This is a genomic window from Branchiibius hedensis (assembly GCF_900108585.1).
In the GTDB taxonomy this organism is placed as follows: Bacteria; Actinomycetota; Actinomycetes; order Actinomycetales; family Dermatophilaceae; genus Branchiibius; species Branchiibius hedensis.
Genome location: NZ_UESZ01000001.1, coordinates 3,717,633 through 3,772,986, shown reverse-complemented (window position 1 = coordinate 3,772,986; position 55,354 = coordinate 3,717,633). Strand labels below are relative to the sequence as shown.

62 protein-coding genes, 1 tRNA gene and 2 pseudogenes (2 of these 65 only partly in view) are annotated in these 55,354 nt (G+C 67.4%); 31 read left to right on the top strand and 34 right to left on the bottom strand.

The genetic code is table 11. The features are described from left to right. The 5 genes from topA to DR843_RS18420 all read right to left on the bottom strand — a co-directional run. On the bottom strand, positions 1–425 hold the 5' portion of the coding sequence (gene topA, locus DR843_RS18440; RefSeq protein ID WP_109688200.1) for a type I DNA topoisomerase. It extends 2,350 nt beyond the left edge of the window; 425 of the gene's 2,775 nt are visible here — the first part of the coding sequence; the start codon lies at positions 423–425; its stop codon lies off the left edge, out of view. A gap of 134 nt (positions 426–559) precedes the next feature. After that, positions 560–1,885: a ClC family H(+)/Cl(-) exchange transporter gene (locus tag DR843_RS18435; protein ID WP_109688198.1), complete on the bottom strand. Its 1,326-nt coding sequence runs from the start codon at positions 1,883–1,885 to the stop codon at positions 560–562. 3 nt (positions 1,886–1,888) lie between these two features. After that, positions 1,889–3,259 carry a glutamate decarboxylase gene (gene gad, locus DR843_RS18430; RefSeq protein WP_177647433.1) on the bottom strand — a complete coding sequence of 457 codons (1,371 nt, stop codon included), beginning with the start codon at positions 3,257–3,259 and terminating at the stop codon, positions 1,889–1,891. Positions 3,260–3,508: 249 nt separating this feature from the next. Then, positions 3,509–3,934 carry a hypothetical protein gene (locus DR843_RS18425; protein WP_109688194.1) on the bottom strand — a complete coding sequence of 142 codons (426 nt, stop codon included), beginning with the start codon at positions 3,932–3,934 and terminating at the stop codon, positions 3,509–3,511. Next, on the bottom strand, positions 3,931–4,134 hold the full coding sequence (locus tag DR843_RS18420; protein WP_109688192.1) for a helix-turn-helix transcriptional regulator: 204 nt from the start codon (positions 4,132–4,134) through the stop codon (positions 3,931–3,933). Before DR843_RS18420 ends, DR843_RS18425 begins: the two co-directional genes overlap by 4 nt. 198 nt (positions 4,135–4,332) lie before the next feature. On the opposite strand from DR843_RS18420, the gene DR843_RS18415 reads away from it, so the two are divergent. Then, positions 4,333–5,112: a dioxygenase family protein gene (locus DR843_RS18415; RefSeq protein WP_109688190.1), complete on the top strand. Its 780-nt coding sequence runs from the start codon at positions 4,333–4,335 to the stop codon at positions 5,110–5,112. On the opposite strand, the gene DR843_RS18410 is transcribed toward DR843_RS18415, so the two are convergent. Then, a complete protein-coding gene (locus tag DR843_RS18410; RefSeq protein WP_342767193.1) occupies positions 5,109–6,572 on the bottom strand; it encodes a DUF7059 domain-containing protein in 1,464 nt (487 codons plus the stop codon). The genes DR843_RS18415 and DR843_RS18410 overlap by 4 nt on opposite strands. After that, positions 6,569–6,910: an STAS domain-containing protein gene (locus DR843_RS18405; protein ID WP_172461508.1), complete on the bottom strand. Its 342-nt coding sequence runs from the start codon at positions 6,908–6,910 to the stop codon at positions 6,569–6,571. The genes DR843_RS18410 and DR843_RS18405 overlap by 4 nt, the downstream gene beginning before the upstream one ends. Before the next feature lie 154 nt (positions 6,911–7,064). Here DR843_RS18405 and DR843_RS18400 point away from each other — a divergent pair, with 154 nt between their 5' ends. The 3 genes from DR843_RS18400 to DR843_RS18390 are packed head-to-tail and all read left to right on the top strand — an operon-like array spanning position 7,065 to position 10,223. Continuing rightward, the gene (locus DR843_RS18400) at positions 7,065–9,344 is read left to right on the top strand and encodes a DEAD/DEAH box helicase (protein ID WP_109689184.1); all 2,280 of its coding nucleotides are present in this window, start codon (positions 7,065–7,067) and stop codon (positions 9,342–9,344) included. A 58-nt stretch (positions 9,345–9,402) separates the two neighbouring features. Next, a complete protein-coding gene (locus DR843_RS18395; RefSeq protein WP_109688186.1) occupies positions 9,403–9,825 on the top strand; it encodes a DUF6325 family protein in 423 nt (140 codons plus the stop codon). A gap of 23 nt (positions 9,826–9,848) precedes the next feature. After that, a complete protein-coding gene (locus DR843_RS18390) occupies positions 9,849–10,223 on the top strand; it encodes an SHOCT domain-containing protein (protein ID WP_109688184.1) in 375 nt (124 codons plus the stop codon). Between the two features lie 17 nt (positions 10,224–10,240). On the opposite strand, the gene DR843_RS18385 is transcribed toward DR843_RS18390, so the two are convergent. From DR843_RS18385 to DR843_RS18355, 7 genes are all read right to left on the bottom strand, one after another. Continuing rightward, positions 10,241–10,633 (bottom strand): Rv3654c family TadE-like protein, encoded by a 393-nt coding sequence (locus DR843_RS18385; protein ID WP_109688182.1) that lies wholly within the window; start codon positions 10,631–10,633, stop codon positions 10,241–10,243. After that, on the bottom strand, positions 10,630–10,959 hold the full coding sequence (locus DR843_RS18380; protein ID WP_109688180.1) for a TadE family type IV pilus minor pilin: 330 nt from the start codon (positions 10,957–10,959) through the stop codon (positions 10,630–10,632). Before DR843_RS18380 ends, DR843_RS18385 begins: the two co-directional genes overlap by 4 nt. A gap of 47 nt (positions 10,960–11,006) precedes the next feature. Beyond that, positions 11,007–11,144: a DUF4244 domain-containing protein gene (locus tag DR843_RS18375; protein ID WP_425451574.1), complete on the bottom strand. Its 138-nt coding sequence runs from the start codon at positions 11,142–11,144 to the stop codon at positions 11,007–11,009. Between the two features lie 142 nt (positions 11,145–11,286). After that, complete coding sequence (locus DR843_RS18370; RefSeq protein WP_109688177.1) at positions 11,287–11,880, bottom strand: type II secretion system F family protein; 594 nt, start codon at positions 11,878–11,880, stop codon at positions 11,287–11,289. Next, entirely contained in the window at positions 11,877–12,584 is a 708-nt protein-coding gene (locus tag DR843_RS18365) for a type II secretion system F family protein (RefSeq protein WP_109688175.1), read from the bottom strand. The genes DR843_RS18370 and DR843_RS18365 overlap by 4 nt, the downstream gene beginning before the upstream one ends. Continuing rightward, entirely contained in the window at positions 12,581–13,726 is a 1,146-nt protein-coding gene (locus tag DR843_RS18360; protein ID WP_245934195.1) for a TadA family conjugal transfer-associated ATPase, read from the bottom strand. The genes DR843_RS18365 and DR843_RS18360 overlap by 4 nt, the downstream gene beginning before the upstream one ends. Then, positions 13,723–14,454, bottom strand: coding sequence for a CpaE-like family protein (locus tag DR843_RS18355; protein ID WP_109688173.1), 732 nt, complete (start codon positions 14,452–14,454; stop codon positions 13,723–13,725). The genes DR843_RS18360 and DR843_RS18355 overlap by 4 nt, the downstream gene beginning before the upstream one ends. Before the next feature lie 361 nt (positions 14,455–14,815). Between DR843_RS18355 and DR843_RS18350 the strand changes: the two genes are divergently transcribed. Then, the gene (locus tag DR843_RS18350; protein ID WP_109688171.1) at positions 14,816–15,637 is read left to right on the top strand and encodes a Fic family protein; all 822 of its coding nucleotides are present in this window, start codon (positions 14,816–14,818) and stop codon (positions 15,635–15,637) included. Here DR843_RS18350 and DR843_RS18345 read toward each other — a convergent pair. Next, a complete protein-coding gene (locus tag DR843_RS18345; protein ID WP_146202627.1) occupies positions 15,630–16,280 on the bottom strand; it encodes a hypothetical protein in 651 nt (216 codons plus the stop codon). The genes DR843_RS18350 and DR843_RS18345 overlap by 8 nt on opposite strands. 52 nt (positions 16,281–16,332) lie before the next feature. Between DR843_RS18345 and acs the strand changes: the two genes are divergently transcribed. Beyond that, positions 16,333–18,357 carry an acetate--CoA ligase gene (acs, locus tag DR843_RS18340; protein WP_109688167.1) on the top strand — a complete coding sequence of 675 codons (2,025 nt, stop codon included), beginning with the start codon at positions 16,333–16,335 and terminating at the stop codon, positions 18,355–18,357. On the opposite strand, the gene DR843_RS18335 is transcribed toward acs, so the two are convergent. Beyond that, entirely contained in the window at positions 18,329–18,787 is a 459-nt protein-coding gene (locus tag DR843_RS18335; RefSeq protein WP_109688165.1) for a nitroreductase/quinone reductase family protein, read from the bottom strand. The two genes, acs and DR843_RS18335, sit on opposite strands and share 29 nt — an antisense overlap. A 125-nt stretch (positions 18,788–18,912) precedes the next feature. Between DR843_RS18335 and DR843_RS18330 the strand changes: the two genes are divergently transcribed. From DR843_RS18330 to DR843_RS18320, 3 genes are all read left to right on the top strand, one after another. After that, positions 18,913–19,611, top strand: a complete 699-nt coding sequence (locus tag DR843_RS18330; protein WP_109689181.1) for a TetR/AcrR family transcriptional regulator — start codon at positions 18,913–18,915, stop codon at positions 19,609–19,611. Beyond that, on the top strand, positions 19,601–20,815 hold the full coding sequence (nhaA, locus tag DR843_RS18325; RefSeq protein WP_109688163.1) for a Na+/H+ antiporter NhaA: 1,215 nt from the start codon (positions 19,601–19,603) through the stop codon (positions 20,813–20,815). Before DR843_RS18330 ends, nhaA begins: the two co-directional genes overlap by 11 nt. 117 nt (positions 20,816–20,932) lie before the next feature. Continuing rightward, on the top strand, positions 20,933–21,331 hold the full coding sequence (locus DR843_RS18320; protein WP_109688161.1) for a phage holin family protein: 399 nt from the start codon (positions 20,933–20,935) through the stop codon (positions 21,329–21,331). A gap of 10 nt (positions 21,332–21,341) precedes the next feature. Here the strand turns inward: DR843_RS18320 and DR843_RS18315 are convergent, their stop codons facing one another. Beyond that, complete coding sequence (locus DR843_RS18315) at positions 21,342–21,998, bottom strand: NUDIX hydrolase (RefSeq protein ID WP_109688159.1); 657 nt, start codon at positions 21,996–21,998, stop codon at positions 21,342–21,344. 147 nt (positions 21,999–22,145) lie between these two features. Here DR843_RS18315 and yut point away from each other — a divergent pair, with 147 nt between their 5' ends. From yut to DR843_RS18250, 13 genes and pseudogenes are all read left to right on the top strand, one after another. Further along, positions 22,146–23,189 (top strand): urea transporter, encoded by a 1,044-nt coding sequence (gene yut, locus DR843_RS18310; protein WP_109688157.1) that lies wholly within the window; start codon positions 22,146–22,148, stop codon positions 23,187–23,189. Next, the gene (locus DR843_RS18305; RefSeq protein WP_109688156.1) at positions 23,186–24,478 is read left to right on the top strand and encodes an ammonium transporter; all 1,293 of its coding nucleotides are present in this window, start codon (positions 23,186–23,188) and stop codon (positions 24,476–24,478) included. Before yut ends, DR843_RS18305 begins: the two co-directional genes overlap by 4 nt. Before the next feature lie 106 nt (positions 24,479–24,584). Continuing rightward, positions 24,585–24,890 carry an urease subunit gamma gene (locus DR843_RS18300; protein WP_109688154.1) on the top strand — a complete coding sequence of 102 codons (306 nt, stop codon included), beginning with the start codon at positions 24,585–24,587 and terminating at the stop codon, positions 24,888–24,890. Between the two features lies 1 nt (position 24,891). Further along, positions 24,892–25,752 (top strand): sirohydrochlorin chelatase, encoded by an 861-nt coding sequence (locus DR843_RS18295; protein ID WP_109688152.1) that lies wholly within the window; start codon positions 24,892–24,894, stop codon positions 25,750–25,752. Next, complete coding sequence (locus DR843_RS18290; protein WP_109688150.1) at positions 25,727–26,194, top strand: urease subunit beta; 468 nt, start codon at positions 25,727–25,729, stop codon at positions 26,192–26,194. The genes DR843_RS18295 and DR843_RS18290 overlap by 26 nt, the downstream gene beginning before the upstream one ends. After that, complete coding sequence (gene ureC / locus DR843_RS18285; protein WP_109688149.1) at positions 26,194–27,918, top strand: urease subunit alpha; 1,725 nt, start codon at positions 26,194–26,196, stop codon at positions 27,916–27,918. The genes DR843_RS18290 and ureC overlap by 1 nt, the downstream gene beginning before the upstream one ends. Next, on the top strand, positions 27,911–28,618 hold the full coding sequence (locus DR843_RS18280; protein WP_245934193.1) for an urease accessory protein UreF: 708 nt from the start codon (positions 27,911–27,913) through the stop codon (positions 28,616–28,618). The genes ureC and DR843_RS18280 overlap by 8 nt, the downstream gene beginning before the upstream one ends. Before the next feature lie 40 nt (positions 28,619–28,658). After that, positions 28,659–29,294: an urease accessory protein UreG gene (gene ureG / locus DR843_RS18275; RefSeq protein WP_109688147.1), complete on the top strand. Its 636-nt coding sequence runs from the start codon at positions 28,659–28,661 to the stop codon at positions 29,292–29,294. After that, positions 29,291–30,244 (top strand): urease accessory protein UreD, encoded by a 954-nt coding sequence (locus tag DR843_RS18270; protein WP_109688145.1) that lies wholly within the window; start codon positions 29,291–29,293, stop codon positions 30,242–30,244. The genes ureG and DR843_RS18270 overlap by 4 nt, the downstream gene beginning before the upstream one ends. A gap of 208 nt (positions 30,245–30,452) precedes the next feature. Next, positions 30,453–30,587, top strand: a pseudogene (locus DR843_RS18265) (helix-turn-helix domain-containing protein); the annotation flags it as partial. Positions 30,588–30,657: 70 nt separating this feature from the next. Continuing rightward, a complete protein-coding gene (gene istA, locus DR843_RS18260) occupies positions 30,658–31,875 on the top strand; it encodes an IS21 family transposase (protein WP_109683678.1) in 1,218 nt (405 codons plus the stop codon). Then, positions 31,875–32,672 (top strand): IS21-like element helper ATPase IstB, encoded by a 798-nt coding sequence (gene istB, locus DR843_RS18255; RefSeq protein WP_109683679.1) that lies wholly within the window; start codon positions 31,875–31,877, stop codon positions 32,670–32,672. The genes istA and istB overlap by 1 nt, the downstream gene beginning before the upstream one ends. 60 nt (positions 32,673–32,732) lie before the next feature. Next, a pseudogene (locus tag DR843_RS18250) lies at positions 32,733–33,596 on the top strand (IS481 family transposase); the annotation flags it as partial. Here the strand turns inward: DR843_RS18250 and nth are convergent. Further along, positions 33,593–34,351 (bottom strand): endonuclease III, encoded by a 759-nt coding sequence (nth, locus tag DR843_RS18245; RefSeq protein ID WP_109688141.1) that lies wholly within the window; start codon positions 34,349–34,351, stop codon positions 33,593–33,595. The pseudogene DR843_RS18250 and the gene nth overlap by 4 nt on opposite strands. A 60-nt stretch (positions 34,352–34,411) precedes the next feature. Here nth and DR843_RS18240 point away from each other — a divergent pair, with 60 nt between their 5' ends. Further along, positions 34,412–35,089 carry a Crp/Fnr family transcriptional regulator gene (locus tag DR843_RS18240; RefSeq protein WP_172461507.1) on the top strand — a complete coding sequence of 226 codons (678 nt, stop codon included), beginning with the start codon at positions 34,412–34,414 and terminating at the stop codon, positions 35,087–35,089. A gap of 6 nt (positions 35,090–35,095) precedes the next feature. Here the strand turns inward: DR843_RS18240 and vapC are convergent, their stop codons facing one another. From vapC to DR843_RS18225, 3 genes are read right to left on the bottom strand one after another with little or no spacing between them, the layout of a single operon-like run. Then, the gene (gene vapC / locus DR843_RS18235) at positions 35,096–35,479 is read right to left on the bottom strand and encodes a type II toxin-antitoxin system VapC family toxin (RefSeq protein WP_211310284.1); all 384 of its coding nucleotides are present in this window, start codon (positions 35,477–35,479) and stop codon (positions 35,096–35,098) included. 2 nt (positions 35,480–35,481) lie between these two features. Then, the gene (locus DR843_RS18230; protein ID WP_109688137.1) at positions 35,482–35,673 is read right to left on the bottom strand and encodes a type II toxin-antitoxin system VapB family antitoxin; all 192 of its coding nucleotides are present in this window, start codon (positions 35,671–35,673) and stop codon (positions 35,482–35,484) included. Between the two features lie 60 nt (positions 35,674–35,733). Next, positions 35,734–36,525 (bottom strand): MBL fold metallo-hydrolase, encoded by a 792-nt coding sequence (locus tag DR843_RS18225; protein ID WP_109688135.1) that lies wholly within the window; start codon positions 36,523–36,525, stop codon positions 35,734–35,736. Between the two features lie 94 nt (positions 36,526–36,619). On the opposite strand from DR843_RS18225, the gene DR843_RS18220 reads away from it, so the two are divergent. Then, positions 36,620–37,486 carry a GH25 family lysozyme gene (locus DR843_RS18220; RefSeq protein ID WP_245934192.1) on the top strand — a complete coding sequence of 289 codons (867 nt, stop codon included), beginning with the start codon at positions 36,620–36,622 and terminating at the stop codon, positions 37,484–37,486. 9 nt (positions 37,487–37,495) lie between these two features. On the opposite strand, the gene DR843_RS18215 is transcribed toward DR843_RS18220, so the two are convergent. From DR843_RS18215 to DR843_RS18200, 5 genes are all read right to left on the bottom strand, one after another. Beyond that, entirely contained in the window at positions 37,496–38,311 is an 816-nt protein-coding gene (locus tag DR843_RS18215) for an NUDIX hydrolase (RefSeq protein WP_170119926.1), read from the bottom strand. Further along, positions 38,301–38,762 carry a RidA family protein gene (locus tag DR843_RS18210; RefSeq protein WP_109689175.1) on the bottom strand — a complete coding sequence of 154 codons (462 nt, stop codon included), beginning with the start codon at positions 38,760–38,762 and terminating at the stop codon, positions 38,301–38,303. Before DR843_RS18210 ends, DR843_RS18215 begins: the two co-directional genes overlap by 11 nt. Before the next feature lies 1 nt (position 38,763). Next, entirely contained in the window at positions 38,764–38,919 is a 156-nt protein-coding gene (gene sp36 / locus DR843_RS20185) for a Sp36 family protein (RefSeq protein WP_170119925.1), read from the bottom strand. A 14-nt stretch (positions 38,920–38,933) separates the two neighbouring features. Further along, positions 38,934–39,923, bottom strand: a complete 990-nt coding sequence (locus tag DR843_RS18205; protein ID WP_109684423.1) for an IS481 family transposase — start codon at positions 39,921–39,923, stop codon at positions 38,934–38,936. A 162-nt stretch (positions 39,924–40,085) separates the two neighbouring features. Then, positions 40,086–41,378, bottom strand: coding sequence for an NAD(P)/FAD-dependent oxidoreductase (locus DR843_RS18200; protein ID WP_245934191.1), 1,293 nt, complete (start codon positions 41,376–41,378; stop codon positions 40,086–40,088). Positions 41,379–41,536: 158 nt separating this feature from the next. Here DR843_RS18200 and bagA point away from each other — a divergent pair, with 158 nt between their 5' ends. Both bagA and bagB read left to right on the top strand, forming a co-directional pair. Continuing rightward, the gene (bagA, locus tag DR843_RS18195; protein WP_109688131.1) at positions 41,537–42,547 is read left to right on the top strand and encodes an ATPase BagA; all 1,011 of its coding nucleotides are present in this window, start codon (positions 41,537–41,539) and stop codon (positions 42,545–42,547) included. Beyond that, the gene (gene bagB, locus DR843_RS18190; protein WP_109688129.1) at positions 42,547–43,704 is read left to right on the top strand and encodes an ArsA family ATPase; all 1,158 of its coding nucleotides are present in this window, start codon (positions 42,547–42,549) and stop codon (positions 43,702–43,704) included. Before bagA ends, bagB begins: the two co-directional genes overlap by 1 nt. A gap of 10 nt (positions 43,705–43,714) precedes the next feature. Here the strand turns inward: bagB and DR843_RS18185 are convergent, their stop codons facing one another. Next, positions 43,715–44,029 (bottom strand): WhiB family transcriptional regulator, encoded by a 315-nt coding sequence (locus tag DR843_RS18185; RefSeq protein ID WP_109688127.1) that lies wholly within the window; start codon positions 44,027–44,029, stop codon positions 43,715–43,717. 304 nt (positions 44,030–44,333) lie between these two features. On the opposite strand from DR843_RS18185, the gene DR843_RS18180 reads away from it, so the two are divergent. Beyond that, positions 44,334–46,583 carry a transglycosylase domain-containing protein gene (locus DR843_RS18180; RefSeq protein ID WP_109688125.1) on the top strand — a complete coding sequence of 750 codons (2,250 nt, stop codon included), beginning with the start codon at positions 44,334–44,336 and terminating at the stop codon, positions 46,581–46,583. Between the two features lie 32 nt (positions 46,584–46,615). Here the strand turns inward: DR843_RS18180 and DR843_RS18175 are convergent, their stop codons facing one another. Next, positions 46,616–47,065, bottom strand: coding sequence for a GatB/YqeY domain-containing protein (locus DR843_RS18175; RefSeq protein WP_109688123.1), 450 nt, complete (start codon positions 47,063–47,065; stop codon positions 46,616–46,618). A 55-nt stretch (positions 47,066–47,120) separates the two neighbouring features. Here DR843_RS18175 and DR843_RS18170 point away from each other — a divergent pair, with 55 nt between their 5' ends. Together DR843_RS18170 and DR843_RS18165 are read left to right on the top strand one after the other, a co-directional pair. Beyond that, positions 47,121–48,050, top strand: a complete 930-nt coding sequence (locus DR843_RS18170) for a metallophosphoesterase (RefSeq protein WP_245934190.1) — start codon at positions 47,121–47,123, stop codon at positions 48,048–48,050. A 68-nt stretch (positions 48,051–48,118) separates the two neighbouring features. After that, a tRNA-Pro gene (locus DR843_RS18165) sits at positions 48,119–48,195 on the top strand. 173 nt (positions 48,196–48,368) lie between these two features. Here DR843_RS18165 and DR843_RS18160 read toward each other — a convergent pair. After that, entirely contained in the window at positions 48,369–49,751 is a 1,383-nt protein-coding gene (locus tag DR843_RS18160; RefSeq protein WP_211310283.1) for an ADP-ribosylglycohydrolase family protein, read from the bottom strand. A gap of 40 nt (positions 49,752–49,791) precedes the next feature. Here DR843_RS18160 and DR843_RS18155 point away from each other — a divergent pair, with 40 nt between their 5' ends. After that, complete coding sequence (locus DR843_RS18155; protein WP_109688119.1) at positions 49,792–50,601, top strand: Fpg/Nei family DNA glycosylase; 810 nt, start codon at positions 49,792–49,794, stop codon at positions 50,599–50,601. Here DR843_RS18155 and DR843_RS18150 read toward each other — a convergent pair. Together DR843_RS18150 and DR843_RS18145 are read right to left on the bottom strand one after the other, a co-directional pair. After that, entirely contained in the window at positions 50,598–52,034 is a 1,437-nt protein-coding gene (locus DR843_RS18150) for a cryptochrome/photolyase family protein (protein ID WP_109688117.1), read from the bottom strand. The genes DR843_RS18155 and DR843_RS18150 overlap by 4 nt on opposite strands. Then, entirely contained in the window at positions 52,031–52,999 is a 969-nt protein-coding gene (locus DR843_RS18145; RefSeq protein WP_109688115.1) for a cation diffusion facilitator family transporter, read from the bottom strand. The genes DR843_RS18150 and DR843_RS18145 overlap by 4 nt, the downstream gene beginning before the upstream one ends. 52 nt (positions 53,000–53,051) lie before the next feature. On the opposite strand from DR843_RS18145, the gene DR843_RS18140 reads away from it, so the two are divergent. Next, complete coding sequence (locus DR843_RS18140) at positions 53,052–53,528, top strand: 2'-5' RNA ligase family protein (RefSeq protein ID WP_109688114.1); 477 nt, start codon at positions 53,052–53,054, stop codon at positions 53,526–53,528. Here DR843_RS18140 and DR843_RS18135 read toward each other — a convergent pair. From DR843_RS18135 to DR843_RS18125, 3 genes are all read right to left on the bottom strand, one after another. Further along, positions 53,525–54,007, bottom strand: a complete 483-nt coding sequence (locus tag DR843_RS18135) for a pyridoxamine 5'-phosphate oxidase family protein (RefSeq protein ID WP_109688112.1) — start codon at positions 54,005–54,007, stop codon at positions 53,525–53,527. The two genes, DR843_RS18140 and DR843_RS18135, sit on opposite strands and share 4 nt — an antisense overlap. A 2-nt stretch (positions 54,008–54,009) precedes the next feature. Continuing rightward, complete coding sequence (locus DR843_RS18130) at positions 54,010–54,279, bottom strand: Zn-dependent oligopeptidase (protein WP_146202626.1); 270 nt, start codon at positions 54,277–54,279, stop codon at positions 54,010–54,012. A gap of 69 nt (positions 54,280–54,348) precedes the next feature. Then, positions 54,349–55,354, bottom strand: the 3' portion of a protein-coding gene (locus DR843_RS18125; RefSeq protein ID WP_109688108.1) for an LLM class flavin-dependent oxidoreductase. The gene runs 59 nt beyond the window's last position; only the last 1,006 of its 1,065 coding nucleotides appear in the window; the start codon falls outside the window, past its right edge; the stop codon is at positions 54,349–54,351.

Genomic DNA, 55,354 nt, shown 5'->3' with positions numbered 1-55,354 from the left:
TCGTCGAGGTCGCGGGTGTTGTTGACGGCCCGCTGGATCGCTTCCTTGGTGATCTCGTGGAAGACCATCCGCTTGACAGGGACCTTGGGCTTGAGCACCTCCAGCAGGTGCCAGGCGATGGCCTCGCCCTCGCGGTCGTCGTCGGTTGCCAGCAGCAGTTCGTCGGAGTCCTTCAGCAGTCGCTTGAGCTCGGCGACCTTCTTCTTCTTGTCCGGGTAGACCTCGTAGTACGGCTCGAAACCGTCCTCCACATTCACCGCGAATTTGCCGAACGGCCCCTTTTTCATGTCCGCCGGCAGATCCCGCGGGGTCGGCAGATCACGGATGTGCCCGATGCTGGCGTCGACCACGTAGTCCGATCCGAGGTACTTGCCGATGTTGGCAACCTTGGACGGGGACTCGACGATGACAAGCTTCTTTGCCACTGCTGCTCCTGTTCCTGGCCGGCACGTGCAGCGGATTCGTCGCTGCTCGGACGTGCAACCGGTTGCACCGTAGCCCCTCCACGGCGAACCCGCCGCATCACCTCGCTATCCGGGCGTTGCGACCGTGGTGTGGCTCACGTCCCCGGCGAAGCCGCGTCCCGCACCAACCGAGCTCGCAGCGTGTCGTAGATCGGCGCACTGCGCACCAGGTTCGCCGCCAGGGTCGCGGCCGCCGTCGCCGCCAGCATCGGCACGGTCAGGCTGGTCGTCGCGGTCATCTCCACGACCAGGACCAACCCCGTGAACGGCGCGCGCACGATCCCGGCGAACAGCGCCGCCATCCCCACGATCGCGAAGTTCTGCGCGACCCCGCCGCCCATGACGGTGCCGAGATCGGACAGCACGTGATGGAAGAGGACACCCCAGATCGCGCCCAGGGCCAGCAGCGGCGCGAACAGGCCACCCGGCGTACCGGCGGAGTAGGAGACGGGACCCGCGACGAACCGGAACACCAGGTAGCCGAGCAGGACCGGCGCCGAGAAGTAGCTGCCGCTGAGCAGCATTTGGGACAGCGTGTCGCCGCCGCCCACCGAGAGCGGATCGACCAGCAGGGCGGCACCGATCAGCGCGCCGATGCCCGCGGCGAGCAGCACCGGATCGACCCGGCGGATCCGGTCGGTGACGCCCAGCAACGCGACCACCAGCTTGTTGTACGCCGCGCCGAGCAGCCCGGTGAGTAGCCCGAAGATGGTGAAGATCACCAGGGAGACGACGGTCGGGGGCGCAAGCGGCGGCGTACTGAAATCAGGTTGGTCACCCAGGATGATCCGCGAGCAGCCCACGGCCACAGCGCAACTGAGCAACGTGGTGAGGACCAGGCGGGTGCGGACAGTGCGGGTGACTTCCTCGAAGACGAACAGAGCGCCGCCGATCGGGGCGTTGAAGGCGACCGCCAGTCCCGCACCGGCCAGGGCGGTTTGCAGCAAACGTACGTCGCTGCGCGGCAGCCGCGCGCGCCGCGCCGTCTCTGCCCCGACGGTTGCGCCCATCTGGACGGTGGGCCCTTCCCGGCCGAGGACCATCCCGGAGCCGAGGGACAACACACCGCCGATGAACTTCACCGGCAGCAGCTTCAACGGCGCGACCTGCGCCTCGTCGTGCCAGACCGCTTCGACGTGCTGGACGCCGCTGCCGGCAGCGACGGGGACGAATTTGACCAGCAGCCGGGCGATTGCGGCCGCGGCGGCGGCGATCACGATCGGTAGCAGCCACGCGGGGAAACCCGTGTCGCGGACCCACTCGACCAGATCGACGCGCAGCACCTCGGCTCGCTCGAGGCACCAGCGGAACGCCCCGCCGATGAATCCGGTCAGGGCACCGGCGATGGCCGCGAGGACGCCGAGGAAGATCAGATCGAAGCTTCGCTTCGACCCCTCCTCGTCCGGCGTGGCGTCCGACATCGGTTAGTGGTGGAACTGCACGTGGGCCTGTGTGGCGTGCGGGAGCGGGCCATCGAGGCTGTCCAGGAATTCCACCGCGGTGCGCAGATCCTTCAGCAGGGCGACCGCCAGGTCGTGGCTCAGCCCGTTGCGCACCACGATCCGCTGGACGACGACATCGGTGAGGTCGTCCGGCATCGGGTAGGCCGGGACCAGCCAGCCGCGCGCACGCAACCGGTCGGACAGGTCGTAAAGGCTCCAGTTGGTGGTGTGGCCCTTCTTCAGCCGCCATGCGAAGACCGGAATGTCCGAGCCGTCGTTCCACAGTTCGAAGGGGCCGAGGGCGGCGATCTCCTTGGCCAGGAACTGCGCGACGTCCAGCGAGTTCTGCTGGACGCGCTGATAGCCCTCGAAGCCCAACCGCAGGAACATGTAGTACTGCAGCAGCACCTGCGCGCCGGGTCGGGAGAAGTTCAGGGCGAAGGTGGGCATGTTCCCACCGAGGTAGCTGACCGAGAAGATCAACTCCTGCGGCAGCAACTCCTTGTGCCGCCACACGACCCACCCCAGACCGGGATACACCAGCCCGTACTTGTGGCCCGAGGTGTTGATCGAGGCGACCCGCTCCAGCCGGAAGTCCCACTCCAGGTCCGGCTGGCAGAACGGCGCGATCATGGCGCCGGACGCCCCGTCGACGTGGATCGGGATGTCGAGGCCGGTGTCGGCCTGGATCTGGTCGAGTTTCTTGGCGACGTCAGCGACCGGCTCGTAGGTCCCGGTGTAGGTCACGCCCATGATGGCGACGACGCCGATGGTGTTCTCATCGACGTACTTCTCCAGGTCGTGCCCGTCCAGCTGCTGGTGCTCCTCGGTGATCGGCACGTACCGCGCCTCGACCTCCCAGTAGTTGCAGAACTTCTCCCACACCACCTGCACCGCCGAGGACATCACCAGGTTCGGCTTGTCGGTCGGCTTACCCGCCGCTCGCCGCGCGAGCTGCCAACGGCGCTTGAGCGCCAACCCGCCCAACATGCAGGCTTCCGAGGAGCCGATGGTCGACGTACCGATCGCGTTCTCCGGGTCGGGCGCGTTCCACAGGTCGGCGAGCATCGTCCAGCAGCGGGTCTCGATCGCCGCGGTCTGCGGGTATTCGTCCTTGTCGATCATGTTTTTGTCGGCGGCCTCGGCGTAGAGCCGGTTGGCCTGATCGTCCATCCAGGTCCCGACGAAGGTCGCCAGGTTGAGACGGGCGTTGCCGTCGAGCATCGCCTCGTCGTGCACGATCTGATAGGCGGTCTCGGGCAGCGACTCCTCCTGCGGCATCCGGTTCGCCGGCAATTCGGTGGCCTCCCCCGGGCGCGCGAAGACCGGGTTGACCGTCACGCTGTCGCTCATCCCGACGCCGCGTCCGCGAAACTTCTGTGGGTCCTGTCCGGTGCTCATCCGTCTACCTCGTCGGTGTCGATTTCGGGTACGTCGATCGGCCGGTTTCTCGCGGCCCTCCCCAGAACGTACCGCCAAGACCTGCGCGACTGTGGGCACGGATCATTCAGCCGCTGCGCGCCGGTCTAATCAAGATGCAGGTTCGTCGCCACGCTCGGTTCCAGACCCCGCGCTGACGTTCGTCCCACTTGCCGTGGTACCTCATTCCTGTCCGACCTTGCGTTGCCGATCGAGCATCCAGCGGGCGGCCAGCGTCAGTCCGAGGGGGACGTACAGCACCAACTGAGCCAGCCAGACCACAGCCTGGTCACCCAACCATCCGCTCTCACTCGTCCCCCACATGACGAAGCCAATGAGACCCAGGATGCTGAGGAAGGCGCATACTGCCAGCGAGGTACGAGGATCGCGGCCGGGCTCAAAGAAGGCATCGCTCCACGCGACCGCGACACCGTAGACAGCACCGGCCAGTGCGACGACAAGGAGTGCCTGCGAGAGCGGTGTCGCCCATGGACCACGCCACTGCACCCAGGCGCCGTTCAAAAGAACGAGCAGGCTCAGGAACACGAGCGCTCGATCCCCTGCTCGATGCCGCACGGCCATTTGCCGCTCGTCGTACGCCTTCTTCACTGGCCCTCCTCCCAGAACAAGTCATCGAGGGTCGTACCCAAGGCGCGACAGATCGCCCGGCACAAGGCGATCGTCGGGTTGTACTCCCCCGACTCGACCGCGTTGATCGTCTGCCGGGTGACGCCCACGCGCGCAGCCAGGTCAGCCTGGGATATCCCGTACGACGCGCGAAGGGCTTTCATCCGCATGTTGCGCGCCATCAGGACATCCTGTCCGACATAACAGACACAGTGTCGGGTATATCCGACACCGCCCGCAAGCGGTTCCGACGATTTTGAGGATCTCGAGGTTACTGAGGACGCGAAGATCGTGGAGGGTCCTCAGAACGGTCGTTGTCCTCAAAATCATCGCCGGGGCCATTAGTTGAATGTTTAACTAGTTTGTTCTAGCCTTGAGCCATGACCGATCAGCAGCCTGTCCTCTACCTCAGCCACGGAGCGCCGCCGCTGGCCGACGACGCCACCTGGACCAGCGAGCTCAAGGCCTGGGGCAAGGACCTGCCGAAGCCGGAGCAGATCTTGATCGTGTCGGCCCACTGGGAAGAGGCACCCGTCGCGCTGTCCTCCACCACCGGCGCGCCGCTGGTTTACGACTTCTGGGGTTTCCCGCAGCGCTACTACGAGGTGACGTACGACGCCCCGAGCGCCCCAGCGCTGGCGGACTCCGTCACCAAACTGGTTGGCACCCAGGTGCATCGGGACGAAGCACGCGGTCTCGACCACGGTGCGTACGTGCCGCTGAAGGAGATGTTCCCCGAGGCGGACATCCCGGTGCTGCAGATGTCGATGCCGACGCTGGACCCGCAGGCCCTCTACCGGCTCGGTCAGCAACTCGCACCCCTTCGCGATGAGGGCACGCTGATCGTTGGTTCTGGCTTCACCACCCACAACCTGCGCTGGTTCAACCCGCGCGTCACGCCCGACTACGCACCGCCCACTGCCAGTAGCGAATTCGACCACTGGGCCGCTGAGACCATGGCCAAGGGTGATGTCGACACGCTGATGGACTTCCTGGCCAAGGCTCCCGCGGCCCACGAAGCGCACCCGCGCACCGAGCACTGGGCGCCGCTTTACGTCGCTCTCGGCGCCGCGTCGAAGGATCCGGCTGAGGTCCGCAGCGTCATCGACGGGTTCTGGTTCGGCCTGAGCAAACGCTCCTGGCAACTGACCGCCGCCTAACGGACCAGGAAGCCGTCCGCGATCAGCGACCGGATCGCCGGCAGCAGCGAGGCAAGCGAATCCACTTCCAGCAGTTGGGCGATCGCGTCCAGAGCGACTCCCGCGGGCAGTGAACCGTCGGCCACCGAGACGTACGCCGCGAGGGCCGTGTCCATCGGCACGCTCAGCCCCAGCCCACCACCTTGCCGCAACCGGATCACCGACGGGTCGTCCGCGCCCGGTCGGCCGAAACGCTCCTCGGTGACGTCCGGCGCAAGCTGCCAGGCGATCGCGAGCACGTCGTCATCGCTGGCGGACGCCAGCCAGGTCCGCGCCGCCAGACCTGCATCGATCGAAGGCCCCATCGGAGAAGCGACCGGGCCGTCAACGGCGACGAGATCAACGAACGGTGCTCGCGCCGAGGCCGGCTTCTGCAGCGTCACGATCCCGAACCCGATGTGATCGACCTCGCGGGATGCGAAGTCGGAAAGCCATGCGGCGTAGAGATTTTCGTAACCCGAGGTCCCGGGAGCCGCGCCTCCGTCGCGGGCCCACAACTCGGCGTACTGGGCCGGGTCCTGGGTCTCCCGCTGGATCACCCACGCGTCCAGTCCCGTGGGTTCGATCCAGGCACGTACGACGTCCCGCCAGTCCGCGCCCGCCGGCACCTCCCAGTTGGCCAACAGTTGTGCCACGCCACCGGGGGCCAGAAAGGCCGGCAGCGACTGGATCAACGTGCGCACCAACGAGTCGCCGACCATGCCACCGTCGCGATACTCGTACTCCGGCACGTCGGGCCGGCGCGGGGTGATCACGAACGGTGGGTTGCTGACGATCAGGTCAAACTCTTGTCCTGCAACAGGTTCCAGCAACGAACCGCGTCGCAACTCCCAGGACTGGTCGTTCAACGCTGCGTTGAGAGCTGCGAACCACAGGGCCCGCGACGACAGGTCCGTCGCCACGATCTGCGAGGCGTGGGTCGACAGATGCAGCGCCTGCACCCCGCAGCCGGTCCCGAGATCCAACGCCCGCTGCACCGGTCGCCGCGGCGTCCACGACGCCAGGGTCGTCGATGCACCACCGATGCCGAGCACGTGGTCGGTCCGCAGCGGGGCACGGGTCGCCAACTCGGCCAGATCGGAGGCGACGAACCAGTCGTGGCTCTCATCGCCGTACGGGCGCAGGTCGACCAACGCATTGACCGCGCCGTCGTCAACGGTCGCCAGCCCCAGCGTGACCAATCCATGGGCCTGACACACAGGCAGGGCCGCATCCACCAGCGCCCGCGGCACGGGCAGGCCCAGGGTGAACAGCCTTACCAATGCAGCGATCCCGCCCCGCTCGCGCGTTGCTAGATCCGCCGCGACCGGCTGCTCGCGCATCAGGGCCGCCGATGCCGCCTCGCCCAGACAATCCTGCACCGCGTCCACGGTGTAGGGCAACGCACGCAGGTCTGCGGCGAGCGCGGCGAGGTCGCTCACGACAGCGCGGCGGTCGCTTCGCTGATCGTCGGGAAGATCTGGAACACCTTGTCCAGGCCGGTGATCGCGAAGTTGCGCAGCAACCGCTGGTCATCGGTCACCAACACCAGATCGCCACCAGCGGAGCGCACGGCCTTCAGCCGACCGACGAGCACCCCGAGCGCGGTGGAGTCCAGGAACGGCACCCGGCTCAGATCCACGACGTACGCCGGACCACCGTCCCCGACCGCCCGCACCAATTCCTCGCGCAAGCGGGCGGCGGTCGACACATCGGCCTCTCCGACCAACGAGATCACCGTCACGCCCGGTCCCCCCTCGCTGGTCACCGAGATCTCCACATTTACTCCCTCAACGTTTTGCTGCGGTCCGCGATCGCGGACCGGCCCCCACCGCAATTCTCGCATTCCACTCCCCGCCCGTCCGGCGGTTCCCCGCAAGTGGGTCCCTGCCGCTGTCACCGGTCGGGGCTAACGTGGCCGGGTGACCGACCCCATGGCGCTGCTGTCTGCGGTGGCGGCAGCCTGCCCGGGCGGCAAGGTCGTGCACGTCGAGCAGCGCCCGGCGCGTGAGCCGAGGTACGGGCAGTGGCCGGCCTGGGTGCCGCCAGCGGTCGATGCCGCCGTGCGTGGGTCAGGCATCGCGCAGTTGTGGTCCCACCAGGCGTTGGTGGCCCAGTTGGCACACGCCGGAGAGAACGTCGCGGTGAGTACCGGCACGGCGTCTGGCAAGAGCCTCGGCTACCTGCTGCCGATGTTGAGCGCCGTCCATGAGGGGTCATCGGCGGTCAACGGGCGTGGCGCCACCGCGATCTATCTGGCTCCGACGAAGGCGTTGGGCGCCGATCAACTCGCCCACATCGAGGCGTGGGCGATCCCCGGCGTGCGCGCTGCAGCCCTCGACGGAGACACTCCTCTGGACGAGCGCCGATGGATCCGTGAGCACGCCAACGTGATCCTCACCAACCCGGACTTGTTGCACCACACGCTGTTGCCAGGCCACGAACGATGGGCGCCGTTCCTGCGGCGGCTGCGGTACGTCGTGATCGATGAATGCCACGTCTACAAAGGAGTACTCGGCTCGCACGTGGCCTCCGTGTTGCGACGGTTGCGCCGGGTCGCGGCCCGCTACGGCGCGGAGCCGGTGTTCGTGTTGGCGTCGGCCACGATGGCCGATCCGGCCTGGCACGCTTCGGACCTGGTCGGAGCACCGGTGCGGGCGGTGGACGAGGACGGATCTGCTCGGGCGGCAGCGACTTTCGCGTTCTGGGAGCCAGGCGAGCGGGAGTCAGGCGAGGGCGCTGTCAGCGCAGTCGCCGAGGCCGCGGGGATCATGCGCACCCTGGTCGCCCGGCAGGTGCAGACGGTGACCTTCGCCCGATCGCGCTCCGGAGTCGAAGTCGTCGCGGACATGGTGCGCCGCTCGCTGTCGCTGGATGCGCAGGAGGTCGCGGCGTACCGCGGTGGCTATCTGCCCGAGGAGCGGCGGGCGCTGGAGCGTGGGCTGCGAGAACGCTCCTTGATCGGGGTGGCCGCGACCAACGCCCTCGAGCTCGGCGTCGACATCTCGGGCCTGGACGCCGTGGTGATGGCCGGCTGGCCGGGCACCCGCGCGTCGTTCTGGCAACAGGCCGGACGGGCCGGGCGCAGTGGGTCGGCCGCGCTGGTGCTCTTCGTGGCGGGTGACGATCCGTTGGATCGCTACCTACTGCACCACCCCGACGCCGTGCTCGGCACGCCGGTCGAGCGCGCGGTCCTCGATCCCGCCAACCCGCAGGTGCTGATGCCCCACCTGATGGCGGCCGCCGCCGAGTTGCCGCTGACCGTGGACGACGAGCAGTACTTCGGGTCCTCGATGACCGCGATGCTGGATTCCCTGGTCGAGCGCCGCCTGCTGCGCCGCCGGCCGAAGGGCTGGTTCTGGGCCGACGAGGGCCGCCCCAGCGATCTGTTCGGGTTGCGCGGCACCGGTGAGCAGGCCGTGCGGATCGTGGAGTCACGCACCGGCCGGGTGCTGGGCACGGTCGATGACGACCGGTCGCACAGCGCGGTCCACGAGGGTGCGGTTTACGTGCACCAGGGCGAATCGCATGTCGTCACGCGGCTGGACCTGGACGACGGCAGCGCTCACGTGGTGCGCGGCGATCCCGGCTGGTCGACGCAGGCCCGGTCGGTCAGCGCGTTCGACGTCCTCACCGTCGATGAGTCGGTGTCCCTGCCCTGCGCGCAGTTGTGTTTCGGGACCGTGCGGGTGCGCTCGCGGGTCACCTCCTTCCTGCGGCGCTCGCCCTCGGGTGAGGTGCTGGGCGAGCACGGCCTGGACCTGCCGGAACGGTCGATGACCACCAAAGCGGTCTGGTGGACCGTGGCCCTGGACCCGGTGCTCGACACGGGCCTTACCCTCGGTGACCTGCCGGGCTCGCTGCACGCTGCCGAGCACGCCTCGATCGGGATGCTGCCGCTGATCGCGCAGTGCGACCGCTGGGACATCGGCGGGGTGTCCACCGTGCTGCACCCCGACACCGAGTTGCCGACCGTGCTGGTCTACGACGGTCATCCCGGTGGAGCCGGATTCGCCCGTCGCGCCTACGAATTGGGCACCGATTGGTTGACCGCTACCCGTACGGCGATCCTCAGCTGTGCGTGTGAGAGCGGCTGTCCGTCGTGTGTGCAGAGCCCGAAGTGCGGTAACGGCAACGAACCGCTGGACAAGGCGGGCGCGGTGATCGTGCTCGACGTCGTGCTGGGAAGAAACGCGAAGTTCGGGGATCGCTGAGCCACGTGCCTCCGCCGCGCCTAGGCTCGTCGTTACGCGAACCGAGCTGAGGATGACAATGACGTACAACTATGGGCCGGTCGAGCTCTTTCTGATCGGCTATGAGAACGAGATCGACGACCACGCGCTCGATGCCCTGGCCGAGGTGACCAAGACCGGCGTCGTGACCCTGTTGGATCTGGTGATCCTGCGCAAAGAACTCGACGGCTCCGTCTCCGTCACCGAGGTGGCCGACCACGCCGAACGGTTCGGCTTCGACCCGCTGGACGGGGAGACCATCGGCCTGGCCGGCGACGAGGACATCCAGGACATGGCGCAGGACCTGCCCGCGGGATCGTCTGCGGTCATCGTGGCGCTGGAGCAGACCTACATGCGCGACCTGGCCTACAAACTCCACTCCGGTGGCGGCGAGGTGCTGCGTTATGAGCGCGTCCCCGCGACCGTCGTCAACGAGGTCGCCGACCTCGAAGCCACCGTCTGACCCTCGAACGAAAGGACCCAACCATGCGTCGATCCGGACGACCCGGCCTGATCGGACTCGCGGCCCGCACTGCCGTGGTGGCCGGCACCGCCAACGCCGTGACCAGCAAGCAGCAACAGCGCGCGGTCGCCAACCAGCAGGCTGCTGCCAACGCCCAGCAACTCGCCGCCGCGCAGCGGCAGGCGGAGATCGACGCTGCCGCCCAGCAAGCCGTCGCTGCACACGTCGCTGCCCAGGCTCCGGTCGCACCCCCGGCCCCTGCCGCGCCCGCCCCGGCCGCCTCAGCGGGCGGTGGTATCGACATCGTCGCTGAGATCCAGAAGCTGGGCGCGCTCAAGGAAGCCGGGCTGCTCACCGACGAGGAGTTCACCGCCGCGAAGGCCAAGTTGCTTGGCTGAAACTCCTGCGCGATTCCCTATCGGGGCCCGACCTGCTGCGGCGGGTCGGGCCCGGATGTCGTGAGCGGACCTGCCGGTCCAGCGCGGGCGCGGGCCACCGCGGGACCAACACCGGGCACTCCTGAGACGATCGCCACCGCGACGGTGAGGTCTGGACCCTGCGCGACGCAGGAGGTCAGGACACCGCCGTTCTCAACCGCGACCCGCCCTGCTCGGGCGCACGCCGCAGATCCGGAGTTGGTCTGGAGAACCCGAGCGCCTGCGAGCGCGGCCAGGTCCGCAGCCGCCGCCGCCTGGCTTGCCGACCGGACCACCCGGGCAACCGTCAGCGCACCACCCAGCAGCAGGATCAGTACCGCGATCACGCCGAGGGCCAGCACGGTGGCCGCCCCGCGCTCGCGTCCACTCATGGAGTGGCCTCTACTGGCGCCACCACCGACGCGGACAATCGGTGCCCACCGGTCAGCCAGCCGAACGGCCCCGGCGGTGCGGCCGACACGATCACTTCCACGTCGCCACCCAATGACCGCACCGTCACCGCTGCCCCACCCGGTGCCGCGCGCTGTCCGATGTCGGAGACGCGTGCGGGAGGGTCACCGCGTGAGGCACTGCGCGCCGCCATCCGGGCCGCGTCGACACACCTGATCTGATCGATACCGATGGCCACCGCGTTGATGGCGATCGCCAACACGAAGACGACGGCAGGCAGGACGGCCGCGAGCTCGGCAGTAACCATCCCGGCCTCACCGATGTTTGCTCGGAGAACTCGCGGCCGTCCCCGCCTCACGACGCGATGCTCAACGCCGCTTGGATGATGCTGGTCAGGCCCGCCTTCACTGCTCCGGACTTGATCACCGCGATCAACACCGTCGCAAAGGTCACCGCGGCGAGGGTTCCGACGGCGTATTCCGCCGTGCTCATCCCTGCCTCCGCGCTGGCGCTCAGCTGGTGCAGTCGCCGTCGCAGGCCCGTCATTGCCGATCTCATACGATTCCCCTTCTCGAACGGATCACTCAAAACCACTACGCCGCAGCGTGATCCGGGACTACGACGAAGTGTCGACCTATGTCCCTCCGAGCACGCTGCGGGCAATTACCGCCACCACCGGCAGGACTGTCAGCGCCGCGAAGGCCGGTAGGAAGCAGCCGCCTAACGGCAACACGATCAGGACACCGAGCCGTGCCGTCCGCTCCTGCAACGCCTGTCGTTCGTCGCGCCGGATCGTGGCGGCGGCCTCCCGCAGCTGCCCCGCCGCGGGCATCCCCACCCGAGCCGCCAGCGCCAACGCGTCAGCTGCCGGTCGCCACACCGCCGGAAGACCTTGCCAGGCTTTGGCTTCGTCGACACCCCACTGCAACGCGGCCGTCACCTGCCGCAACTGCGATGCCACGACCGGCGCGCTTTGATCGGCCACGGCGCTGAGCGCGTTGGTCAACGGACTGCCCGAGGTCAGCGCCAGCGCCAGCAGGTCGATGGCGGTGGCAACACTCAACGACGTCTCCGGGGGCCGATGGGGCATCGGCGCGGGCGGCGATGCGACAAAGGCGGTGTCCTGCCACAAGCCACCAAGTCCCGGTGGCGCGGCCGGCGCGCAACGGCGCGGCGGCCAGCACAACACGGCCAGCAGCAGCAGCAGTCCGATCGACATCGCCGTCATGACAGGGCCTCGGTGCGGACGCAGCGCTGCACCAGCCGGCCCGACCACCAGCGGCCGAGCAGTATCAACACGGCGCCGATCAGCAGGGCCGCGAGCCCGGCGACACCGGTGTAGAGCTGGGTGGGTGGTACCCCCGCGAGCGCGGCGATCCCGACCCCTGCCACGGGCAGTCCGGTCAGCAAGTGCATGGTGGCGCGCGGGCCCGCGGTCGCGAGCCGCAGGGCGCTCTCGCGGTCGTCCTCGGCCTGCAACAACTCCTTCGCGGTGGCCACCGCATCCGTCAAGCTGCACCCCAGGTCGTCGGACAGTGACCAGGCGGCCGCGACGACCTCCACCTGCGGCAGATCGAAGTCCGACGCAAGTTGCCGGAAGGTCGGACCGAGTTCTAGTCCAGCTTCTGCGCGGACAGCCAGTTCTTCCATCGAGTGGCCGAAAGGCGCATCAGGCACTGAATTTGCCACGAGTCGTGCAACATTCGCGACGGCGACCGCCGGTGGAACACCGGCTCGTAGCGCCGGTGCCAGCGAACCCAGGAGTTGCATGATCGCCGCACGACGCAGGACCTGTCGTCGTCGCCCACTGGTGAACGACGGCACCCGGCGCTGGGCCGGGTGGTCGGCCGGTCGGCGTACGGGCAGCGGGATCAGCGGGCGCGGCCAGGCGATGACGGCAAACGCGACGAGCAACGCCACGAGCAGACTCATGACGCTCCCAGGATCGTGCGCAGCTGTGCCCAACCGTCCGCCCGTTCAAGCCTGTCCCCGGCCCGCACCAACGCGGGGCGCACCTGGAGCCGACCCGCCGCGCGCGCCAGCACCCCGATCTCCTGAACCACCCGTCGACCACCAGCACGGCGCAGGTGGATCACGACGCTGACCGCACTGGCCAATTGGGAGTGCACTGCTGGCGCTGCCATCCCGGCCAACGCGCCGAGGGCTTCGAAACGAGCGACGACATCCGCACTGGTGTTGGCGTGGATCGTGCCGCAGCCGCCCTCGTGACCGGTGTTCAACGCGGTCAGCAGCTCGCGGACCTCGGCCCCGCGCACCTCACCGACCACTAACCGGTCCGGACGCATCCGCAACGACTGGCGCACGAGCACCGGCAGCGCGATCTCGCCCGAGCCCTCGACGTTGGCGCTGCGACCCTCCAAACGCACCACGTGCGGATGGTCGACCCGCAGCTCCCGCACGTCCTCGACGATCACGATCCGCTCATGGGCTGGGACCTGGCGCAGCAGTGCCCCCAACAGAGTCGTCTTCCCGGACCCGGTGCCGCCGCTGACAACGAATGCAACACGCGCAGAGACTAATTCGGACAGAACGCCCAGGCCGTTCTCGTCGAATGCGCCTCGCTCCTGCAGTCCGGACAGATCCAGTCCGTCGTCTCGCGGGATCCGCAACGACACATGCGCAGCGGACTCCACCAAGGGCGGCAGGACGGCGTGCAACCGGATCCCACCGGGCAGCAGTCCGTCCACGAAGGGGCTGCTTTCGTCCAAGCGACGATTGGCGAGGGTCGCCAGTCGCACCGCCAGCCGACGCACCTGGGCGGCGTCGGTGAAGGTCACCTCACGGCGTTCCAGGCCCCGGCCACAGTCGACCCAGACCCCATCGAGCCCGTTCACGAGCACGTCGGTGACCGTCGGATCGGCGAGCAACACCTCCAGTGGTCCGGCGCCGAGGACGTCAGAGTGCAACTGCGCGCGAAGCCGGGCCACATGCCCGTCACCGAGCACGGCTCGATCGGCCTCGGCCACTTGCGAGACTCCTGCGTCGTCGGGTGACCGGCCGGCCCGGATCTGCTCCCACAGCGTGACGGCGGGACCGCCGCGGAGAGTACTCACGACGCCAACCGCTGCTCGACGATCAGATCCCGCAGGAGGGACGCAGCAAGAGCCGACACAGCACTGCGAGCGCTGGAGCCCGGCACCGCCGGATTCGACTGGCGTTGATCGAGTTTGCGGTCGTGGGGCAGCACTCCGAGCAGCGGCACATCGCTCAGCCGGGCGATCTGCTGCGCCACGTGCTCGCGGGTGTCCCGAACCACGAAACCCACCGGAAGGTCCGGCTCGACCGCCTGCGCGTAGCCGACCAGTTGCTCGGTGACGACCAGCACCCGGCGGTCGGGTGCGGTCACCACGATCAGCGCGGTGGCGACGGCCAGAGCCTCGCCGACGAGTACGAGATCCCGGGGTAGATCAACCACCACCAGATCGCTGGCCCGCCGACAGGCGGCGACGACCTCGCTCAACCGACCCGGCGGTATCGGGTCCGGTCCATCGCAGGCGACGACCCGGGCCCCGCTCTCTGCGCTCGGCAACCGGTCCAGCAGCGGCTGCCCGGGCAACGCCCCGTCGCTACCCAGCAGATCCGGCCAGCGCACCCCCGGATCGGCGGCCAGATCGAAGAGGTTGTCCAATCCGCCACCCCACGGATCGGCATCCACGGCAACGGCCGACCATCCCGCGCGCGCCGCTGTGACGGTGAGGGCGGTGGCCAATGTGCTTGCGCCGCAGGATCCCCCGGCGCCAACGACAGCCAGACAGGGTGCAAGTGGGGCGGTGGTGTCCATGGCCCCATCCGACGACGAATGGACGGACCGATCCACTCGGATCCGCGCCGGTGTGGACAACTGGTGGCTCGGCGTACGTCATCCACAGGCTGGGACTCACCGGAGACATAAGCGGGCGCCCCACGTTGTGGGGCGCCCTCGTCCGTAACCTCATCGAGCGACCAGGCGTGCTCTTTCGTGTCCGTCGCCCCTGACGTGTCCTGGGGTCGAACTGTCCATCAAAGGACTGGCCTCGCGTGGGTACTCGATTCAGTTGCGGAAGTACACCTCTGGTCTACACCCGTCGCCCGCCCAGCACAAGGGATCGGCGCACGTACGTCGACCCGCGGCCCCCAGCCAGACCCCAAGTAGGGTTCGGCGCATGTCCGAGGTCTTCGACGCACTGTTGTCCCTCGAGGGGGTTCGCGACGCTGCGGACCGGTCGCGGGAAGCGTGCACCCAGTTGCGATGGCACGCCGCGCTGCGCCGCCGGATCCCCGAAGCCGCCGCGGAGTCCCGGGTCCGCGGGGCTCGGGCGACGGCGCTGCTGGAAGGGGTCGAGGTCGACCAGAAAACAGTGCGCGACCTGTTGCGCGGGGCCTTGGACTGGCCACAGCAGCCGGATCCGTGGGAGTTGACCCTGCGCGGCGCCGTGCAGGTCACCGCGGCGACCGAAGCCAGCACCGGGGCCGTGCTCCTGCAGGACCTGGTCCGTCTTCAGATCGCCGCCGCGGAGCCGGTCTCCAGCGCCGACGAGCTCGGTCGGCCGCGTGCCGATGGTGAGACCTCCCAGGAGTTCGCCACCCTCGGCGCAGCCCCACCCGCCGCAGAAGCGCTCGACCGGTTGCGCTCGGTGCTCGCCCTGCTGGACGCCGACAACATCCCGGCACCGGTTGGCGGTGCCCTCTTGCACGCGGAAATCGCTGTGGCCCGGCCGTTTACCCGCGGCAACGGCCTGGTGGCCCGGGCCGCGCACCGTGGCTATCTGCGCACCAGCGGCCTGGATCCCACCGGGGTCGCGGTCATCGAAGCCGGGTACGCTGCCAAGGGCAGCGCCGACTACCTGGGTGCCCTCACGGCGTACGCACAAGGGGGCACCGAGGGAGTGCGGCTGTGGCTGATCCACAGCGCGGACGCGGTCGTGGCGGCCGCCGCAGAGGGCAGCCGGATCTGCGACGCGGTCCTCGCCGGTCGGCTCAGCTGACGTCCTCTTCCGCCGGCAGGGGACTGTCCACCACGACGCCCAATTCGCTGTCGGCCGGCGGCAACGCCTCGATCGCGGCGCGCCGCAGCGCCAGCACCGCCCGGCCCACCCGCAGCGTGAACATCACGCTGATCGTCAGCAGGAAGGCCGCTAGCGGCAACTCGATCAGCAGCGCCGACAGCAACGACCACATCTGGTCCTTCCGGCCTGCCGTGGTGACGTCGAACCACGCATCCGCGATCAACAGCGCTCCCGCCCCGCTGGCACTCACGACCAGCAGGAACCGCCGCCGCCACGCAAAGAACGCGGTCAGCCCGAGGAAGATCGTCAGCAGGATGTCGAAGCCGACCCACGTCGTGTCCCACCCACGCGACAGGTGGACCTCCGGCAACCGGATACCGAGGTAGAACGTCCACGGGATCAGCAGGACAGTTGCCAGCACTGTGACGACGAGCGCGCGGCGCCGCCGACGGCTGAGTGTCGCAGCGTCCGCGGACAGCACGTCCTGCAGCGACATCCGCCCCGCTTCCTCGCCGCGATCGCGGGCGTTGGTGACGTGGATCAGCGCCAGCAATTCGCGGCGTTGTCGCGAGGAGAGCGCGGCCACCTCGGCAGCGCTCAGCGTGCGCGCGCCATCCTCCACGAAGTCCTCCAACTGTTGCCCGGGTCACATGCAACGTGTGTGCAACGGCACAATGGGTGCAATAGGAACTCTGTCACCGTACGCACGCCCCAAGGGAGAGGCCATCGTGAGCGAAGAGACCCTGTCCAACCTGTTGCACGAAGATCGCAGCTTCCCACCGGACCCCGCGTTCGCCGCGCAGGCCAACGGTACGGCGGATCTCTATGAGCAGGCCGACGCCGACCGTGACGGATTCTGGGCCCAGCAGGCCCGCACCCGCCTGACGTGGAGCAAGGACTTCGGACAGGTCCTCGATTGGTCCGAGGCTCCCGTCGCCAAGTGGTTCGTCGGCGGCGAGTTGAACGCCGCCTACAACTGCGTCGACCGGCACGTCGAAGCCGGCAACGGTGACCGGGTCGCGCTGCACTTCGTAGGTGAGCCGCAGGACGACACCCGATCCATCACGTACGCCGAGTTGCTGGCTGACGTGCAGAAGGCGGCTAACGCGCTCAAGGACTTGGGCGTCCAGACCGGGGATCGCGTCGCGGTCTATCTGCCGATGATCCCCGAGGCCGTCGTCGCCCTGCTGGCGTGTGCCCGGATCGGCGCCCCGCACTCGGTGGTCTTCGGTGGCTTCTCCTCCGATGCGTTGCGCTCGCGGATCTCCGACGCCGACGCCAAGGTGGTCATCACCGCCGACGGTGGCTATCGGCGCGGCAAGCCCTCGGCCCTCAAACCAGCGGTCGACGAAGCGGTCACCGGCGACAGCCCGGTCGAGCACGTGCTCGTGGTGCGCCGCACCGGCCAGGACGTCGCCTGGACCGACAAGGACATCTGGTGGCACGACGCGCTGGAGGCCGCTGATCCCGAATGTGCCCCCGTGCCAGTGGATTCCGAGCACCCACTCTTCCTGCTCTACACCTCCGGCACGACCGGCAAACCCAAGGGCATCCTGCACACCACCGGTGGCTACTTGCTCCAGGCGGCCTACACCAACTCTGTCGTGCACGACGTGCACCCCGAGACCGACGTCTACTGGTGCACCGCCGACGTGGGTTGGGTGACCGGCCACTCCTACATCGTCTACGGGCCGCTGGCCAACGGCGCGACCCAGGTGCTCTATGAAGGCACACCCGACACCCCGCACAAGGGCCGCTGGTGGGAGATCATCGAGCAGTTCAAGGTGTCGATCTTCTACACCGCTCCGACGGCGATCCGCACCTGCATGAAGTGGGGCAAGGAGATCCCGGAGAAGTTCGATCTGTCCTCGATCCGGGTGCTTGGCTCCGTCGGTGAGCCGATCAACCCGGAGGCGTGGATCTGGTATCACGACGTCATCGGCGCCGGGAAGGCCCCGATCGTCGACACCTGGTGGCAGACCGAGACCGGGGCGATCATGATCTCGGCGCTGCCCGGTGTCACCTCGTTGCGCCCCGGTTCGGCCCAGATCGCCGTACCCGGAATCAGCGTGGATGTCGTTGATGACGCGGGCAATTCGGTGCCCAACGGATCCGGTGGCTACCTGATCGTCGACAAGCCGTGGCCAGCCATGCTGCGCGGGGTGTGGGGAGACCTGCAGCGGTTCAAGGACACCTACTGGGCGCGTTTCCCCGGGATCTACTTCGCCGGCGACGGTGCCAAGAAGGACGAGGACGGCAACATCTGGGTCCTCGGCCGGGTGGACGATGTCATGAACGTCTCCGGGCACCGGTTGTCGACCACGGAGATCGAGTCGGCGCTCGTGTCACACCCGAAGGTCGCCGAAGCAGCCGTCGTCGGTGCGACCGACGACACCACCGGTCAGGCAGTCTGCGCGTTCGTGATCCTGCGCGGCGACGCGGTGCAGGAAGCCGACGAACCCGGCGAGGGCGGTGACCTCGTGACCGAGTTGCGCAACCACGTCGCCAAGGAGATCGGCCCGATCGCCAAACCCCGTCAGATCATGGTGGTGGCCGAGCTGCCGAAGACCCGCTCGGGCAAGATCATGCGCCGCCTGCTGCGCGATGTCGCCGAGAATCGCGAGGTCGGTGACGTCACGACCCTGGCGGACTCCTCGGTGATGGATCTGATCAAGAGCGGCCTGTCGGGCAAGGACTGAGCCGGAAGACCGGATGCACCTCGGCCGCCGCCGCCAGGTCGGCGGCCGAGGCAGCTGGTCCGACCCCATCGAAGAACGACTTCACCTCGAAACCCCACTTCTTCAGATACGCCCGCAGCACCGGCACCGCCTCGTCGCCGTGGACCTGCTCGATGACGTACGCCGATCGCCGGCTTCGCTTGCGCAGCACCACCGTGCGGGCCACCCGTGCGTTGCGCACCCACTGCGTCTCCCCGCGGGCCGCCACCAGGTAGAGCGAACCGTCCAGGGGTAGCGGGTTCACGGCCGCGGTCCGCTCCTTGCCACTGGCGCGACCGCGAACGATCAACTGCTGCATACCCATCGGGCCGACGCCGTGTTTGGCCATCCAGTTCATCAATCGGTTGAACAACCGCTCGACACCGTTCTGTTCGATCACCGTCGTTGCCATGGCTCCCTCTCGCTTTGTGAGCAGCGCTCTCTATTTCTACATCAGCATGACCCGCGTGCGGCCGTAATTCAAGAGCAGTGCTCACATTTGTGACCAGTGATCACGAATTTGCGACAATGGCTGCCATGACGCAGGGAGTGCGGGCTGCTAGGGCCCGAGCCGAGACCATGGCGCAGATCCTGGCCCTCGGTCGCGAGCAACTGGCCGAGCGCGGCGCCGCAGACCTCTCGGTGCGGGCCATCGCTCGTGACCTGGGAATGGTCTCTTCGGGGATCTACCGCTACGTGGCCACCCGTGACGAGTTGCTGACGGCCTTGATCATCGACTCGTACAACCAGTTGGGTGAGCAGGTGGAGCAGGCGGCTGCTGGCCGCGGCGCGCCCGGTCGCCGGTTCATCCGCGCCGCGAACGCCGCCCGCAATTGGGGGCGTGACCATCCGCACGACTGGGCGCTGATCTTCGGTTCCCCGGTGCCCGGTTACCAAGCGCCGCGCGACACCGTGCAACCAGGCGTCCGGGTCGCCTCCGTTCTGGTGTCTTTGACGACCGAGCAGCACCACGGTGAGGGACTGCTCCCACCGCTTCGCCCGATGCCCATCTCCCGGCGCCTGTCCCATCAGTCCGCGCTGGTGCGAGAGGCCCTGGTCACCGACCTCCCCGACGACGCGGTCCTGCGCTGCGTGATGGCCTGGGCCATGATCAACGGCGCCATCTCCTTCGAACTCTTCGGGCAACTGGCCAATACCTTCGATCCGGCTGACGACGCCCTTGCCTACGCCTTCCGCGGCGCCGCCCTTCTCGTGGGATTTCCCGATGTCGACTGACAGCGGCCCCGGGGTCCTGCGCCGGTTGTTCTCCCGCAGCGACGACCCGGAGGAGAATCTGCGCCTGACCGACCTGCTGCGCCAGGAGACCACCGGTGGCCTGCTGCTGCTCGTGGCAACGGCAGCGGCCCTGATCTGGGCCAACTCACCCTGGCGGTCGGCGTACGAAAGCCTCTCGAGCACCCAGATCGGCCCGGCGTCCCTGCACCTCCATCTGGACCTGGCGACGTGGGCGGCCGACGGGCTGCTGGCCGTCTTCTTCTTCGTGGTCGGCCTCGAACTCAAACACGAGATCGTCCACGGGTCGCTGCGCGATCCGAGCAAGGCGGCCGTCCCGATCGTGGCCGCTGTCTGCGGCATGATCGTGCCCGCTCTGCTCTATCTGGCCGTCCAGTGGGCCTCCCCGCACGGCGTACCCCTGGGCTGGGCGGTGCCCATCGCCACCGACATCGCCTTCGCGCTCGCCGTCCTCGCGGTGGTGGGCAGTGCTCTGCCGGACGGCCTTCGCACCTTCTTGCTGACCCTGGCCGTGGTTGACGACCTCATCGCCATCGTGGTGATCGCCATCTTCTTCTCCGCCGGAATCAACGTCGGCCTGTTGGCGGCCAGCCTTGCATTGATCGCGGTGTTCGCCTACCTGGCCAACTCAGGACGTCTGTGGTGGTGGGTGCTGATCCCGCTGGCCGTCGCGGCGTGGATCTGCATGCACGCCAGCGGCGTTCACGCCACGATTGCCGGCGTACTGCTGGGACTGTCGCTGCCGGCCTCACGCGTACACGCCATCGATCACCGGATACGGCCGATCTCGGCCGGCCTGTGCGTTCCGATCTTTGCCTTCTTCGCCGCCGGGGTGACCGTCGTCGGCGGCGGCCTCGCCGAAGCGCTGAGGGACCCGGTGACAATCGGCGTCATCGTCGGTCTGGTTCTCGGCAAGGTTCTCGGCATCACCCTCAGCACCTTCGCGATGGCCCGCTTCACCAGGGCCGAACTGGACGACGACATCCACTGGCTGGACATCGTCGGGCTGGGTCTGCTGGCGGGCGTCGGGTTCACGGTGTCGCTGTTGATCGGCGAGTTGGCATTCGGCCCGGGCACCGAGGAGGACGACCACGTGAAGGTCGCCATCCTGATCGGATCACTCCTGTCGGCCGGCTCGGCCGCCCTGGTGCTCGGGCAGCGCAGCCGCCGACGCGCCGCACCGTGAACTGCCCAAGGACCGCCGACTGAGCCGTTCGCGGTGCCGCCCCCGATACAGTGAGCACGAGCCGGGGACTGCCGAGGTCCCGGCAGCAACAGTCAACGTCTTTGCAGGAGGATGAGAATGGCCGACCAGCGCTCGATCGGGCAGATGGTGTCCGACGTGACCACCGACCTGTCCTCGATCGTCCACAACGAGATCGCCCTGGCCAAGCTGGAGATCAAGGCCGACGTCACCAAGGGCGGCAAGGGCACGGTGTTCCTGGTCGTCGCGGCCGGTGCTGCGCTCTACGGCTTGGGTTTCCTGCTGTCGGCTGCTGCGTCCGGGATCCACGCCGCCGGGCTGCCGAGTTGGCTCAGCATCCTCATCATCGCGCTGGTTTTGTTCATCGTCGCCGGCATCACCGCGTTGATCGGCATCAAGAATCTCAAGCGCATCCAGGGCAAACCGGTCAAGACCATCGCCAACGCGCAGGAAACGGTCGCCGACCTGAAGGTCGCGGCCAAACCCAGCAACAACTAGCAAGCAGGGTCTAGCGGGTCCAGAACCTCTCCGGGACTATCCGACGGTCTTCCCGGTCCCAGGGCCGGGTCAGGCCGGCCGCGTCGAGCACCGTGTCCAGCAGGATCGCGGTGAAACCCCAGATGTAGAACCCGTCGACCTCGAAGGCCGGTGCCGCGAACCCTCGGGTGGGGTGCACGGACATGAACCGGTTGACGGGGTCGGTCAGATCGTCGACGGCCACCCGTCCTACCCGGGCCACTTCTGCGGGATCGAGTACGCCGATCGGGTGCGGCGAGCGCCACCAGGACAGCACCGGTTGTACGGCAAAACCGGTGACACTCAACGGGATCGGATCAATGCTGGCCAGCACGTCCACCGTCGACGGCTCGAGGCCGACCTCTTCATGTGCCTCCCGCAATGCCGCCGCCGTTGCGTCGGCGTCCGTCGGGTCGATGGTTCCGCCGGGTAGCGCCACTTGTCCCGCATGATTGCGCAAGGTGTCGGAGCGCTGGGTCAGCACGATGTCGCTGCCGCGTTCGCCGGGGCCGAAGAGCATCAGCACCGCCGAGCGGCGGGCGCGATCGTTGACCGGCTCCTGCCACGGCGTACCCACCTCATGAGCGGTCGCGGCCAAGCGGTTGAGCCAACCGGGGATCGCCTCATCGGCAGTTGGGTGTTCGGTCATCGTCTTGCCTCCGGGCCGAGTGTAGGAAACGCGCCGACGCGCGATGACACGCGGGCGAACGGTCATGGACGCCCGGTGCACTCCCCTGCCACTATCACCACAGGGCGACCGTCGGACGGCGCCGCACAACCGCAGGGAGGTGGTGTGATGGCGCTGACCGTCGCTCAGGATTGGGACCGCCTGGCCAAGGACAACGGCGGGATCGGCTTCGTCGACACGCTGCTGCGCGGAGCAGGCCAGGTGATGTTCCAGGACAACCCCGTCACCGGGCTGTTGTTCCTGGTCGGCATCACCTGGGGCGCGCTCGCAGCTGATCAGTGGGAGGTCGCGGTCGGCTCGGTGGTTGCCCTTCTCATTGCCACCATCACCGCCAAGCTGCTTGCTGTCGACCAAACGGCCGTGCGGCAGGGCCTCTACGGCTTCAACGGCATCCTGGTCGGGGCGGCGGTGCCGACGTTCCTGGGCACCAACTCCTACATGTGGGTCTACCTGATCGTGGGAGCGGCCGTGTCCACGGTCGTCATGATGGCCATCGCGAACATCGGGGCGACGTGGGGCGTTCCCGCGCTCACCTTCCCGTTCGTGTTGACCACGTGGTTCCTGGTGCTCGGCGCGTGGTCGTTCAATCACATCAAACCGGTCGCGCTCGGCCCCACCGGATTTCCCGTGGCCATCGACAACAACGCGGCACACGTCGCGGTGTCTGCCTCGATGCTGGCCGAGACCCTGTTCCGCAACGTCGCACAGGTCTTCCTGATCAACAACGTCGTGACCGGTGTCATCTTCGTGATCGCCCTGGCGGTCAGTTCCCGATGGAGCGCAGCGTTCGCACTGCTGGGCTCGGCTCTGGCCATCGCGACCGCCCTCGTTCTCGGCGCCTCGGGCTCGGGAATCAGCAACGGGCTGTACGGATTCAGCGCAGTCCTGACCGCCATCGCCTTAGGCAGCATTTTCTACACCCCGGGCTGGCGGGTGCTGGCGTTCACCGTCCTCGGCACCATCTTCACCGTGATCATCCAGGGCGCACTCAACGCAGCGCTCTCCCCGGTCGGTATCCCGACCTTCACTGCCCCGTTCGTCTTCGCCACCTGGCTCTTCCTACTGCCGAAGGAGAAGTTCATGCCCATCCCGCACGCACCGATCGCCCATGATGCCGTGTCCACCAAGACCACCAGTGGGGCGTCCTCATGACCGCGGTGGCGGCCGTCAACAGCGGCGACACCGCGTGGCTGATGATCTGCACCGCTCTGGTGTTGTTCATGGTGCCGGGTCTGGCGCTGTTCTACGCGGGGATGATGGGCACCCGCAACACGCTGGTGATGTTGCAGCAGAACGTGATCCCGCTGGCTCTGATCAGTCTCACCTGGGTCGTGATCGGCTACAGCCTGGCCTTCGGCAACGACACCGGCAAGGGCATCATCTCCGATCTCGGTCTCTTCGGACTGCGCAACCTCGACCAAGCGCCGGCACCCAACCTGCACGTCGTCGTGCCGGGTATCGCCGTACCCACACTGGCCTTCGTCGCCTACCAGATGATGTTCGCGATCATCACTCCCGCGCTGGCCACGGGGGCGGTCGCCAACCGGCTCAAGGCGCTCGGCTGGGCCGTCTTCCTGGTCTTGTGGTCGATCCTGGTCTACCCACCGATCGCGCACTGGCTGTGGGCCCCCACCGGCTGGTTGACCAAGCTCGGCGCGCAGGACTGGGCGGGCGGAATGGTCGTGCACGCGGCCGCTGGTGCCGCTGCCCTGGCGCTGCTGGTGGTACTCGGCCGGCGCCGCGTCTGGCCGGATCGGGCCGCGCTGCCGCACTCCATTCCGATGGTCGTGCTGGGCGCTGGCATCCTGTGGTTCGGCTGGTTCGGCTTCAACGCCGGAGACGGTCTGCGCGCTGACGGCATCGCGGCGCAGGCCCTGATCAATTCACAGGTGGCGGCCGCCGCGGCGATGTTGGTCTGGCTGTTGATCGAGCGCTCGAGTGATGGGCACGCGACCGTCCTCGGCGGAGTCACCGGCGCCATCGCCGGGTTGGCAACGGTCACCCCTGCCGCCGGTTACGTCAGCACCTTCTCGGCTGTCGCGATCGGTGCGCTCGCCGGATTGATCTGCCACCTCGCGTTGCAGCTGAAGAAGATCTTCAAGTACGACGATGCCCTGGACGTCATCGCCGTTCACTTCGTGGGCGGCATCCTTGGCACCATCATGGTGGGGTTCTTCGGTGAGAAGGCGATCAACGCGATCGGCGCCGACGGCCTGTTCTTCGGCGGCGGCCTCAGCCTGCTGGGCAAGCAGTTGCTGGCTCTGGTTGCGGTCATTGCCTTTTCGTTCGTTGCCACCTGGTTGATCGCCATGGCCATCCAGAAGACGATCGGTCTGCGGGTGGACGCCGACGACGAGGATCACCTCGACGCTGTCCAGCAAGCGATGACCGCCTACCACGACGACACCGCACCCGTGCCCGCCAGCGACCGACAACGGTAGGAACGGGCGTTGCCCGATCCATATCGCGCGCAACTCATCGGCGCTACAGTCACTCTCAACCCGACCGCACAAGGCGGAACACAACCACCCACGACGGGGAGCAGCAATGGATCTCAGCCCACGCGAAATCGACAAGCTGTACATCTACCAGGTCGCTGAACTCGCCCGGCGTCGCCGTGATCGCGGCACCAAGCTGAACATCAGCGAGGCGCAAGCGTTGATCTCCGAGGCAGTGTTGGAAGCGGCCCGGGATGGCAAGACCGTCGCGCAGTGCATGGAGCTGGGCAAGACCGTCGTCTCCGCCGACCAGTGCATGGACGGGGTTCGCGAGCGGATCACCTTGTTGCAGATCGAGGCCACCTTCCCCGACGGCACCAAACTGGTTTCCTGTCACGACCCCGTCGCCGGCTGACGTGACCGTCTCCGCCGAACGCGTCGTCCTCGTCGGAGGGCACGAGAGCGACGACGGCGCAGCGCTGGACCGGTTGACCCGGTCCGAGCCAACGTGGACTGCGACCACGACCGGTCGACCCTTGGCCAGCGCCGTCGAAACCGCCCTGAGCGCAGGCGAATCCGTGACCGTCGTGCCGATGACCTTCGGACGCGACCCCGTCCTGGTCGCCGATACCGCCAAGACGCTGGCCTGGATCCGCGACCGTCGCGGCGGCCCGCTCCGGCTGACGGCACCGTTCGGCACGACAGACCATCTCATCGCTCATCTGCGCAGCGCGGCGATCCGTCTGCAACGTCGTGCGCCGGGGTCCGCGTTGGTGATCGCCGCGCGGTCCAGCGACAGTTTCAACAACGCCGAGTTGCACCGCTGCGCCTACTTGGTCGGAGCCGAGTCCACAACCCCGGAGATCGCCGTCGCGCTGGGCACCGGCACCCCCAGCCTTGCCGCGACGGCAGAGCGCCTGCGCCGGCTGGGTTTCGGTGCCAGCGGCGTGGTGCCGGCCGGTTTCCAGACCGACCTCGATCTGCCGCCGGGTACACCCGCACACGCGATGTCGTGGTGCGGGCCGCTGATCGGGGATGCTGCCGCCCGGCGGATCATCACCGAACGTGTCGCGAGCGCCCGTCACGACTGGCAGCACGGCACGGACGGCATCGATTCCGCACTGAACGCCGACCACGACCACGGCTACGCGCACTCCCACGGCGACACCGCACCCGGTCATGGCCACACCCACACCCACGGGCATGGCCACGGACACTCGCATCACCCCACCCCTGCAGGAAAGGAACGTCATGGCCTCCCGCAAACCGCAGTATGAGCACCAATCTGACGACATCGAGATCAACGCCGGGCGAGCATCGGTCACCCTCCGGGTGACCAACACCGGTGATCGGCCTGTGCAGGTGGGTTCGCACTTCCACTTCTTCGAGGCCAACCGGGCGCTGCTGTTCGAGCGGGAACTGGCCTGGGGTTCGCACCTGGACATCCCGGCAGGCACCGGTGTCCGCTTCGAACCCGGTGAGACCAAGGAGGTGACCCTCGTGGCCTACGCGGGTGGCCGCTACCTCGTGGGCTTCAACGGTCTGGTCGACGGCGGGCTGGACGCTCCGCACACCAAGGTCGCTGCACTGGCGGCGTTGGAGCCCAACGGTTTCCAGAACGGCGCCCCCGCCGCGCGCGTCGGGAAGGCACCTGCCGCCAAGAAGGCGACTGCGAAGAAGGCCCCGGCCAAGAAGACGACCACGAAGGGTGCACGCTGATGGCGATTCTCTCCCGCAAGGAGTACACCGACCTGTTCGGACCCACCCGCGGTGACAAGGTCCAACTCGCCGACACCAACCTGGTGATCGAGATCGAGAAGGACTTCGCCGAGGGTCACTACGGCGACGAAGTCGTCTACGGCGGCGGCAAGTCGGCTCGCGACGGGATGGCCCAGGACCCGCGCGCCAGCCAGACCCAGGGCGCGCTCGACCTGCTGATCACCAACGTCATCGTGCTGGACCCGATCCTCGGGGTCGTGAAGGCCGACATCGGGATCAAGGACGGCGTCATCGCCGGCGTCGGCAAGTCTGGTAACCCGCAGCTTCAGGACGGTGTCGACCCGAAGCTGCTGGTCGGCCCGGGCACCGAGATCATCGCCGGTGAGCACATGATCGCCACCGCCGGGGCCATGGACGCCCACGTGCACTACATCTCGCCCCAGCAGGCGCACGATGCGCTGAGCAACGGGATCACGACCTTGTTCGGTGGCGGCACCGGCCCCACCGACGGCACTAACGGCACCACCTGCACCCCCGGCGCGTGGAACATCCACCGGATGCTGCAGTCGGTCGAAGCGATGCCGGTCAACATGGGCATCATGGGCAAGGGCAACGGCTCCCTCGCCCAAGCCCTCGCCGAGCAACTCGAAGCCGGTGCAGCCGGTTTGAAGGTGCACGAGGACTGGGGCACGACCCCCGCAGCCCTGTCCAAGGCGCTGGACGTCGCCGACGAGTACGACGTGCAGATCGCTGTCCACACCGACAGCCTCAACGAGGCCGGCTTCGTCGAGGACACGATCAACGCGATCAACGGCCGGGCGATCCACACGTATCACACCGAAGGCGCCGGCGGCGGGCACGCACCGGACATCATGAAGATCGCCAGCAGCGCCAACGTGCTGCCGTCCTCTACCAACCCGACGCTGCCCTACACGGTGAACTCGGTCGATGAGCTGCTGGACATGGTGATGGTCTGTCACCACCTGTCCCACGACATCCCCGAGGACGTCGCCTTCGCCGACTCGCGGGTGCGCGCCGAAACCATCTCGGCCGAGACCGTGCTGCATGACCTGGGCGTCCTGTCGATCTTCTCCTCCGACTCCCAAGCCATGGGTCGGATCGGCGAGTCGGTGACCCGCGCCTTCCAGACCGCGCACCACTGCAAGGACAAGCGCGGCAAGTTGCCGGAGGACGCCGACGGCAACGACAACTTCCGGGTGCTGCGCTACCTGGCGAAGGTCACCATCAATCCGGCTATCGCGCAGGGCATTTCGGACTACGTCGGGTCGTTGGAAACCGGCAAGCTGGCCGACATCGTGCTGTGGCCGATCGACTCGTTCGCCGCGAAACCGAAGATGGTCATCAAGGGCGGCATGGTCAGTTGGGCGCAGATGGGCGACCCCAACGCCTCGCTGCCGACCCCGCAGCCGGTCTACTACCGGCCGATGTTCGGTGCGATCGGCAAGACCCTGCAGAAGACCCGTGCGACCTTCATGTCGCAGGCGGCGATCGACAAGGGCGTGCCCGAGCAACTCGGTCTGGAGAGCCAGGTGTTCCCGGTACGGCGCACGCGCACCGTCGGCAAGAAGGACATGGTGCGCAACAGCGCCACCCCCGTCATCGAGGTCGATCCGGAGACGTACGTCGTGACCCTGGACGGCGTGCCCGCGCACATCGAGCCGGCCGAGTCCCTGCCGCTGACGCAGCTGTTCTACCTTGTCTGATCCGGGCATCTCCTCCGACGTCGGCCAGTTGCTGTTCAGCCTGCAGCTGGCCGACTCGGCTTTTCCCAGTGGGCTTTACACGATGTCCCACGGTCTGGAGGGCTTCCGGCAACGCGGCCTGGTCGATCCCGACGAGGTCGGTGAGTTGCTGGCGGACCTGCTGCGTACGTCGATCGGCCCCGCGGACGCCACCGCGCTGGCCCGGGTCCACGATGCGGCCCGGGCGGGCGACCTGCGCGAGATCCAGCGGATCGACCAGCTGCTCTTCGCCACCAAGCTGAACCGCGAACTGCGGGCCGCCTCCGTGCGCAGTGGACGCCAACTGATGCGCACGGCTGGCCCGCTCGTGGACGATCCGGTGGTCTCGGCGTACGGCGAGTTGGTCAGCTCTCGCGAGGTGCCCGGGTGCCAACCGGTGATCAGCGGAATCTGTTACGCCGCAGCGGGAGTCAGCGTCGAACGGGCGGTTGCCTCAGACCTGTTCGCGTTCGCATCCAGCTTCACCGGAGCGGCTCTGCGGCTGCGGCTGGCGGACCACATTGCCGCGCAGCTGATCCTGCGGGAGGTCGCCTCGACCGTTGAAGAGGTCGCCGCCGCGGCCGTCACGCGGCCGGCCGAGGACATCGGCGGTTTCGCACCGCTGACCGACATCTGCTCGGCAGGACACGAACGGGCCGATGCGCGCCTGTTCACCACGTAGCATCAGCCACACCGCACGACTAGCAGGAGGGCGAGTCCCCATGTCCACCAACGTTCTACGCATCGGCATCGGTGGCCCGGTCGGATCGGGCAAGACCGCACTCACCGAAGCGCTCGTCCCCATCCTCATCGAGGCCGGCCGCCACCCGGGGGTGATCACCAACGACATCTACACCCAGGAGGACGCCCATCACGTACGCCGTGAACTCGCCGGCATCCTGGATCCCGAGCGGGTGATCGGGGTCGAGACCGGTGCGTGCCCGCACACGGCCGTGCGCGATGACCCCACGATGAACCTGGCCGCCGGCGAAGACCTGCTGGAGCAGTTCCCGGAGATCGACACGCTGATCTACGAGTCCGGCGGCGACAACCTCACGCTGACCTTCTCCCCCGCGCTGGCCGACGTGTTCGTCTTCGTGCTGGACACCTCCGAGGGCGAGAAGATGCCGCGCAAACGCGGGCCTGGGATCACCGAGAGCGACATCCTGGTGATCAACAAGATCGACATCGCGCAGTACGTGCGCACCGATCTGTCCGTGATGGAGCGGGACGCCCACGCCGTCCGGGACGGGGCGCCCGTGGTCCTCACCAACTCCCTCGAGGGCACCGGCCTGCCGCAACTGCACGAGGAGATCATGGCCGTCTGGGCCAGCCGTCAGCCGGATCCGGTGGGATGAGCGCCATCGCCCTGGATCACCGCTTACAACCCGCCCATTACGAGATCGACCGGGTCCCTGCCGAGGTCGCCGGGTATGGCCCGGGCGGCGGTCACTTGCCGGTGGGCAGCCCGGGGAAGGTCGGCGTACTCGAACTGGACTTCGAGGTGCGCACCCACCGTGGCGGGCCGCGCACGGAACTGACGCACCACTACCAGAAGAGTCCGCTGCAGATCATGCGGCCGCTCTACTACGACCAGGGCCGCCCGGACATCCCCTACACCTACGTGATGACCACCGGTGGCGGTGTGCTGCAGGGCGACCGGCAGCGCATGGACCTACGGTTCGGGCCCGGGTCCGCCAGCCACGTCACCACCCAGGCGCACACCAAGATCTATCGGATGGAGCACGGCTACGCCGCCTCCCAGATCAACCTGATGATCGAGGCGGGCGCGTACGCCGAGTTTCTGCCCGATCCGGTCATCCCCTATGCGAATTCCCGCTTCTACCAACGGGTTCGGGCCGTTGTGCATCCTGACGCGACCGCGGTGCTGGGCGAGACGGTCTACGCCGGCCGCCTCTCCCGTGGCGAGCGCGGTGAGTACGACGTGTACGCCGCCGATCTGGAAGTGCTGCGCCCCGACGGATCACCCTTGCTCCTGGACCGCGTGCGGTTGGTGCCCAGCGCCTCTGGTCCGGCCGGGATCGCCGATCGCGACATCATGGCATCGCTCTACGTGATCAGCCCGTTGCAGCCGGCCGGCGTCGTCGCTGATCGCTTGCACGAAGCGCTCGCGCCGATGACCGAGGACGGCACGCTCTTCGGCGTCAGTGTGCTGCCGGCAGATTGCGGTGCGTGGGTGCGGATCCTCGGTGACGACACCGTGCAGCTGCAGCGGCTCACGACGACGGCGTGGCAGGTCACGCGGGAGCTGCTACTCGGCGTACCCGCACCGCGGATCCGCAAGTAGGCCGCTTCAGTCCCGACTTTTGCAGCGCAACTCACTGCGTCGGTGCTTCCTGGGGTGAGTTGCGCTGCAAAAATCGGGGTAGTCGGGGCTAGTTGTACTGCCCCGGGACGTTAGGAACGGTTCTCGGCCTGTCGGCGTGACTTGAGGAAGACCTCCGGGTGAGGTGTGAAGCGACGAAGCAAACACATCCCCAAACCCGGAGGTCCTCATGGTCCACGCTAATGCCCCGCTTTCTGCGACTGGTCGCCTGCGCCTGGCGCGGTGCGTGGTGGACGATGGGTGGCCGTTGCGGCGGGCCGCAGACCGGTTCGGGGTCTCGGTCACCACCGCGCACCGCTGGGCGGTGTCGACGACGCTTGAAAACGAGGCCATAGCGACGGTCGAAAACGAGGCCACCCAGACAGATTGGATGGGTGATCTCTGTGGAGGATTGGGCTTTGATCCGGCGGCTGGTGGCGGATGGTGTTCCGCAGCGTCAGGTCGCACGAGAGTTGGGCATTGGCAGGTCGACGGTGGAGCGGGCGTTGGCCTCGGACCGGCCCCCGAAGTACGAGCGGCCAGCGGGTCCGACATCGTTCACGCCGTTCGAGCCGGCGGTGCGGCAACTGCTGGTGAAGACACCAGACATGCCAGCGACGGTGATCGCCGAACGGGTCGGCTGGACGGGGTCGATCACCTGGTTCCGTGACAACGTGCGGCGTTTGCGACCTGAGCATCGGCCGGTTGACCCCTGCGATCGGTTGATTTGGTTGCCGGGTGACGCGGCGCAGTGCGACCTGTGGTTCCCGCCGCGGAAGATCCCGCTGGAGGACGGCAGCAGGACGTTGCTGCCGGTGATGGTGATCACTGCCGCGCATTCCCGGTTCATGGTCGGGCGGATGATCCCGACCCGCCATACCCAGGACCTGTTGCTGGGCATGTGGGAACTGCTGCAAGACCTCGGCCGGGTTCCGCGTCGGTTGATCTGGGACAACGAGACTGGGATCGGTCGCGGGAAGCGGCATGCCGAGGGAGTCGGCGCGTTCACCGGCACCTTGGCGACCACCCTGTTGCGGTTGAAGCCCTACGACCCTGAATCCAAGGGTGTGGTCGAACGCCGCAACCGCTACTACGAGACGTCCTTTATGCCCGGGCGGACCTTTGAGTCACCGGCTGACTTCGATGCCCAGTTCCGCGACTGGCTTGGACTGGCGAATAGCCGTGTCGTGCGGACCATCAAGGCTCGCCCGGTCGATCTGGTCGATGCCGACCGGGCCGCGATGCTGCCGCTGCCACCCGTGCCGCCAGCGGTGGGATGGGTCAACCGGGTCCGGCTGGGACGTGACTACTACGTGCGTGTCGACAGCAGCGACTACTCCGTGGAACCGAACGTGATCGGCAGATTCGTCGACGTCCACGCCGACCTGGCCAGGGTCGAAGTCCGCCACGAGGGCCGCCTGGTCGCCGCCCACCAGCGGGTGTGGGCACGCGGGATGACGATCACCGACCCGGCCCACGTCGCGGCCGCGAAAGTCCTGCGTGAGCAGTTCCAACTACCCCGACCAGCCGCCGATCCCGACCAGGAGTTGGCACGGGACCTGGCCGAATACGACCGGGCCTTCGGCCTGATCGATGGCGAGGAGGTCGCCTGATGGCCACGAAGAAGACCGAGACGACCGAGGCGCTGAAACAGCTGACCTACCTGGCATCAGCGTTGAAGGCGCCCCGGATCACCGAAGCCGCGGCCCGGTTGGCTGATCATGCCAGGGACGCCGGCTGGACCCACGAGGAGTACCTCGCCGCAGTCCTGGATCGTGAGGTCGCCGCCCGCAACGCCTCCGGCGCCCAGCTGCGGATCCGCGCCGCCGGGTTCGGGGCGAGGAAGACGATCGAGGAGTTCGACTGGGATGCCCAACCCGCCGTCCGGCAACAGGTCGCATCCTTGGCCTCGGGTGGATTCCTCACCGAAGCCCGCAACGTCGTGCTGCTCGGGCCACCCGGCACCGGCAAGACCCACCTGGCCACCGGACTGGGGATCGCCGCGGCCAACCACGGACACCGTGTGCTGTTCGCCACCGCAACCGAGTGGGTCACCCGCCTGACCGATGCCCACCAGGCCGGTCGACTCCCGCAAGAACTCGCCCGACTGCGCCGCTACAGCCTGATCATCGTCGACGAAGTCGGCTACCTACCCTTCGAACAAGACGCCGCGAACCTGTTCTTCCAACTCGTGTCATCGCGCTATGAACACGCCTCGCTCATCCTCACCAGCAACCTGCCATTCAGCGGCTGGGGCGGCGTATTCGGCGACCAAGCCGTCGCCGCCGCCATGATCGACAGAGTCGTCCACCACGCCGACGTCCTCACCCTCAAAGGCGCCAGCTACCGGCTACGCAACCGCGGGATCGACACCCTGCCCAGCATCAGAACCCAAGACACGGCAAACTAGACAACACGAACCGGTGGCCTCATTTTCGAGCGTCGCAACGGCCTCACTTTCGAGCGACGTCGACAGGCGGCCCGGTACCGCCAGCATGGTGCGGCGGGGATGTGCGATCGTCCCAGCCGGCCCCAGTCATGTCCGCACCGCACCAGTAGGCGCCGGGAACGGCGAGTCCTGGGGTTACGGGTTTCGCGGCGGTGGGGGCCGGCCCGGATCGCCTACCACCTGGGGATGAATCCGGCCACGGTGCACCGCATCCTGACCCGGTACCGGTGTCTTCGGTTGTCCTGGACGGACCCGGCCACTGGTGCCCCGGTACGGGCCGGTCGTCGAAAGGTGGTGCGCTACGAACGCGACGCCCCGGGTGATTTGGTCCACGTGGACATCAAGAAGCTGGGCCGCATCCCCGATGGGGGTGGACACCGGGTCCATGGCCGCGCTGCGGGGAAAGCTAACTCCCGTGCTACCTCCAGCAGTGGGCGGGGGTATGCCTACCTGCACCACGCGGTCGATGACCACTCCCGGTACGCCTACTCAGAGATCCTGGCCGATGAGAAGAAGGAGACCGCGACCGCGTTCATGCAACGGGCGGTGGCGCACTTCGCGCAGGTCGGGATCACCACGGACCGGGTGATGACCGACAACGGGTCCTGTTACCGCTCCCACCTATTCCGGAACATGCTGCAGGACCATGGGATCACCCATAAACGCACCCGCCCCTACACCCCGAAAACCAACGGGAAAGTCGAGCGGTTCAACCGGACCCTGACCGAGGAGTGGGCCTACGCCCGCCCCTACACCAGCGAGACCGAACGCGCCGCCGCGTACGAGGACTTCCTGCACATCTACAATCACCACCGCGCACACACCGCGCTCAAAGGTGGCTCACCCGCAGACCGCGTACCCAACCTGGCGGGGCACTACAGCTAGTCCAGGCCGGCGAAGGTGCCCGACGGTGCCCCGGCAGCGCCAGGTGCCAACTCGAACTTGAGCAGCTTGCGGGCCTTGGTCGCGTCCAGTTCGCCCTCGCCGTACGACGGGCACCACTGGGCGACCGGGCACACCCCACACGCGGGTTTCTTGGCGTGACACAACCGGCGGCCGTGGAAGATCAGCACGTGCGACAGCATCGTCCAGTCCTTGCGCGGGAACATCGCGCCGATGATGCCTTCGACCTTCACCGGGTCGGTCTCATCGGTCCAGCCCAACCGGCGCACCAACCGGCCGAAATGCGTGTCGACGGTGATGCCGGGCACGCCGAAGGCATTGCCCAGGACGACGTTCGCGGTTTTGCGGCCGACTCCGGGCAGGGTCACCAGGTCCTTGAGCCGGCCGGGAACCTCACCCCCGAAGTTCTCCAGCAACGCTTGCGCCAGCGTCTGCACGGAATTCGCCTTGACCCGGTAGAACCCCGTGGGCCGCAGAATTTCCTCCAGCTCGGTGCGATCAGCGCCGGCGAGCGCCGCTGCGTCCGGGTAACGCGCGAACAGCACAGGTGTCACCTTGTTGACCCCGACGTCGGTGGTTTGCGCCGAGAGAACGGTGGCAACCAGGAGCTGTAGCGGGCTGCTGAAATCCAGCTCGCAGTGCGCGTACGGATAGGCCTCGTGCAGCGCTCGATAGGTCTTGCGGGCCCGGCGCACTCGCCCGGTCGGGGTCTCGGCGCTGATGTCCAGGCGTTTCAACTGATGCCGTCCTCGGTGTGGCCGCGAAAGCGTTCTTGTGTTGCATGGCACACTAACCCTGTGGAGATCGACGCCGTCCGTAAGGCAGCCCTGTTCGCACCCCTGAATGATCACGATGCCCAGGCCCTGCTGGAGTCGATGACTCCCGCGCGGGTGCCGCGTGGCCGCGAGCTGTTCCACGAGGGTGACCAGGGCGACTCGCTGTATGTGATCACCGAGGGCAAGGTGAAGTTGGGCCGGCGTTCTTCGGACGGTCGGGAGAACCTGCTGGCGATCCTCGGCTCCGGCGAAATGCTCGGCGAGCTCAGCCTCTTCGACCCCGGCCCGCGCGCCGCAACCGCCACCGCAGTGTCGGATGTGGAGCTGGTCGGCCTCGCGCACGCGGACATGACAGCGTTCCTGTCCACCCGCCCCGAGGTTGCGATGACCATGCTGGGCACCTTGGCCCGTCGGTTGCGCCGCACCAACGAAGCCCTGGGTGACCTGGTCTTCACGGACGTGCCCGGTCGCGTCGCCAAGGCGCTCCTCGACCTGTCCGAGCGGTTCGGCAAGCCGGTGGACGACGGCATCCTGGTCGCGCACGACCTGACCCAGGAAGAGTTGGCCCAGCTGGTCGGCGCTTCTCGCGAAACCGTCAACAAGGCCCTGGCCGACTTCACCTCGCGCGGCTGGATCAAGCTCGAGGCCCGTGCGGTGACCCTGTTGGACACCGAGCGCCTGCAGCGCCGCGCCCGCTGACTTCGCTCAGGCCCGCAGTAGGCCGAGTTCGCCGCTGAAGGGGTCGAAGTCTCGGTCCGACGCGAGCAGATGATGACCCTGGCTGATGCAGAACGACGCAATGATGACGTCGGCGGTCTTGCGGATCGTGAATCCACGTCGGCGCAATTGTCGGTATCGCTGGGCGGCATCCACCGCCTGATGCGCGCCAAGCATCTCGAAGATCGTGAGTCGGCGCAGTTCGAGTTCAGCCTGTCGGGCATGTCGCTCGTCGCGGAATCCTTGCAAGACCTCGGCGAGGATGAGGTCCCCCAGGGCCAACGGTTCAGTCCCCAACAGGGCATCGAGCCGATCGGACTCGGCCGTCGATCTACCGTTGAAATAGTCGACCCACACGCTGGAGTCGACCACGATCACGACGTACGCATCCGCTCCAGGTCGTCATCCCAGTCCAGTGCACCGCGCAGCGAACGCAGCGCCTTCTGCTGATCCAGACGGACGAGTAGCTCCAGCCCGAGCCGGACGGTCTCCTTCTTGGTCGTCGCCCCGGTAGCGGCCTGGGCCTTGGCCAAGAGCTCGTCGTCGATATCAATGTTGGTACGCATTGCCATGCTCCATGTGTATCGCGGGGCTCTGACATACACATCGTAGCGATCATGGCACCGCTAGCGACTGAGGTAGTCCAGCGTCGCGCGGACTGTCGCGTACGCCGCCGGCCGGACCTGCTCGGGCACGTCCGCGTAGACGACGTTCACCACGGCGTCCGCTGCATCGGCATGACGTGGGTCGATCTGCCCCAGGGCCGCCCGCACCTGATCGAGTCGCTCGCCGCGATGCCGCTGGTAGTAGGCGATGACGGCATCTGCGTCGGGGTGGGTCGGTCCGTGCGCCGGCGCCAGGGCGACGGTCCCGCCGTGTCCGGCGATCGCCGTACGCAACCGGTCCAGGGAGTCCAGGTAGTCACCCAGATCACCATCGGGGAAGGCGACCACCGTCGTGCCCCGGCCGAGCACGGTATCGCCGGTGAGCAGAAGATTCTGTTGCGGCAGAAGGAAACTCACCGAGTCGGCAGTGTGTCCAGGGGTCAGGAGTACGACGATCCCCAGGCCCTGCTCGTCCAGCACCTCGCCGTGGGCGAACGCCGCGCCCCTGCCGGCGCCACGCACCGGTGAGCCGGTCACCTCCACCCACCGGTCGACCCCGCCGGCGTGGTCGTCGTGATGATGCGTGAGCAGGGTGAGCGCGACGCTCGCGCCCCGAGCGGTCACCGCATCGTGTACGGCGGCCAGGTGCTCCTCGTCGTACGGCCCCGGATCGACGACCACCGCCCGATCCTGGGAACCGAAGAGCAGATAGGTGTTGGTGCCATCCAGACTCATCGGTCCGGGGTTGTTGCACAACACGATCTCAACGGTGTCGGTGACCGGGCCGCCCTGCCACGCAGATCCATCGCTCATCCTGCGACGATAACGGCCGCCCCGATCCACCCGCGCGCAGCCGTGTCCGTGGTGGACTTGTGCTCATCGCTCGCCGACCGCCAAAGGACTGACCATGATGACCGTCACCCGCCCCCTGACCGGCGCCGTCGTACTCAGCTGCGCGCTCAGCGGTATCGCTGCCGGCGCCCCGGCGCGCGCAGCGGACGTCGGCCGTTCGGCCACGCACCGGGTCCTGGATGTCCAGGCTCGCAGGGCCGGCCTGACCACTGCCGCCGGTGGCTATCCCGGGTGGGCGAAGACAACCGCGCCGGCGATTTCCGTACGCCGATCGGCCGCCCCACCCCGGCTGGTGGCCGGCGCGCAGCGGGGCATCGACGTGTCGCGCTACCAGGGCAACGTGGACTGGGCGGCCTGGGCGGCCACGGGCGTCACCTGGGCCTACACCAAGGCAACGGAAGGCACCTACCTGCGCAACACCTACTTCGCATCGCAGTACAGCGGTGCCTACAAGCAGGGCCTCATCCGGGGCGCCTACCACTTCGCCAACCCGGCGACCAGCAGCGCCACAGCCCAAGCCGAGTACTTCGTCGCGAACGGCGGCGGCTGGACAGCAGACGGGAAGACCCTGCCCGGCATGCTCGACGTGGAGAACAACCCCTACGGCGCCACCTGCTACGGCCTGAGCAAAACGGCGATGGTCGCCTGGATCAGCGCGTTCGCTGCCCGCTACAAGCAGCTCACCAGCCGGGACGTCGTCATCTACACCAACTCCCCGTGGTGGGCGTTGTGCACCGGCAACAGCACCGCGTTCCGACTGTCCAACCCGCTGTGGATCGCGGCGTGGACCAAGACGCTGAACGCACTACCCGGCGGTTGGCCGACATTCACCTACTGGCAGTACACCGACACCCCGATCGACCAGGACTACTTCAACGGCAGCTACACCCGGTTGCAAGTGCTGGCCAGGAACCACGCCTGAAGTAGCCGCTCAGCGCGGATTGAGCTGGGTCACCAGCAACCATCCGTCCGGTCCGAGCTGCGGGGTCGGCTCGACGGCGATCGGGATCTCGTGGTGCCCGGGCGCATGCGGCTCGTCGCGCAACAGTTCCAGTTGGAGCACGGTCGGCGGCAGCATCAACGCGGAGCCCGCCTGGTGCTCGGCCAGCAAGGCCGTCGGCTGAACCCACTGACTGACTGCCGACTCGCTGGTTGCGTCGTCGGGCTCCTGCCCCTCGGGGAGCACCGCCGTGAAGAAGAACGTGTCGTAGCGTCGCTTCTCGAATCCCGGTGTCACCCAATGGTCCTGGACGAAGAGCAGGTCAGAACGCACGGCGAGGCCGCGCTCGTGCAAGACCTCGGCGAACGACTTCTCGTGAGCGATCAACGCTGCGCGGTCCACCATCCAGCTGTCGTCGATCTCGGTGAGGACTGCATCTGCGGTGCCGACCAGCAGCACGCCACACTCCTCGAAGAGTTCCCGCAGCGCCGCCATCACCAAGGTCACCGCGACCTCGGCCGACACCCCCAGCAGCCTCGCCCACTGGGTGGCGTCGGGTCCTACCCAATCGACCGACACCTCGGCGTCCCGCGGGTCGACCCCGCCACCGGGAAACACCCACATCGACGGCGCGAACTCCATCGTCGGGACCCGGCGAATCATGAACACCTCGGAGCCGTCCGGGCGCACCAACAGCACCGTGGCGGCCAGTTTGGGTTCGACCCCCGCCGGGCGGCCGTCAGCGTCCCACCGATCCAGCGTCTTTGCCAGGGGCGGTGGGGCAGGGAAGGACCGCTCAGTCGTCAATCGACACCATGATCTCGACCTCGACCGGCGCGTCCAACGGCAACACCGCGACGCCGACCGCCGAGCGGGCGTGAGCACCCTTGTCGCCGAAGGCGTTCGCCAGGAGCTCGCTGGCACCGTTGATGACGCCGGGCTGGCCGGTGAAATCCGGCGCACTGGCCACGAAGCCGACGACCTTGACCACCGTCACCGTGTCCAGGTCCTCGACGATCGACTTCACCGCGGCGATGGCGTTCAATGCGCACGTCCGCGCGTAGCCGTAGGCGTCCTCGGCCGAGACCTCCGCGCCGACCTTGCCGGTGGCCGGCAGCTTGCCCTCCACCAGCGGCAACTGCCCGGAGGTGAGGACCAGGTTGCCGCTGCGGACCACCGGGACGTACGCCGCGACCGGGGCCGCGACGGGCGGCAGGCTCAGCCCCAGATCGGCCAAGCGCCCCTCGACAACAGACACGTCATGCTCCCTTCGGACGCTTGAAGTAGGCCACCAGACCGCCGCCGGGACCTTCGATGATCTGCACCAACTCCCAACCGTCGGCGCCGAACTGATCGAGGATCGCTTTGGTGTTGTGGATCAGCACCGGTGCGGTGAGGTATTCCCAAGTCGTCATGGCCCCGACTCTACCTAGTTGTAGTGCCCCGCCAGGTTGGGTACGCGGTCTGCGGGTGAGCCACCTTTGAGCGCGGTGTGTGCGCGGTGGTGATTGTAGATGTGCAGGAAGTCCTCGTACGCGGCGGCGCGTTCGGTCTCGCTGGTGTAGGGGCGGGCGTAGGCCCACTCCTCGGTCAGGGTCCGGTTGAACCGCTCGACTTTCCCGTTGGTTTTCGGGGTGTAGGGGCGGGTGCGTTTATGGGTGATCCCATGGTCCTGCAGCATGTTCCGGAATAGGTGGGAGCGGTAACAGGACCCGTTGTCGGTCATCACCCGGTCCGTGGTGATCCCGACCTGCGCGAAGTGCGCCACCGCCCGTTGCATGAACGCGGTCGCGGTCTCCTTCTTCTCATCGGCCAGGATCTCTGAGTAGGCGTACCGGGAGTGGTCATCGACCGCGTGGTGCAGGTAGGCATACCCCCGCCCACTGCTGGAGGTAGCACGGGAGTTAGCTTTCCCCGCAGCGCGGCCATGGACCCGGTGTCCACCCCCATCGGGGATGCGGCCCAGCTTCTTGATGTCCACGTGGACCAAATCACCCGGGGCGTCGCGTTCGTAGCGCACCACCTTTCGACGACCGGCCCGTACCGGGGCACCAGTGGCCGGGTCCGTCCAGGACAACCGAAGACACCGGTACCGGGTCAGGATGCGGTGCACCGTGGCCGGATTCATCCCCAGGTGGTAGGCGATCCGGGCCGGCCCCCACCGCCGCGAAACCCGTAACCCCAGGACTCGCCGTTCCCGGCGCCTACTGGTGCGGTGCGGACATGACTGGGGCCGGCTGGGACGATCGCACATCCCCGCCGCACCATGCTGGCGGTACCGGGCCGCCCAGCGGTGCGCGGTGGTGACCGAGACCCCGAACCGGTCTGCGGCCCGCCGCAACGGCCACCCATCGTCCACCACGCACCGCGCCAGGCGCAGGCGACCAGTCGCAGAAAGCGGGGCATTAGCGTGGACCATGAGGACCTCCGGGTTTGGGGATGTGTTTGCTTCGTCGCTTCACACCTCACCCGGAGGTCTTCCTCAAGTCACGCCGACAGGCCGAGAACCGTTCCTAACGTCCCGGGGCAGTACACCTAGTGCGCTGCGCGCCACATTTGTCCAACGTTTGCGGTACGCCGATCAGCGCGTCGGCGAGAACGGCACCAATTCGCTGGGCGTGCGGCCCGTGACCATCTGCTGCGCCAGCAACTTCCCGGACAGCGGTCCCAGCGTGATGCCCCACATGCCGTGACCACCGTTGACCCACACGCCGGGCACGTCGGTGGCACCGACCAGCGGTAGCCCATCCACCGTGACCGGACGGCCGCCGACCCAGGTGTCCTGGCGGTCGTCCCAGTCGACACCGGTGAGCAGCGGTCGGCCGCCCTTGACGATGGCATCGACCCGGCCCTCCTGCAGCGGGTCCTCGGTGTCGGCGAACTCCATCGTGCCGCCGACCCGCAACCGGTCACCCAGCGGCGTACAGGCAATGCGCTCGTAGGGGAAGTAGACCGGGCACGGCACCGGGCGGTTCGCCGGATCGGTGACCGCAACCGAGAAGCTGTAGCCACGGCCGGCGCGCAATTGCACCTTCACACCGCAGCGCTTGGCCAACTCGGGCAGCCAGGCACCGGTCGCGATGACCACGTCGGTGCCGGAAATCGGTGTGCCAGAGACCATTTCGACGGTGACGCCACCGGGGCCGTGCCGCAACGCGCGGGCGTTGGAACCGATGACCAGCTCCCCGCCACGCTCCTTGACCGCCTCAGCCAGCGCCGCGACGTACTCGCCGGGGTTGATGTAGCGCTGCCCGCCCAACCGGATCGCCTTCTCGACGTCAGCGGACACGATCGGCAACTCGGCGCGCAACGTGGCGTTGTCGATCTCGGTCGCTTCCAACTCCAGACCGGCGGCGTGGATCAGCTCCACCTCGTGCTCGAGCCCGGCGGCGTCCTGCGCGCGCCGGAAGGCAGCCATGATCGGTGCCTCGTGCGAGCGAGCGGTCACGCCGTGTGACTCCAGTTCGTCGTACGCCTCGATGGCCCGGCGGTTGACGGGGACGAACTTGTCCATCGTCTTCTTCCACTGCCCGGGGGTGCAGCGGGCCGCGAAGCCGAGCAGGAACCGAGCCAGACCGACGTCGGGTTTGAGCGGGACGTAGAGCGGGGAGTCCGGATCCAGCAGCGCCTTCACGCCGTACTTGATGACCGACGGATCGGACAGCGGCACGCACAGGCCGGGCGAGATCCAGCCCGCGTTACCCCACGAGCTGCCCGCGGCGACGCCGGAGCGCTCGACCACGGTGACTTGGACGCCGTGCTCCTGCAGGTACCAGGCGGTCGACAGACCCACCATCCCGGCACCGATGATCACGACATGACGTTGACCCTTCGCGAGGGCCGGACCAGCGACGGTCCCGGGCTCCTGCGACACGAATAACACCCTCTTCACAAGGAAATTCGCCGACCCGGTCACGGCTGCTTCGCCGTGGCTGGCGCCGACGCTACTGCCGCGCACTTCGCGACGGTTCCGACGCTATCAGCGCCCCGGACGGGCGGCGAATCGTCCGCAGAAATGGTTAGGCTGCCAGAGTGACTGGGCGGTGGGAGCAGCGACGGCTGCACATCGTCACGGGCAAGGGCGGGACCGGCAAGACCACCGTCGCGGCAGCGATGGCAACGGCCCTCGCGCGAGCGGGCAAGACCGTGCTCATCGCCGAGGTGGAGGGGCGCCAGGGAATCAGCCAGGCGTTCGACGTCCCGCCACTGTCCACCGACGAGACGCCGGTGGCACGCGGCCTGAACGGCGGTTCGATCACCGGCCTGTCCGTCGATGCGAAGGCAGCGCTGCTGGAGTACCTGCAGATGTTCTACAAGCTCGGCCGGGCCGGCGGCATGCTGGAGCACTTCGGGGTGGTCGACTTCGCCACGACCATCGCACCCGGCGTCCGGGACGTGCTGTTGATCGGCAAGGTCTACGAGGCGGTCCGTCGCCGCGACGAGCGCCGCGGGCACAAGGGCGAATATCCTTATGACGCAGTGGTTCTGGACGCCCCACCGACCGGGCGGATCGGTAAGTTCCTCAACGTCAACGCCGAGTTCGCGGGGTTGGCCAAGATGGGGCCGCTGCACAACCAGGCCGATTCGATCATGCAGCTGCTGCATTCGGCGCAGACCGCGGTGCACGTGGTGACCCTGCTGGAGGAAATGCCGGTCCAGGAGACCGTCGAGGCCGTCGAGGAGTTGCGCGGTCTTGGCCTGCCGGTCGGTGAACTCATCATCAACCGGGTGCGCGAGCCGCTGCTGAGCGATCGGGCGCGCGGCATGGTCCGTTCGGCCGCGGCGGGTGGTCGGGCCAAGACCCGGGATCTGATCGCCGAGGATCTGCAGGCAGCCAAGGTGCGTGTCACCGCGGCCATGGTGGACGGTCTGCTGGACACGGCCGTCAATCTCGATCAGCGGCTGGCCCTGCAGGACACCGAGCGCGAGGATTTGGCGGGGCTGGCGCTGCCGACGACCGAACTACCGGCCATCCCCGGTGGGGTGGACGCCGGCGCATTACGGGAGTTGGCGGACGTCCTGCTCAAGAGCGGAGCGATCTGATGCACAACCGTCTCGACATCGACGCCCTGATCGCCGACCGCAGTGTGACCACCGTGGTCTGCTGCGGTTCCGGCGGAGTCGGGAAAACGACGACGGCAGCGGCTTTCGCGATCCGGGCCGCTGAAGCGGGCCGGAAGGTCGCCGTACTCACCATCGACCCCGCCCGCCGGTTGGCTCAGGCGCTCGGTGTCGGGGATCTGACCAACGATCCCAGCCCGGTCAAGGCGATCCGGGGCACGGGCAGCCTGGACGCGCTGATGCTGGACATGAAGCGCACCTTCGACGACGTCGTCCTGCAGCATGCGAGCGGGCAGAAGGCCCAGCAGATCCTAGACAACCCCTTCTACCAGGCCGTTTCGAGCTCGTTCGCCGGCACGCAGGAGTACATGGCGATGGAGCGGCTGGCCCAGTTGCAGGCCGAGAAGGGCCCCGACGGTGCCGCCGCGTGGGATCTGATCGTCGTCGACACCCCGCCGTCGCGCTCTGCGCTGGACTTCCTCGACGCCCCGAAGCGGCTCAGTTCCTTCCTGGACGGGCGGTTCATCCGGATCCTGATGGCACCGGCCAAGGCCGGCGGCAAGGTGTATCTGAAGGTGATGTCAGCCGGGCTCAACACGATCGCCGGTGTGTTGTCCAAGATCGTGGGTGGTCAATTGCTGTCGGACGTGCAGACCTTCGTGGCCGCGTTGGACACGATGTTCGGTGGGTTCCGGGAGCGAGCAGAGCAGACGTACGCCGTGTTGGCAGCTCCCAGTACGGCGTTCCTTGTCGTAGCCACTCCCGACCGTGAGGCGCTGCGCGAGGCGGCGTACTTCACCCAACGGCTCGCCGACGACCACATGCCGTTGGCCGGTGTCGTGGTCAACCGGGTTCAACCGGCCCTGGTCGCCGGGTTGAGCGGCCCGCGCGCACTGGCCGCGGCTGCCGTGATGGAGGAGCAGCCCAAGCGGCCGGGCTCCGGATGGCAACCGATGGATACCGCTGGGCTACTACTGCTGCACGCGGAGTCGGAAACCGTGCGTGAGCGGCACGAGGCCGCGATCGCGCGGTTCCGGGCCGCCCAACCGGAGTTAGCGCTGGTCGAGGTGGCGACGCAGGCGACGGACGTGAACGATCTGGATCAGTTACGAGAGATCGGCGCGGAACTCGCGCGATGACCGGGGGCGGTCAGCTCGCCCGGTCGCTTTCCTGCTGTTTGGCGAGACGGAAGAGTTGCGCCCAGGAGCGGACCTCGGGACGACGACGCAGCAGGGCGCGACGCTCACGCTCGGTCATGCCGCCCCACACGCCGTACTCGGTGCGGTTGTCGAGCGCGTCGGCGAGGCACTCGGCCACCACAGGACACTTCTGGCAGATGGTCTTGGCACTCTGCTGTGCGGCACCTTTGGCAAACAAGTCGTCCGCGGCGGTGGAGCTACGACATACAGCGCGGGAGGCCCAGTTCTCATCCCAGGTGACAGGTCGGGAGGCAATCGCCGTCATCCAACTCTCCGATCAATCTCGTGCCCAAGGCACTGCCGAAACGTATCTTCGGACCTCCTTGTCCGCCTTGAAGACTAGGCTTGACCAGCGGTCTTTACTAGACCTTTACCTTGTTCAATTTCCGGTGCAGTGTGACCCAGGTCGCGATGTGACGCGTTATCCACACGCGCCGGAAAACTGGGTCAGAATCTAACCGTTTACACAGGATTCTCACAGAATCCTGGTCCGGACCAGTAGCGATCCCCAGGCGGGTTCCCGACGCACGTTCCAGGATCCCCTAACCTGGCGGGTTACCCTGGCAAGCATGCCGCGCAACCGCCTGTCGAACGTGCTCACGTTGCTGTCCGCGTTCGTCCTCGTCTCCCTGGCCATGGGCATGGTCGTCGCGGGCCTTGCGCTACCCGCTCTGGGTGCCGCTGGCAAGGCAACCACTAGCAGCATCAAGATGTTCAACGACCTGCCCGGCGACTTCCAGATGAACCCGCTGGCCCAGCAGTCGCGGATCCTGGCCGCCGACAACACGGTCATCGCCACGCCGTACAACGAGAACCGGATCGTGGTCCCGCTGAGCAAGATCGCGCCGATCATGCAGAAGGCGCAGATCGCGATCGAGGACGAGCGGTTCTATCAGCACGGTGGCGTCGACCCGCGGGGCTTGTTGCGCGCGGTGGCATCCAACCAGTTGAGCAGTTCGGGCGTGCAGGGCGCCTCGACCCTCACCCAGCAGTACGTCAAGGTGGCACTCCAGGACCAGGCGCTCAGCTCGGGTGACACCTCCGCGGCGCAGCAGCAGATCACCCAGACGGGGATGGCCGGTTACGTGCGCAAGCTGCAGCAGTTGAAGTACGCGATCAGCCTGGAGCAGAAGTACACCAAGGACCAGATCCTCGACGGCTACCTCAACCTCGTCTACTACGGCGACCAGGTCTACGGCATCGAGGCCGCTGCGCAGCACTACTTCAGCGTGCCGGCCTCGAAACTGACCATCGCCGAGTCAGCGCTGCTGGCCGGTGTCGTCAACCAGCCCGGCACGACCGACCCCATCAACAACCCGAAGGCAGCGATCGCGCGGCGCAACGTGGTGCTGCAGAAGATGCTCGACCAGGGCTACATCAACCAGAAACAGTTCGCCGACGCGGTCAACACCCCGATCGAGAAGATGCTGAAGGTCAAGGACGTCAGCAGCAGTTGCGCGACCTCCAAATACCCCTACTTCTGCGACTACGTGACCCAGTGGCTCAAGCAGCAGCCGGCGCTGGGCACGACCGTGAAGCAACGGGAGGGCACGCTCAAGAGCGGCGGCCTGACGATCAAGACCAGCTTCAACCCGGCGTACGCCAGTGTCCTGGACGCCTCGATCAAGGCGAAGGTGCCGGTCGGCAACTCCGCGGGGGTCGACGCGGCGGGCATCATCATCCAGCCGGGCACTGGCCTGATCCTGGCCAGCGGCCAGAACACCAAGTACTCCCTCAAACCCGGTGCGGGGAACACCACGGTGAACTACACAACGCCCAGCGGTGGCAACGGCGGTGTGCAGATCGGTTCGACGGCCAAAGCGTTCGCGGTGATCACCGCGTTGGAGAACGGCTACAAGATCGACAGCTCGATCAACCTGCCGTCCTACAACGGCAAGTCCGGCGACAAGGGCACCATCCCGGTCCGCGCCTTCACCCATGCACAGTTCTCTGATGCGTGTGGTCTGAGCCGGGGCGACCCGCCGTGGCTGGTCGGCAACGACGTCTACGTGCCCCCGCGCCTGATGAGTCTGTCGCAGGCGCTGGGTGAGTCGGTCAACACCGCCTTCGCGACCCTTGGCTCAGGAGTCGGTGTGTGCAAGATCGCCGACACCATGACCAAGGTGGGCCTGGTGCAGGGCGCTGACCAACCGCTGGCCCGCGTGCCGTCGGGCATCATCCTCGGCTCCAACGACGTCACCCCGCTCACCCTGGCCAACGCCTACGCGACGATCGCCTCCGGCGGTAAGTACTGCGAGCCGCGACCGGTGGCGCAGATCCTGGACTCCAACAACAAGGCCATGCCGCTGAAGATCAGCCCCTGCAAGCAGGTCATGTCCAAGGACGTCGCGGCGGCGACCACCAAGGTGCTGGAGGCGGTCTTCGACAAGAACGGCACCGCGGAGAACGCCGGGTTGGCGGGCGGCCGACCCGCCGCCGGTAAGACCGGAACGACCGACAACGCGGTCCAGACCTGGTTCGTGGGTTACACCCCGTCGCTGGTCACCGCGATCTGGGTGGGCTCGATCTCGACGAACAAGAACTACCTGACCGACCTCAAGATCGGCGACACCTTCTACAAGGGCACGATCTTCGGTGGCACGCTGGCCGCACCCATCTGGAAGACCACGATGGACAAGATCCTCAAGGGTCAGCCGGTCCAGCAGTTCCCGGAACCACCGGACAGCATGTACGACGACCCCAGCCACAAGAACGATCCGAACTGGGTCAACACCGGGTCGATCATCGAGGGCAAGAACATGCGGTCGTATTCGGGGTACAGCTCGAACGACAACTCCACGACATCGAGCAACGACTGACCACCGGCGCCCCACTCAGGTGGGGCGCCAGATCAGGCGAGCGCTCGACGTACGGCGGCCGCGACCCGACCGCCCTCCGCCCGACCCGCGGTCTGCGGCTGCACGATCTTCATGACCGCACCCATGGCGCTCATGTTGTTGGCACCCAACTGCTCAACCGCCGTGGCGACCAGCGCGTCAATGTCTTCGTCGCTGAGTTGCGCGGGGAGATAGCCCTCGAGCACCGCCAGCTCGGCGCGTTCGCTGGCGGCCAGTTCGGGGCGATTGGCATCGTCGTACGCCGCGGCCGCCTCCCGGCGCTTCTTGGCTTCTTTGGTGATGACGGCCAACACCTCGTCGTCGGACAGGTCCCGGTGCGCGTCGCCGGCAACCTCCTGGTTGCTGATCGAGGCCAGCGTCATCCGCAGCGTCGCAGCGCTCACCTGGTCACGGCTCTTCATCGCCGTGGTCAGGTCGGTGCGCAACGTCTCCTTGATGCTCATGTCCGCAATCCTGCCACCTTCGTCCACTGGGTTCTGGCGGTGCGAGAATGACCGGGTGCATCCCGCCCTCGTCACCACTGGTTCGGTCGCGGGGCTCGGGGCCGGCGCGCTGATCTGGGGGACCGTGATCGAGCGCAACTGGTACGCCGTGCGCTCGGTGACCGTGCCCGTTCTCGCCCCCGGCTCGAGCCCCGTGCGGGTCCTGCAGATCTCCGACCTGCACCTGGTCCCCCGGCAGCGTCGGCGTATCGAGTGGGTCAGGTCGCTGACCCGCCTGGAGCCCGATCTGGTGCTCAACACCGGGGACAACTGCTCGGACATGGGTGCGGTGCCGTTCGTGCTGGAGGCGATGGAGCCCTTCCTGCACCTGCCGGGGGCGTTCGTGCTCGGCTCCAACGACTATTTCGCGCCCTGGTTCAAGAATCCGTTCAGCTACTTTGCCGAACGGCGGGTGACGGCCGTGGACCGGCAGCCGGAGAAGCTGCCCGTGGACCAGTTGGTCGCGGGGCTGCGCAGCGAGGGCTGGGTCGATCTACGCAATCATCGGGAGAACCTCAAGGTGAACGGAATGTGCCTTGAACTGGTGGGGGTCGACGACCCGCACATCGGAATGGACGACTACGCGGCGGTCGCCGGCCCGCCTGCCCCCGATGTGGCGGGCACGCTGGGGGTGGTGCACGCGCCATACACCCGGGTGTTGAACGCCATGGCCGCAGACGACATCCCGCTGATCATCGCCGGGCATACACACGGTGGCCAGGTGCGGGTGCCGTTCTACGGGGCGCTGGTGACCAACTGCGACCTGGACACCTCGCGTGCCTCGGGGTTGTCGCGCTGGTGGCCCGGAGCGGAGGCGGGTTTGCCGGCGCCGGATGACCCGGCGTACCTGCAGGTTTCCGCCGGACTCGGGCACAACAAGTACTCGCCGGTGCGGTTCGCGTGCCGGCCGGAGGCGAACCTGATCACGCTGGTCCCCCGATTGTGAGATCGGTGGGGACAGCAGGTATCGTTTCCTCTCGCTGCCCGGTGATGTACACGTCCGGGTGAGCGCCACGGGGTGTGGCGCAGCTTGGTAGCGCGCTTCGTTCGGGACGAAGAGGCCGCAGGTTCAAATCCTGTCACCCCGACCATCTGAAACCGGCTCTGACCTGCGGAAACGCACGTCAGAGCCGGTTTCGTTTGGTGTGCGCATCGGTGGAGTCGTCACCAGTCGGTGGTCCAGCAATTGGTGGCAATCTCGTCACTTGTCGCGGTGGTTATTCAACCCAAGCCAACAATTCGTGGCGGTGTCGTCACTTGTCAGTCATTCGGCGCGGACCCTCAGTGCCGAGGTACGGCCGACCAGGTCCTCGATCTGCACCTCACCGAAGCCGAAGACCGCGCTGCGGGTGCGCCCCTTGAGCGGTTCGATCCAATGCTCCGGGATGGCGTCGTACCCGCAGAACGCGCCGGCCCACGACCCCGCGGTGGCGCCAATGGAGTCGGTGTCCAGTGCGGCCAACACGGCCAGCCCGATCGTGGCGCTGAAGTCTCCCCCGCCGTACGCGATGGCGGCGGTCAGGGCGCCCGCATTGTTCAGGGTGTGGATCCAACTCATCCCGGCGTAGCGCGCATCCAGAGCGTCCATCGCCTGGTCCCAACTGCGCCCCGCTGCGTAGTCGGCCAGCACGGTCCTGATCTCCTCGGCCAATCGCGAAGTCGGTGGGATGTGCCGCAGGGACTCCTCCAACGACGCGATGGGGGTGGCGGCGGTGAAGGCCGAGGAGATCAGCGCGGCCGCCCACATCTCGCCGTAGATCCCGTTCGCCCGGTGGGACAGATAGGCATCGCGGTGCGCCAACAGCGCTGCGGCACGGGGGTTTCCGGCGTTGACGTAGCCGAAGACGTCGGCGCGGATCAGTGCACCGATCCACTCGCGATAGGGATTGTGGAAGGCGCCGGCGTGTTCGAGGGGCACCTCCCGGACGAGATTGTTGTACGCCGCGCGCTCGGCTGTGTAGGTCTGGTAGACCGGCAGCCGGGTCAGCCAGGTGCGGGCCAGATCGTACGGCGTGAACCCCGGCCCGCACTCCTCCAGCAGGGCCAGATTGAGGATGCTCCAGTCGATGTCGTCGTCACGGACCCCGCCGTGGATGCGGCCCCGCGACACGGCGGCGTAGTCCATCGCCCCCGGGACGAATCCGTGCAGGTCAGGACGCCAGATGTCTTCGTGTCGGCCGCCGGCGGACAGCCGGTGGAGTTCCAGGTCGGAGATGGGCACATAGTCCAGCAGCGGGTAGGCATCCTGAGCAACCAGGTACGCCTTCAAATCGTCTCGGCTCCAACCGAATTCAACCGGTTTGCCGAGCAAGTTGCCGACGATCTGCCCGTACCACCCACCCCGCAGACGATCCGCGAACCCGTCAGGTACGACGACCGGCGACTGCGCGGGCAACTGGGCGAGAATCGCCTCCAGCTCCGATCCTTCGAAGAACGGCCAATCCTGCGGCGGCGTGAGCGGGATCGTCCGATAGATCTCCTCGATGACGGCATCGTCCGAGCCGTCCGCACGAAACTGCGCCACGCGCGCCTGCAGACCCGTGACGTCGTGCCCGGTCTCCGCGGCCTGCGTCAGCTCGTGCACCGTGCGGCTGTACGGCTCCTGGGAGATGCCGAACCGGCGGTCAAGATCCGAGATGTACTCCACGGTGTCATCCTCCCCCAGCCCATCGGCGAGACTTGGTGCTGTGCCGGAACTGCCCGAAGTCGAAAGCGCCCGAGCCACCATCGAGCGCTCCGCGCTGCACCGGCGCATCGCCAATGTCGACGACACCGACACCTACGAGTGCCGCCCGCACGCACCCGGCGACATCCGTGCGGCCCTGGTCGGCCGCGAACTGACCGCGGCGCACCGGCAGGGCAAGACCATGTGGGTGGAGACCTCCGACGACGGCCCCGAACTCGGCCTGCACCTGGGCATGAGCGGACGGATCCTGGTGACCGGACCCGACAGCCGGGTGGACGAGGGCGGTGACTACCTGCCCGAGCGGTTGCGCAGCGGCCGGGACGACCCGTCCTGGACCCGGTTCGCCATCACCTTTGAGGACGGCGGCAGCTTGGCGCTGCACGACAAGCGCCGCCTGGGCCGGGCCCGCCTGGATCCTGACCGTACGGCGCTCGGCCCAGACGCCGAGCACATCACCCGCGATGACTTCCGGACCCGGATCGGGCACAGCAAGGCCCCGGTCAAAGCGCGGCTTCTCGACCAGCACGTGATCGCCGGTGTAGGCAACCTGCTCGCCGACGAGGCACTATGGCGGGCGCAGCTGCGCCCGGCCCGCCCCGCCGACGAGCTGAGCACCGACGACCTGGACCGGCTACGGCGCAGCCTGCGGTCCGCGATCCGCTTCGCCATCGGCCACGGTGGGGTGCACACCGGCGAATTCGCCCAGGCCCGAGGCAAATCCGGACATTGCCCGCGCTGCGGAGCGCCACTGTCACGCGGCACGGTCGGTGGTCGCACGACGTACTGGTGCCCGGTTGACCAAGCCGTTTAACCCCCTCGGGAGCGTGCCTGCTTCAACACCAGGGCAAGCCGGTGGTTGCCGGCCAGCTTGTCGTCATGAGCGGCGAGGAACTGCCAGTAGCGAGAGGTGAATTCGGAGTCCTTGGCTTCCTTTGCCGACCCGAACCAATGCCCCATCTTCTGCAGATAGTTGCCACCGGCGATGTACGGCTTGGTCGCCAGCATGCCCCCGTCGGCGTACTGACTCATCCCGAGCACATTGGGCACCATCACCCACTCGTACGCATCGACGTACATGCTCATGAACCACTCATAGACCGCACGCGGCTGATAACCCGACGTCAGGAACCAGTTGCCGAACACCATCAAGCGCTCGATGTGGTGGGAGTAGCCGTACTCGTGCGCCCGATCCAGACACACCCGCAACGGCAACGGAAGGTCCTGTGGCACATCGCGATTGGTGAACCACCAGTCTTCCAGCGGCTTTCGTAAGCCGAAGAAGTTGGCGTCGAACGCTGACGGGCGACACCAGTAGATCCCGTACATGAACTCCCGCCAGCCGATGATCTGCCGCACGAACCCCTCAACGCTGCTCAGCGGCGCATCACCGCGGTGGTAGGCCTCGACCGCCGCCGCCACGCACTCGTCAGGCAACAACAACCCGAGGTTGATCAGCGGTGAGAGCACCGAGTGGAAGAGAAACGGCTCGTCAGCGGCCATCGCATCCTCGTACCGCCCGAACGACTCCAGCCGCTCGTCGATGAACGCGTCCAACCAGCCAAGCGCCTGGCTCCGTGTCGTGGGCAACCAGAAGTTGTCCGTGCGGCCAGGGTGGTCCGCGAAGTGTTCGTCGACCAGCGCAGCCACCTCTGTCACGTGATGCGTCGCCCGTACGCCGGGTAGCGGCGGGATCACCGGACGTTGCTTGGGCAGCGGGTGCCGGTTCTCGTCGTCGTAGTTCCACCGGCCGCCCTCTGGCGAGGAGCCGTCCATCAGAACGTCCAGCCGCTTGCGTTGCCAGCGGTAGAAGTTCTCCATCAGCGGGGCCGACTTTTCCCCCAGCCATCCGTCGAATTGCTCTGGAGTGGTGAGGAATTGCCGATTCTCGAGGGTGACCGGCTCGCAACCGTGCTCCGCCGCGATCTCCTCCAGAGCGGCGTTGGGCCCGCGGTCGCTGGTCTGCATCCAGATCAGCCGGGTCGCGTCGTACTTGTCCAACTGACGACCCAGCTCGGTCCGGAACACGCTGCCCGGCCGGTACTCGACGTACGTCACCTCACGGCGGGACGCGGCGGCGTAGTTGCGCATCGCGGCCAGCACCAGCATCAGTTTGTGTTGGTGGTAGCGGTGCTGTCGGCAGACGTCGTCGGCTTCGATCATCACGATCCGGGCGCCGGGGTACTTGCGTAGCGCGGGGTGATCCGGGACCAACTGGTTCCCCAGGATGACGATGACCTCGGTCATGGTCCCGACGGTGAAGTGGGCAGGAGCGTCGTCGGATCATTGGGCCGGCTCAAGGTCAGCACCGCGCGCTCGATCATCGGATGCTCTTGCAGCTCATCAGCCACCATCGCCAACTTCGTGGCGACATCGTGCTCGACCTGATCCCCCACGAGATCGACCGCGCCGACGAGGTAGATCCGCGACGCACCAACCCACTCCATCCGCAGGAAGCTGACCCGCTCCACGAACCGATGATCGTTCAGCGCCGTCAACGCCATATCGCGGATGGCCGCCGGAACCCCCTCTCCGGTCAGGAAGTCCATGTTGCGCCCGATCAGGAAGATCGCGACGAGCCCCAGCAGGATGCCCACCGCGATGGAGCCGATCGCGTCCCAGGCGGCGTTGCCGGTGATCTGATGCAGCGCGATACCGGAAGCGGCCAGCACGACGCCGATCAGCGCAGAGGCGTCCTCCGCGAAGACGGCGCGCAGGATCGGGTTGGAGGTCAACGCGATGTACCGCAACGGATGGAGTCGACTGCGCTGCGCTCCCTCCTGGGTCTGCCGCAGCGCCTGCAGGAAGGATGCGCCCTCGAGCAGCGCGGACACGCCGAGCACGACGTACGCCCAGACGTAGTCGGTGTCAGCCTCGCCGGGGCTGCGCAACGCGGAGATACCGTGCCAGATCGATACCGCCGACCCGACGCTGAACAGCCCGAACGCGGCGAACATCGACCAGATGTAGCCCACCCGGCCGTAGCCCAGTTGGTGGGTGTCGTCGGGGGGCCGCGCCGACTTGCGCTCACCGATCAGCAGGAAGATCTCGTTGCCGGTGTCCGCCCACGAGTGAGCCGCCTCCGCCAGCATCGACGCCGATCCCGTGATCGCCGCAACCACTGACTTCGCCACTGCGATGAGCAGATTCGCCGTGAAGGCGACGATGACCGTGACGAGGCTGTCGCTGGCAGGCTGGGGGTCCTCGGGCACCCTTCGAATGTAGCCGGGCAGCCTCCGCCCTTCGGGCGTCTACCGTGGCGGGATGCAGTCCCTGGACTTCGTTCTGGACGAGGCAGGCGACGCTGCCGTCAGGCGTCTATGGCGGCTGCTGCAGGATGTCGGCCTGCCCTCCCGTGGGGACCACCGTGGCGCGTCGAACCGTCCGCACATCACGCTGTGCTCGGCACCCGAGCTACCGGCCACCTGCGTGACGTACGCCGAGCGGCTGGCTCGCGCGCTACCCCTGCGCCTGCCCGTGCCCGGGGTGCGCACCTTCGACCGCAGCAACCTCGTATACGTCGCCGTGGCCGTACCCGACCTCTGGCAGCAGCGGGTGCAGCAGCTGCGCCAGTTGGCGCGCGACGACTCGGCCTGGACACCGCACATCACGGTGTCCGGCCGGTTGACCGACGATCAGGTGCGGGCCGCGCGGCAGCTGATGATCGGCGTACCCACGGCCCTGATGGTCACGGCAGTGACGCACTGGGACCCCGCCACCGGCCACGTTCGCATGCTCTAAAGGTCGACCGTGTCGTTCTCGCCGACGTCCGGGCGGTTACCGGTGACCCGGGATTTGACCAGATCGATCATGAGCGCGGCTTTGTTCTCCACGCTCCAGTACTCCGCGCCGTCGACGTCTACCGTGAGCACCTGCACCTGGGGATCTTCGGGACCGACTTCGAACCACGCTGCGACAGAGTCATTCCAGAGCTCTTTGGCCTTCTCCGGGTCCGAGCCCACCCGTCCGGTGCCGCTCAGCGATACGAACGCGCTGCTGCCGCGATACGACACGTTGACCGGAGCGGCTGACTGCAAGTCCGAGACGGTGCCCGCTTCGGCGGTCACGATGAAGTAGAGCGTGCCGTCGAACTGCGTCTCTTGCGTGGTCATCGGCCTCGAGGTGAGCGCACCAGTGCCCTCGTTGCGGGTCGTCACCATGGCGACCTTCTCGTCCTTGATCAGGTCGTAGACGGTCTTCAGGTCCTCCTCGCGCGACATCGTCACACCACCTCCGCGGAGGTGGGCCAGGCTTCTTGAACCTGTGGTGTCCCGGCGGACTCGTCCTGTTTGAGCGCCGAGATCTCCTCGAGGAGGCGATCGCGCTCGCGGTCCGGAATGCTCACGCCAGCAGCACGCAGACCCTCCAGCAACTTGTCCTCGACCTTCTCGTCCGTGGCGCTGTAGTCCCAGGAGGTGACCGTGTCGACCACCTTCTGCGCTGCCTCCACGGCCGCGCTCATCTCTGCTTCGGATGTGCTGTCAGTTGTCATGCTTTCGACACTATGGACGCATGACGCCCGTGTGAGCCCCCCAAAAGCGGTGCGTGCGATGAGCCGTGCTCACCTGGCAGTGGCAGCAACGATCGGCTCACCCGTGACCGGACCCTCAGCATTGGACTCCCAACCCAATTGCGGCGCAACGTGTTTGGCGAAGCTGTCCAGCACGTGCAGGTTGTAGTCCACGCCCAACTGGTTGGGGATGGTCAGCATCAGAGTGTCCGCGGCCATCACGGCCTCATCCTGCTTCAGCTGCTCGATCAGCACGTCGGGCTCGGCCGCGTAGGTCTTGCCGAACGTGGAGCGGAACCCGTCGATGACACCGATCTGGTCGTCGTCGTTGGATTGACCGAAGTACGCCGCGTCCTGTGCGTTGACGATCGGGAACACGCTGCGCGACACCGAAACTCGCGGTGCCCCGGTGTGCCCGGCCTCGGCGTACGCCGCCCGGAAACGGTCTATCTGCTCCTTCTGCAGCGCCGCGAACGACTCACCGTTGGCCTCGGTCAGCAGCGTGGACGACATCAGGTTCAGCCCGAGCTTGCCCACCCACTCGGCGGTTTCGCGAGTGCCCGAACCCCACCAGATGCGGTCGATCAGACCCGGTGCGTGCGGTTGGACCGGCAGCCGGGTGCCCTGCGGCGCCCGCTGCGGATCGGCGTCCACCATGCCGGCACCTAGGATGGCGGCCAGGAAGGTCGCGAACTTCTCCCGCGCGATGTCCCCGCCACGCGGGTCCTGGGCGCCGGTGTAGCCGAACGCCTCGTAGCCGCGCACCGCGGTCTCCGGTGAACCCCGGGAGATGCCGATGGCGATCCGCTGGTCGCTGAGCAGGTCCAGGGCACCGAGCTCCTCAGCCAGGTAGAGCGGGTTCTCATAGCGCATGTCGATCACGCCGGTGCCCACCTCGATGCGGGAGGTACGCGCGGCGATCGCCGACAGCACCGGGATCGGCGCCGCAGCCTGACGCTCGAAGTGGTGCACGCGGAAATAGGCGCCGTTCACGCCGATCGAGTCGGCACCGACACCGAGCTCGACGGCCTGCTTGAGCGCGGCCGCCGCGTCCCGG

Excerpts from the sequence above, each read along its gene's own strand:
- DR843_RS18435 (WP_109688198.1), bottom strand. The coding sequence starts at position 1,885 with ATGTCGGACGCCACGCCGGACGAGGAGGGGTCGAAGCGAAGCTTCGAT.
- gad (WP_177647433.1), bottom strand. The coding sequence starts at position 3,259 with ATGAGCGACAGCGTGACGGTCAACCCGGTCTTCGCGCGCCCGGGGGAG.
- DR843_RS18420 (WP_109688192.1), bottom strand. The coding sequence starts at position 4,134 with ATGGCGCGCAACATGCGGATGAAAGCCCTTCGCGCGTCGTACGGGATA.
- DR843_RS18415 (WP_109688190.1), top strand. The coding sequence starts at position 4,333 with ATGACCGATCAGCAGCCTGTCCTCTACCTCAGCCACGGAGCGCCGCCG.
- DR843_RS18400 (WP_109689184.1), top strand. The coding sequence starts at position 7,065 with ATGGCGCTGCTGTCTGCGGTGGCGGCAGCCTGCCCGGGCGGCAAGGTC.
- DR843_RS18395 (WP_109688186.1), top strand. The coding sequence starts at position 9,403 with ATGACGTACAACTATGGGCCGGTCGAGCTCTTTCTGATCGGCTATGAG.
- DR843_RS18390 (WP_109688184.1), top strand. The coding sequence starts at position 9,849 with ATGCGTCGATCCGGACGACCCGGCCTGATCGGACTCGCGGCCCGCACT.
- DR843_RS18385 (WP_109688182.1), bottom strand. The coding sequence starts at position 10,633 with ATGAGTGGACGCGAGCGCGGGGCGGCCACCGTGCTGGCCCTCGGCGTG.
- DR843_RS18380 (WP_109688180.1), bottom strand. The coding sequence starts at position 10,959 with ATGGTTACTGCCGAGCTCGCGGCCGTCCTGCCTGCCGTCGTCTTCGTG.
- DR843_RS18375 (WP_425451574.1), bottom strand. The coding sequence starts at position 11,144 with ATGAGCACGGCGGAATACGCCGTCGGAACCCTCGCCGCGGTGACCTTT.
- DR843_RS18370 (WP_109688177.1), bottom strand. The coding sequence starts at position 11,880 with ATGACGGCGATGTCGATCGGACTGCTGCTGCTGCTGGCCGTGTTGTGC.
- DR843_RS18365 (WP_109688175.1), bottom strand. The coding sequence starts at position 12,584 with ATGAGTCTGCTCGTGGCGTTGCTCGTCGCGTTTGCCGTCATCGCCTGG.
- DR843_RS18355 (WP_109688173.1), bottom strand. The coding sequence starts at position 14,454 with ATGGACACCACCGCCCCACTTGCACCCTGTCTGGCTGTCGTTGGCGCC.
- DR843_RS18350 (WP_109688171.1), top strand. The coding sequence starts at position 14,816 with ATGTCCGAGGTCTTCGACGCACTGTTGTCCCTCGAGGGGGTTCGCGAC.
- acs (WP_109688167.1), top strand. The coding sequence starts at position 16,333 with ATGGGTGCAATAGGAACTCTGTCACCGTACGCACGCCCCAAGGGAGAG.
- DR843_RS18335 (WP_109688165.1), bottom strand. The coding sequence starts at position 18,787 with ATGGCAACGACGGTGATCGAACAGAACGGTGTCGAGCGGTTGTTCAAC.
- DR843_RS18330 (WP_109689181.1), top strand. The coding sequence starts at position 18,913 with ATGACGCAGGGAGTGCGGGCTGCTAGGGCCCGAGCCGAGACCATGGCG.
- nhaA (WP_109688163.1), top strand. The coding sequence starts at position 19,601 with ATGTCGACTGACAGCGGCCCCGGGGTCCTGCGCCGGTTGTTCTCCCGC.
- DR843_RS18320 (WP_109688161.1), top strand. The coding sequence starts at position 20,933 with ATGGCCGACCAGCGCTCGATCGGGCAGATGGTGTCCGACGTGACCACC.
- DR843_RS18315 (WP_109688159.1), bottom strand. The coding sequence starts at position 21,998 with ATGACCGAACACCCAACTGCCGATGAGGCGATCCCCGGTTGGCTCAAC.
- yut (WP_109688157.1), top strand. The coding sequence starts at position 22,146 with ATGGCGCTGACCGTCGCTCAGGATTGGGACCGCCTGGCCAAGGACAAC.
- DR843_RS18305 (WP_109688156.1), top strand. The coding sequence starts at position 23,186 with ATGACCGCGGTGGCGGCCGTCAACAGCGGCGACACCGCGTGGCTGATG.
- DR843_RS18300 (WP_109688154.1), top strand. The coding sequence starts at position 24,585 with ATGGATCTCAGCCCACGCGAAATCGACAAGCTGTACATCTACCAGGTC.
- DR843_RS18290 (WP_109688150.1), top strand. The coding sequence starts at position 25,727 with ATGGCCTCCCGCAAACCGCAGTATGAGCACCAATCTGACGACATCGAG.
- ureC (WP_109688149.1), top strand. The coding sequence starts at position 26,194 with ATGGCGATTCTCTCCCGCAAGGAGTACACCGACCTGTTCGGACCCACC.
- ureG (WP_109688147.1), top strand. The coding sequence starts at position 28,659 with ATGTCCACCAACGTTCTACGCATCGGCATCGGTGGCCCGGTCGGATCG.
- DR843_RS18270 (WP_109688145.1), top strand. The coding sequence starts at position 29,291 with ATGAGCGCCATCGCCCTGGATCACCGCTTACAACCCGCCCATTACGAG.
- istB (WP_109683679.1), top strand. The coding sequence starts at position 31,875 with ATGGCCACGAAGAAGACCGAGACGACCGAGGCGCTGAAACAGCTGACC.
- DR843_RS18230 (WP_109688137.1), bottom strand. The coding sequence starts at position 35,673 with ATGCGTACCAACATTGATATCGACGACGAGCTCTTGGCCAAGGCCCAG.
- DR843_RS18225 (WP_109688135.1), bottom strand. The coding sequence starts at position 36,525 with ATGAGCGATGGATCTGCGTGGCAGGGCGGCCCGGTCACCGACACCGTT.
- DR843_RS18220 (WP_245934192.1), top strand. The coding sequence starts at position 36,620 with ATGATGACCGTCACCCGCCCCCTGACCGGCGCCGTCGTACTCAGCTGC.
- sp36 (WP_170119925.1), bottom strand. The coding sequence starts at position 38,919 with ATGACGACTTGGGAATACCTCACCGCACCGGTGCTGATCCACAACACC.
- DR843_RS18205 (WP_109684423.1), bottom strand. The coding sequence starts at position 39,923 with ATGGTCCACGCTAATGCCCCGCTTTCTGCGACTGGTCGCCTGCGCCTG.
- bagB (WP_109688129.1), top strand. The coding sequence starts at position 42,547 with ATGCACAACCGTCTCGACATCGACGCCCTGATCGCCGACCGCAGTGTG.
- DR843_RS18185 (WP_109688127.1), bottom strand. The coding sequence starts at position 44,029 with ATGACGGCGATTGCCTCCCGACCTGTCACCTGGGATGAGAACTGGGCC.
- DR843_RS18180 (WP_109688125.1), top strand. The coding sequence starts at position 44,334 with ATGCCGCGCAACCGCCTGTCGAACGTGCTCACGTTGCTGTCCGCGTTC.
- DR843_RS18175 (WP_109688123.1), bottom strand. The coding sequence starts at position 47,065 with ATGAGCATCAAGGAGACGTTGCGCACCGACCTGACCACGGCGATGAAG.
- DR843_RS18150 (WP_109688117.1), bottom strand. The coding sequence starts at position 52,034 with ATGACCGAGGTCATCGTCATCCTGGGGAACCAGTTGGTCCCGGATCAC.
- DR843_RS18140 (WP_109688114.1), top strand. The coding sequence starts at position 53,052 with ATGCAGTCCCTGGACTTCGTTCTGGACGAGGCAGGCGACGCTGCCGTC.
- DR843_RS18135 (WP_109688112.1), bottom strand. The coding sequence starts at position 54,007 with ATGTCGCGCGAGGAGGACCTGAAGACCGTCTACGACCTGATCAAGGAC.
- DR843_RS18130 (WP_146202626.1), bottom strand. The coding sequence starts at position 54,279 with ATGACAACTGACAGCACATCCGAAGCAGAGATGAGCGCGGCCGTGGAG.